Source organism: Providencia sp. PROV202 (assembly GCF_028479565.1).
Classification (GTDB): Bacteria; Pseudomonadota; Gammaproteobacteria; order Enterobacterales; family Enterobacteriaceae; genus Providencia; species Providencia zhijiangensis.
The window spans coordinates 173,015-229,614 of record NZ_JAMPNV010000011.1; the positions used below are offsets into that span (position 1 = coordinate 173,015).

64 protein-coding genes and 1 pseudogene (2 of these 65 running past the window's edge) are annotated in these 56,600 nt (G+C 41.7%); 20 read left to right on the forward strand and 45 right to left on the reverse strand.

Annotation, left to right across the window (positions count from 1 at the left end; all coding sequences use genetic code 11):
- From PR799_RS08140 to trhP, 5 genes are all read left to right on the forward strand, one after another.
- On the forward strand, window positions 1–663 hold the end of the coding sequence (locus tag PR799_RS08140) for an MdtB/MuxB family multidrug efflux RND transporter permease subunit (RefSeq protein WP_154627100.1). Its footprint begins 2,454 nt before the window's first position; 663 of the gene's 3,117 nt are visible here — the last part of the coding sequence; its start codon lies beyond the left edge, outside the window; its stop codon occupies window positions 661–663.
- Window positions 663–3,752, forward strand: a complete 3,090-nt coding sequence (mdtC, locus tag PR799_RS08145) for a multidrug efflux RND transporter permease subunit MdtC (RefSeq protein ID WP_154627101.1) — start codon at window positions 663–665, stop codon at window positions 3,750–3,752. Before PR799_RS08140 ends, mdtC begins: the two co-directional genes overlap by 1 nt.
- Complete coding sequence (gene baeS / locus PR799_RS08150) at window positions 3,742–5,136, forward strand: two-component system sensor histidine kinase BaeS (protein ID WP_272521669.1); 1,395 nt, start codon at window positions 3,742–3,744, stop codon at window positions 5,134–5,136. The genes mdtC and baeS overlap by 11 nt, the downstream gene beginning before the upstream one ends.
- On the forward strand, window positions 5,136–5,849 hold the full coding sequence (gene baeR / locus PR799_RS08155) for a two-component system response regulator BaeR (protein ID WP_272521670.1): 714 nt from the start codon (window positions 5,136–5,138) through the stop codon (window positions 5,847–5,849). The genes baeS and baeR overlap by 1 nt, the downstream gene beginning before the upstream one ends.
- 152 nt (window positions 5,850–6,001) lie before the next feature.
- Window positions 6,002–7,378 (forward strand): prephenate-dependent tRNA uridine(34) hydroxylase TrhP, encoded by a 1,377-nt coding sequence (gene trhP / locus PR799_RS08160; protein ID WP_154603630.1) that lies wholly within the window; start codon window positions 6,002–6,004, stop codon window positions 7,376–7,378.
- Window positions 7,379–7,732: 354 nt separating this feature from the next.
- On the opposite strand, the gene thiD is transcribed toward trhP, so the two are convergent.
- On the reverse strand, window positions 7,733–8,530 hold the full coding sequence (gene thiD, locus PR799_RS08165) for a bifunctional hydroxymethylpyrimidine kinase/phosphomethylpyrimidine kinase (protein WP_272521671.1): 798 nt from the start codon (window positions 8,528–8,530) through the stop codon (window positions 7,733–7,735).
- 328 nt (window positions 8,531–8,858) lie between these two features.
- Here thiD and pagP point away from each other — a divergent pair, with 328 nt between their 5' ends.
- Window positions 8,859–9,434: a lipid IV(A) palmitoyltransferase PagP gene (gene pagP, locus PR799_RS08170; protein WP_272521672.1), complete on the forward strand. Its 576-nt coding sequence runs from the start codon at window positions 8,859–8,861 to the stop codon at window positions 9,432–9,434.
- Between the two features lie 117 nt (window positions 9,435–9,551).
- On the opposite strand, the gene PR799_RS08175 is transcribed toward pagP, so the two are convergent.
- Both PR799_RS08175 and mgrB read right to left on the reverse strand, forming a co-directional pair.
- A complete protein-coding gene (locus PR799_RS08175; protein ID WP_154627106.1) occupies window positions 9,552–10,916 on the reverse strand; it encodes an amino acid permease in 1,365 nt (454 codons plus the stop codon).
- A gap of 186 nt (window positions 10,917–11,102) precedes the next feature.
- The gene (gene mgrB / locus PR799_RS08180; protein WP_071992159.1) at window positions 11,103–11,243 is read right to left on the reverse strand and encodes a PhoP/PhoQ regulator MgrB; all 141 of its coding nucleotides are present in this window, start codon (window positions 11,241–11,243) and stop codon (window positions 11,103–11,105) included.
- A 248-nt stretch (window positions 11,244–11,491) separates the two neighbouring features.
- Here mgrB and PR799_RS08185 point away from each other — a divergent pair, with 248 nt between their 5' ends.
- The 3 genes from PR799_RS08185 (at window position 11,492) to brnQ (ending at window position 14,401) form a co-directional block, all read left to right on the forward strand.
- Window positions 11,492–11,875, forward strand: a complete 384-nt coding sequence (locus PR799_RS08185) for a helix-turn-helix domain-containing protein (protein WP_154627107.1) — start codon at window positions 11,492–11,494, stop codon at window positions 11,873–11,875.
- 165 nt (window positions 11,876–12,040) lie between these two features.
- Window positions 12,041–12,850, forward strand: coding sequence for a sugar-phosphatase (gene yidA, locus PR799_RS08190; RefSeq protein WP_272521673.1), 810 nt, complete (start codon window positions 12,041–12,043; stop codon window positions 12,848–12,850).
- A 219-nt stretch (window positions 12,851–13,069) separates the two neighbouring features.
- A complete protein-coding gene (gene brnQ / locus PR799_RS08195; protein WP_272521674.1) occupies window positions 13,070–14,401 on the forward strand; it encodes a branched-chain amino acid transport system II carrier protein in 1,332 nt (443 codons plus the stop codon).
- A 77-nt stretch (window positions 14,402–14,478) separates the two neighbouring features.
- On the opposite strand, the gene PR799_RS08200 is transcribed toward brnQ, so the two are convergent.
- Window positions 14,479–15,405, reverse strand: coding sequence for a LysR family transcriptional regulator (locus PR799_RS08200; protein ID WP_272521675.1), 927 nt, complete (start codon window positions 15,403–15,405; stop codon window positions 14,479–14,481).
- 101 nt (window positions 15,406–15,506) lie between these two features.
- Between PR799_RS08200 and PR799_RS08205 the strand changes: the two genes are divergently transcribed.
- Window positions 15,507–15,959 (forward strand): DMT family transporter, encoded by a 453-nt coding sequence (locus tag PR799_RS08205; RefSeq protein WP_272521676.1) that lies wholly within the window; start codon window positions 15,507–15,509, stop codon window positions 15,957–15,959.
- Between the two features lie 3 nt (window positions 15,960–15,962).
- The gene (locus PR799_RS08210) at window positions 15,963–16,427 is read left to right on the forward strand and encodes a DMT family transporter (RefSeq protein WP_272521677.1); all 465 of its coding nucleotides are present in this window, start codon (window positions 15,963–15,965) and stop codon (window positions 16,425–16,427) included.
- Here the strand turns inward: PR799_RS08210 and yddG are convergent.
- Window positions 16,395–17,279 carry an aromatic amino acid DMT transporter YddG gene (yddG, locus tag PR799_RS08215; RefSeq protein WP_154603624.1) on the reverse strand — a complete coding sequence of 295 codons (885 nt, stop codon included), beginning with the start codon at window positions 17,277–17,279 and terminating at the stop codon, window positions 16,395–16,397. The two genes, PR799_RS08210 and yddG, sit on opposite strands and share 33 nt — an antisense overlap.
- A gap of 207 nt (window positions 17,280–17,486) precedes the next feature.
- A complete protein-coding gene (locus PR799_RS08220; RefSeq protein WP_154627114.1) occupies window positions 17,487–18,944 on the reverse strand; it encodes an alanine/glycine:cation symporter family protein in 1,458 nt (485 codons plus the stop codon).
- A 662-nt stretch (window positions 18,945–19,606) separates the two neighbouring features.
- Between PR799_RS08220 and PR799_RS08225 the strand changes: the two genes are divergently transcribed.
- Window positions 19,607–19,855 carry a DinI-like family protein gene (locus tag PR799_RS08225; protein WP_036953155.1) on the forward strand — a complete coding sequence of 83 codons (249 nt, stop codon included), beginning with the start codon at window positions 19,607–19,609 and terminating at the stop codon, window positions 19,853–19,855.
- Between the two features lie 298 nt (window positions 19,856–20,153).
- Here PR799_RS08225 and PR799_RS08230 read toward each other — a convergent pair whose 3' ends face one another.
- The gene (locus PR799_RS08230) at window positions 20,154–20,525 is read right to left on the reverse strand and encodes a hypothetical protein (protein ID WP_272521678.1); all 372 of its coding nucleotides are present in this window, start codon (window positions 20,523–20,525) and stop codon (window positions 20,154–20,156) included.
- Between the two features lie 338 nt (window positions 20,526–20,863).
- On the opposite strand from PR799_RS08230, the gene PR799_RS08235 reads away from it, so the two are divergent.
- Window positions 20,864–21,211, forward strand: a complete 348-nt coding sequence (locus tag PR799_RS08235) for a hypothetical protein (protein ID WP_154637744.1) — start codon at window positions 20,864–20,866, stop codon at window positions 21,209–21,211.
- A gap of 68 nt (window positions 21,212–21,279) precedes the next feature.
- Here PR799_RS08235 and PR799_RS08240 read toward each other — a convergent pair whose 3' ends face one another.
- Entirely contained in the window at window positions 21,280–21,789 is a 510-nt protein-coding gene (locus PR799_RS08240) for a DUF1543 domain-containing protein (RefSeq protein WP_154627117.1), read from the reverse strand.
- A gap of 277 nt (window positions 21,790–22,066) precedes the next feature.
- Here PR799_RS08240 and PR799_RS08245 point away from each other — a divergent pair, with 277 nt between their 5' ends.
- Window positions 22,067–23,218: a pyridoxal phosphate-dependent aminotransferase gene (locus PR799_RS08245; RefSeq protein WP_272521679.1), complete on the forward strand. Its 1,152-nt coding sequence runs from the start codon at window positions 22,067–22,069 to the stop codon at window positions 23,216–23,218.
- Between the two features lie 69 nt (window positions 23,219–23,287).
- Here the strand turns inward: PR799_RS08245 and PR799_RS08250 are convergent, their stop codons facing one another.
- The gene (locus PR799_RS08250; RefSeq protein ID WP_154627119.1) at window positions 23,288–23,632 is read right to left on the reverse strand and encodes a DMT family protein; all 345 of its coding nucleotides are present in this window, start codon (window positions 23,630–23,632) and stop codon (window positions 23,288–23,290) included.
- A 227-nt stretch (window positions 23,633–23,859) separates the two neighbouring features.
- Here PR799_RS08250 and PR799_RS08255 point away from each other — a divergent pair, with 227 nt between their 5' ends.
- Window positions 23,860–24,639 (forward strand): class I SAM-dependent methyltransferase, encoded by a 780-nt coding sequence (locus tag PR799_RS08255; protein ID WP_154627120.1) that lies wholly within the window; start codon window positions 23,860–23,862, stop codon window positions 24,637–24,639.
- A gap of 62 nt (window positions 24,640–24,701) precedes the next feature.
- On the opposite strand, the gene PR799_RS08260 is transcribed toward PR799_RS08255, so the two are convergent.
- Together PR799_RS08260 and PR799_RS08265 are read right to left on the reverse strand one after the other, a co-directional pair.
- A complete protein-coding gene (locus PR799_RS08260) occupies window positions 24,702–25,097 on the reverse strand; it encodes a hypothetical protein (protein ID WP_272521680.1) in 396 nt (131 codons plus the stop codon).
- A gap of 165 nt (window positions 25,098–25,262) precedes the next feature.
- Window positions 25,263–25,601 carry a GlpM family protein gene (locus tag PR799_RS08265; protein WP_154627122.1) on the reverse strand — a complete coding sequence of 113 codons (339 nt, stop codon included), beginning with the start codon at window positions 25,599–25,601 and terminating at the stop codon, window positions 25,263–25,265.
- Between the two features lie 208 nt (window positions 25,602–25,809).
- Here PR799_RS08265 and PR799_RS08270 point away from each other — a divergent pair, with 208 nt between their 5' ends.
- Window positions 25,810–26,652 carry an MBL fold metallo-hydrolase gene (locus PR799_RS08270; protein ID WP_272521681.1) on the forward strand — a complete coding sequence of 281 codons (843 nt, stop codon included), beginning with the start codon at window positions 25,810–25,812 and terminating at the stop codon, window positions 26,650–26,652.
- Window positions 26,653–26,734: 82 nt separating this feature from the next.
- Here the strand turns inward: PR799_RS08270 and PR799_RS08275 are convergent, their stop codons facing one another.
- Complete coding sequence (locus PR799_RS08275; RefSeq protein WP_154603612.1) at window positions 26,735–27,124, reverse strand: nuclear transport factor 2 family protein; 390 nt, start codon at window positions 27,122–27,124, stop codon at window positions 26,735–26,737.
- A 224-nt stretch (window positions 27,125–27,348) separates the two neighbouring features.
- On the opposite strand from PR799_RS08275, the gene PR799_RS08280 reads away from it, so the two are divergent.
- Together PR799_RS08280 and PR799_RS08285 are read left to right on the forward strand one after the other, a co-directional pair.
- Window positions 27,349–27,918 carry a cytochrome b/b6 domain-containing protein gene (locus tag PR799_RS08280; protein WP_272521682.1) on the forward strand — a complete coding sequence of 190 codons (570 nt, stop codon included), beginning with the start codon at window positions 27,349–27,351 and terminating at the stop codon, window positions 27,916–27,918.
- Window positions 27,919–28,313: 395 nt separating this feature from the next.
- Complete coding sequence (locus PR799_RS08285; protein ID WP_154627124.1) at window positions 28,314–28,694, forward strand: DUF805 domain-containing protein; 381 nt, start codon at window positions 28,314–28,316, stop codon at window positions 28,692–28,694.
- 81 nt (window positions 28,695–28,775) lie between these two features.
- Here the strand turns inward: PR799_RS08285 and PR799_RS08290 are convergent, their stop codons facing one another.
- Both PR799_RS08290 and PR799_RS08295 read right to left on the reverse strand, forming a co-directional pair.
- Window positions 28,776–29,534 (reverse strand): YnfC family lipoprotein, encoded by a 759-nt coding sequence (locus PR799_RS08290; RefSeq protein ID WP_154627125.1) that lies wholly within the window; start codon window positions 29,532–29,534, stop codon window positions 28,776–28,778.
- Window positions 29,535–29,912: 378 nt separating this feature from the next.
- Window positions 29,913–30,077 (reverse strand): annotated as a pseudogene (locus tag PR799_RS08295) (NADP-dependent isocitrate dehydrogenase); the annotation flags it as partial.
- A gap of 260 nt (window positions 30,078–30,337) precedes the next feature.
- Here PR799_RS08295 and PR799_RS08300 point away from each other — a divergent pair.
- Window positions 30,338–30,730, forward strand: a complete 393-nt coding sequence (locus PR799_RS08300) for a hypothetical protein (protein WP_272521683.1) — start codon at window positions 30,338–30,340, stop codon at window positions 30,728–30,730.
- A 68-nt stretch (window positions 30,731–30,798) separates the two neighbouring features.
- Here PR799_RS08300 and PR799_RS08305 read toward each other — a convergent pair whose 3' ends face one another.
- From PR799_RS08305 to PR799_RS08440, 28 genes are all read right to left on the reverse strand, one after another.
- Window positions 30,799–32,088: a phage baseplate protein gene (locus PR799_RS08305; RefSeq protein ID WP_272521684.1), complete on the reverse strand. Its 1,290-nt coding sequence runs from the start codon at window positions 32,086–32,088 to the stop codon at window positions 30,799–30,801.
- Between the two features lie 5 nt (window positions 32,089–32,093).
- Complete coding sequence (locus tag PR799_RS08310) at window positions 32,094–32,753, reverse strand: DUF2612 domain-containing protein (protein WP_272521685.1); 660 nt, start codon at window positions 32,751–32,753, stop codon at window positions 32,094–32,096.
- The gene (locus PR799_RS08315) at window positions 32,750–33,937 is read right to left on the reverse strand and encodes a baseplate J/gp47 family protein (protein ID WP_272521686.1); all 1,188 of its coding nucleotides are present in this window, start codon (window positions 33,935–33,937) and stop codon (window positions 32,750–32,752) included. Before PR799_RS08315 ends, PR799_RS08310 begins: the two co-directional genes overlap by 4 nt.
- On the reverse strand, window positions 33,930–34,274 hold the full coding sequence (locus tag PR799_RS08320) for a hypothetical protein (protein ID WP_272521687.1): 345 nt from the start codon (window positions 34,272–34,274) through the stop codon (window positions 33,930–33,932). The genes PR799_RS08315 and PR799_RS08320 overlap by 8 nt, the downstream gene beginning before the upstream one ends.
- Entirely contained in the window at window positions 34,271–34,963 is a 693-nt protein-coding gene (locus tag PR799_RS08325) for a Gp138 family membrane-puncturing spike protein (protein WP_272521688.1), read from the reverse strand. The genes PR799_RS08320 and PR799_RS08325 overlap by 4 nt, the downstream gene beginning before the upstream one ends.
- Window positions 34,964–34,966: 3 nt before the next feature.
- Window positions 34,967–35,782, reverse strand: coding sequence for a baseplate hub protein (locus PR799_RS08330; RefSeq protein ID WP_272521778.1), 816 nt, complete (start codon window positions 35,780–35,782; stop codon window positions 34,967–34,969).
- Window positions 35,775–36,074 carry a phage baseplate plug family protein gene (locus PR799_RS08335; protein WP_442959913.1) on the reverse strand — a complete coding sequence of 100 codons (300 nt, stop codon included), beginning with the start codon at window positions 36,072–36,074 and terminating at the stop codon, window positions 35,775–35,777. The genes PR799_RS08330 and PR799_RS08335 overlap by 8 nt, the downstream gene beginning before the upstream one ends.
- The gene (locus PR799_RS08340; RefSeq protein WP_272521689.1) at window positions 36,068–36,598 is read right to left on the reverse strand and encodes a phage baseplate protein; all 531 of its coding nucleotides are present in this window, start codon (window positions 36,596–36,598) and stop codon (window positions 36,068–36,070) included. The genes PR799_RS08335 and PR799_RS08340 overlap by 7 nt, the downstream gene beginning before the upstream one ends.
- Window positions 36,595–38,727: a hypothetical protein gene (locus PR799_RS08345; RefSeq protein ID WP_272521690.1), complete on the reverse strand. Its 2,133-nt coding sequence runs from the start codon at window positions 38,725–38,727 to the stop codon at window positions 36,595–36,597. The genes PR799_RS08340 and PR799_RS08345 overlap by 4 nt, the downstream gene beginning before the upstream one ends.
- A 63-nt stretch (window positions 38,728–38,790) precedes the next feature.
- A complete protein-coding gene (locus tag PR799_RS08350) occupies window positions 38,791–39,477 on the reverse strand; it encodes a DUF7424 family protein (protein ID WP_272521691.1) in 687 nt (228 codons plus the stop codon).
- Between the two features lie 148 nt (window positions 39,478–39,625).
- Entirely contained in the window at window positions 39,626–40,084 is a 459-nt protein-coding gene (locus tag PR799_RS08355; protein WP_108478003.1) for a hypothetical protein, read from the reverse strand.
- A 50-nt stretch (window positions 40,085–40,134) separates the two neighbouring features.
- Window positions 40,135–40,587 carry a phage tail fiber protein gene (locus PR799_RS08360; RefSeq protein WP_006814742.1) on the reverse strand — a complete coding sequence of 151 codons (453 nt, stop codon included), beginning with the start codon at window positions 40,585–40,587 and terminating at the stop codon, window positions 40,135–40,137.
- A gap of 10 nt (window positions 40,588–40,597) precedes the next feature.
- Window positions 40,598–42,085: a DUF3383 domain-containing protein gene (locus tag PR799_RS08365; protein WP_272521692.1), complete on the reverse strand. Its 1,488-nt coding sequence runs from the start codon at window positions 42,083–42,085 to the stop codon at window positions 40,598–40,600.
- Between the two features lie 9 nt (window positions 42,086–42,094).
- Window positions 42,095–42,610 (reverse strand): phage gateway protein, encoded by a 516-nt coding sequence (locus tag PR799_RS08370; protein WP_272521693.1) that lies wholly within the window; start codon window positions 42,608–42,610, stop codon window positions 42,095–42,097.
- Window positions 42,600–42,968: a phage collar protein gene (locus PR799_RS08375; protein ID WP_272521694.1), complete on the reverse strand. Its 369-nt coding sequence runs from the start codon at window positions 42,966–42,968 to the stop codon at window positions 42,600–42,602. The genes PR799_RS08370 and PR799_RS08375 overlap by 11 nt, the downstream gene beginning before the upstream one ends.
- Window positions 42,968–43,426 carry a hypothetical protein gene (locus PR799_RS08380; RefSeq protein ID WP_272521695.1) on the reverse strand — a complete coding sequence of 153 codons (459 nt, stop codon included), beginning with the start codon at window positions 43,424–43,426 and terminating at the stop codon, window positions 42,968–42,970. Before PR799_RS08380 ends, PR799_RS08375 begins: the two co-directional genes overlap by 1 nt.
- Window positions 43,426–43,857 carry a DUF4054 domain-containing protein gene (locus PR799_RS08385; RefSeq protein WP_272521781.1) on the reverse strand — a complete coding sequence of 144 codons (432 nt, stop codon included), beginning with the start codon at window positions 43,855–43,857 and terminating at the stop codon, window positions 43,426–43,428. Before PR799_RS08385 ends, PR799_RS08380 begins: the two co-directional genes overlap by 1 nt.
- Window positions 43,858–43,859: 2 nt before the next feature.
- Entirely contained in the window at window positions 43,860–44,201 is a 342-nt protein-coding gene (locus tag PR799_RS08390; protein ID WP_154634582.1) for a hypothetical protein, read from the reverse strand.
- A 56-nt stretch (window positions 44,202–44,257) separates the two neighbouring features.
- On the reverse strand, window positions 44,258–45,325 hold the full coding sequence (locus PR799_RS08395) for a major capsid family protein (protein WP_272521696.1): 1,068 nt from the start codon (window positions 45,323–45,325) through the stop codon (window positions 44,258–44,260).
- Window positions 45,325–45,822, reverse strand: a complete 498-nt coding sequence (locus PR799_RS08400) for a structural cement protein Gp24 (protein WP_272521697.1) — start codon at window positions 45,820–45,822, stop codon at window positions 45,325–45,327. Before PR799_RS08400 ends, PR799_RS08395 begins: the two co-directional genes overlap by 1 nt.
- On the reverse strand, window positions 45,822–47,078 hold the full coding sequence (locus PR799_RS08405; RefSeq protein WP_272521698.1) for a DUF2213 domain-containing protein: 1,257 nt from the start codon (window positions 47,076–47,078) through the stop codon (window positions 45,822–45,824). The genes PR799_RS08400 and PR799_RS08405 overlap by 1 nt, the downstream gene beginning before the upstream one ends.
- On the reverse strand, window positions 47,075–47,788 hold the full coding sequence (locus PR799_RS08410; RefSeq protein WP_336298633.1) for a phage head morphogenesis protein: 714 nt from the start codon (window positions 47,786–47,788) through the stop codon (window positions 47,075–47,077). Before PR799_RS08410 ends, PR799_RS08405 begins: the two co-directional genes overlap by 4 nt.
- 37 nt (window positions 47,789–47,825) lie before the next feature.
- Window positions 47,826–49,328, reverse strand: coding sequence for a phage portal protein (locus tag PR799_RS08415; protein WP_272521700.1), 1,503 nt, complete (start codon window positions 49,326–49,328; stop codon window positions 47,826–47,828).
- A gap of 4 nt (window positions 49,329–49,332) precedes the next feature.
- A complete protein-coding gene (gene terL, locus PR799_RS08420) occupies window positions 49,333–50,730 on the reverse strand; it encodes a phage terminase large subunit (RefSeq protein WP_272521701.1) in 1,398 nt (465 codons plus the stop codon).
- Between the two features lie 466 nt (window positions 50,731–51,196).
- Window positions 51,197–53,125 (reverse strand): NACHT domain-containing protein, encoded by a 1,929-nt coding sequence (locus PR799_RS08425; protein ID WP_272521702.1) that lies wholly within the window; start codon window positions 53,123–53,125, stop codon window positions 51,197–51,199.
- Between the two features lie 107 nt (window positions 53,126–53,232).
- Window positions 53,233–54,231 carry a terminase small subunit gene (locus PR799_RS08430; protein WP_272521703.1) on the reverse strand — a complete coding sequence of 333 codons (999 nt, stop codon included), beginning with the start codon at window positions 54,229–54,231 and terminating at the stop codon, window positions 53,233–53,235.
- A gap of 81 nt (window positions 54,232–54,312) precedes the next feature.
- Window positions 54,313–54,585, reverse strand: coding sequence for a hypothetical protein (locus PR799_RS08435; protein WP_123381746.1), 273 nt, complete (start codon window positions 54,583–54,585; stop codon window positions 54,313–54,315).
- Between the two features lie 366 nt (window positions 54,586–54,951).
- Window positions 54,952–55,134, reverse strand: a complete 183-nt coding sequence (locus PR799_RS08440) for a hypothetical protein (RefSeq protein ID WP_272521704.1) — start codon at window positions 55,132–55,134, stop codon at window positions 54,952–54,954.
- A 180-nt stretch (window positions 55,135–55,314) separates the two neighbouring features.
- On the opposite strand from PR799_RS08440, the gene PR799_RS08445 reads away from it, so the two are divergent.
- Complete coding sequence (locus PR799_RS08445; RefSeq protein ID WP_272521705.1) at window positions 55,315–55,500, forward strand: hypothetical protein; 186 nt, start codon at window positions 55,315–55,317, stop codon at window positions 55,498–55,500.
- Window positions 55,501–55,554: 54 nt separating this feature from the next.
- Here the strand turns inward: PR799_RS08445 and PR799_RS08450 are convergent, their stop codons facing one another.
- The 3 genes in view from PR799_RS08450 to PR799_RS08460 are tightly spaced (at most 1 nt apart) and all read right to left on the reverse strand, a layout consistent with a single transcriptional unit that may run on beyond the window.
- Window positions 55,555–56,097 carry a hypothetical protein gene (locus PR799_RS08450; RefSeq protein WP_272521706.1) on the reverse strand — a complete coding sequence of 181 codons (543 nt, stop codon included), beginning with the start codon at window positions 56,095–56,097 and terminating at the stop codon, window positions 55,555–55,557.
- A 1-nt stretch (window position 56,098) separates the two neighbouring features.
- The gene (locus PR799_RS08455; RefSeq protein WP_272521707.1) at window positions 56,099–56,431 is read right to left on the reverse strand and encodes a M15 family metallopeptidase; all 333 of its coding nucleotides are present in this window, start codon (window positions 56,429–56,431) and stop codon (window positions 56,099–56,101) included.
- A protein-coding gene (locus PR799_RS08460) for a hypothetical protein (protein ID WP_272521708.1) crosses the window boundary here: on the reverse strand, window positions 56,428–56,600 show its 3' end. It continues 196 nt past the right edge of the window; the window shows 173 of its 369 coding nt (coding positions 197–369); its start codon lies beyond the right edge, outside the window; its stop codon occupies window positions 56,428–56,430. Before PR799_RS08460 ends, PR799_RS08455 begins: the two co-directional genes overlap by 4 nt.

Consider the following 56,600-nt stretch of genomic DNA (forward strand, 5'->3'; position numbering starts at 1 on the left):
TTCGATGTGGCGGGAGATTCTTCATTAGAAGAAGCAGTCAATGCGGTGAAGCTGGCTGAAAAACAGATTTCGATGCCAAAATCGATAACGACACAATTCCAAGGGGCAACCCTCGCCTTTGAAGCGGCGCTGAGTAGCACCGTTTGGCTAATTTTTGCCGCGATTATCGCCATGTATATCGTGCTCGGTATTCTGTACGAAAGCTTTATTCATCCAATCACCATTTTATCCACTTTGCCGACCGCTGGCGTGGGGGCTTTGCTCGCGCTAATGATGGCCGGCAATGAGCTCGATGTTATCGCTATTATCGGGATTATCTTGCTGATCGGGATTGTGAAAAAGAACGCCATAATGATGATTGACTTTGCCCTCGCCGCAGAGCGTGAACAAGGTTTATCTCCATATGATGCGATTTATCAGGCCTGTTTACTGCGTTTTCGCCCAATCCTGATGACCACCATGGCCGCATTGCTCGGTGCGCTGCCGCTGATGCTCAGTACCGGTGTCGGCGCAGAACTGCGCCAGCCTCTGGGGGTCTGTATGGTGGGTGGGTTGATCATGAGCCAGATTTTAACGCTGTTCACCACGCCAGTGATCTACCTGATGTTTGACCGTCTAGCTCATCGCTTCAATCGCCGTGGGCACAAGGCACAGGAGTCTTAATGAAACGCTTCTTTGCTTTGTTTATTAGCCGTCCGGTGGCGACCACATTAATCAGTGTCGCCATTACCCTGTGCGGTGCATTGAGCTTTCTGTTTTTACCTGTGGCGCCATTGCCGCAGGTAGACTACCCCGTGATAAGAGTGACAGCGTCACTTCCTGGTGCTTCCCCTGAAACGATGGCTTCCTCCATCGCGACACCGCTTGAGCGCTCATTAGGCAGTATTGCTGGATTAAATGAGATGACCTCGAGCAGTTCGTTAGGGCGAACTTCCATTACCTTAGAGTTTGATTTAAACAAAGATATCAATAATGCCGCGCGAGAAGTACAAGCGGCGTTGAATGCCGCACAGAATTTATTACCTAGTGGTATGCCAAGCCGACCGCGTTACTATAAATCAAACCCGTCTGACGCGCCGATCATGATTTTAACTCTCACATCAAAAACCCTCAGTACCGGGGAAATGTATGATGTGGCGTCCACACGCTTAGCTCAGCGTATCGCGCAAATCGATGGGGTCAGTGAAGTTGCCGTAGGAGGTGGTTCTCTTCCTGCTGTGCGTGTGGAACTCAACCCTACCGCCCTATTTAATCAAGGGGTTTCCCTTGATGCTGTGCGCTCTGCCATCAGTAGTGCTAACGTGCGCCAGCCTCAAGGTTATATTAATAATGACGATAATCGCTACCAAGTTCAAACTAACGACGAATTGAAAAAAGCCGCCGATTACCGTCCGATTATTGTCCATTACAGTAATGGCAATGCCGTCAAACTCAGTGATGTGGCCGTCGTAAAAGACTCTGTCCAAGATGTGCGCGCCGCAGGGATGTCCAGTGGTGAACCCGCAATTTTGATCATCATTCGCCGCGAAGCGGGTGCCAATATCATTGAAACGGTCAAACGCATTCGCGAGGAACTCCCAGAATTTAAGGATATGATCCCCGCCGCCATTGATTTACAGGTTGCCCAAGATAGAACACCGACCATCAAAGCATCGTTGGCAGAAGTCGAGCGAGCATTAATGATTGCCATTGCGCTTGTGATCCTCGTTGTATTGCTGTTTCTACGCTCAGGGCGTGCCACTTTAATTCCCGCCATTGCTGTGCCTGTCTCGTTAATTGGTACCTTTACCGCCATGTATTTATGCGGGTTTAGCCTCAATAACTTGTCATTAATGGCCTTAACCGTCGCCACCGGATTTGTGGTGGATGATGCCATCGTGGTATTGGAGAACATTTCTCGGCACATTGAAAATGGTCGAAAACCGTTTATCGCGGCAGTTAAAGGGGTTTCTGAGGTTGGCTTTACCGTCGTTTCGATGAGTATTTCTTTAGTGGCGGTGTTTATCCCACTGTTACTGATGGATGGATTAGTTGGGCGATTATTCCGCGAATTTGCCATTACGCTCTCGACTGCTATCGGGATTTCACTGATTATCTCGCTGACGTTAACTCCGATGATGTGCGCTCATTTACTGAAAAAACGCGGCACAGCCAATACCAAGCAACGAGGATTTGGACGCGTTCTTATTCGGTTACAAGAAAGTTACGGCGTCACGTTAAATTGGGTACTATCTCATCGTCGCAGTGTGCTGGCAGTGCTAATTGCAGCAATTGGCTTGAATGTTTATCTGTATATTTCTATCCCTAAAGCCTTTTTCCCAGAGCAAGATACAGGACGATTGCTGGGATTCGTTCGAGCAGACCAAAGCATCTCATTCCAGTCAATGAAGCAAAAAATGACGAGCTTTATGCTGCAAGTAAAAGCGGATCCTGCCGTGGATAGCGTCACTGGATTTACGGGCGGCAGCCGCGTCAACAGTGGCTCTATGTTTATCTCCTTAAAGCCACTGGATGAGCGCAAAGAGAGTGCTAACAGCGTGATTAACCGCTTGCGCATGAAACTGGCGAACGAGCCCGGAGCCAACTTATTTATGATGCCCGTGCAAGATATTCGCGTGGGAGGGCGTCAATCCGAAGCTAGCTATCAATTTACCCTATTAGCCGATGAGCTGGATGCATTACGTTCATGGGAGCCCGCTATTCGCCGAGCGCTGGGGGATTTACCTCAGTTAACCGATGTGAACTCCGATAAAGAAGATAAAGGCGCAGAGATGGCGTTAACCTATGACCGCGATTTGATGGCGCAACTGGGGATCGATGTGCGTGATGCGAACAATCTGCTCAACAACGCCTTTGGTCAACGTCAAATTTCTACCATTTATGAAGCTATGAACCAATATAAAGTGGTGATGGAAGTCGCGCCGGAATATACCCAAGACGTCAGTTCGCTGGATAAAATGTTTGTGGTGAATAAGCAAGGAGAAGCGATCCCCCTCTCCTATTTTGCCCGCTGGCAGCCTGCCAATGCACCGTTAAGTGTTAACCACCAAGGGTTATCAGCCGCGTCCACCATTTCCTTTAACGTGGCAGACGGTTATACCTTAAATGATGCCATTGTGGCGGTGGAGAAAACCATGACGGCTTTAGGCGTTCCATCGACGGTACGTGGCACTTTCGCCGGAACCGCCCAAGTTTTCCAAGATACCTTAAAATCTCAGTTGTTTTTAATTTTAGCGGCGATTGTCACGGTCTATTTGGTACTGGGTATTTTGTATGAAAGTTATATTCACCCACTTACCATTCTGTCGACACTGCCATCCGCAGGTGTCGGTGCGTTATTAGCCTTGGAATTATTTGATACGCCATTTAGCCTCATTGCCTTGATCGGCATTATGTTGCTTATTGGTATTGTGATGAAAAACGCCATTATCATGGTGGATTTTGCCCTTCAAGCCCAACGTAATGGGAACTTATCGGCAAAAGAGGCTATTTTACGCGCAAGCCTGCTGCGTTTTAGACCGATTTTAATGACTACCCTTGCTGCCATTTTTGGGGCGCTCCCTTTGATGCTCGGTACGGGTGATGGCGCAGAATTACGCCAACCGCTGGGGATCGCGATTGTCGGTGGATTAGTCATGAGTCAGTTGCTGACGTTATTTACCACACCAGTGGTGTATCTCAGTTTTGATAGCCTGAGACAGCGTTTTTCACGCAAAGCGCCTTCAATGCAGGAGAAATCCCATGAAGCTTAAACTCACAAGCCTCAGCACTCGGTTATTTATCGCTATCTTTGCCACCTGTTTGCTGCTGGTTGCTATCATGCACCAAGGCGTCAGAATGGGCTTCCAGCATGGTTTTATTGACTATATTAAAGAGAATGACCAACAACGTGCAGAGCTACTCGCTTTGGCGCTTGCCGAGCAATACGAGGAAGAAGGAAGTTGGCGTTTCTTGGCGGTGGATGAGCGGATGTTTTTCCGTATTCTACGTAATGTAGATAATCAGCATCAAGGACAAGGTCATGGCGGTGGTCATAAGCGAATGCGCGGTATGTTTTGGGTGTATGATGCCAAAGAAAACCTGATTTGGGGGCGAGACCTTCCCCCTCCTGACCAAGTGATCCGCGTGCCCGTCAAAACGAGCCGAGGCGCAACCGTCGGCTGGCTAGTTGCCAGTTATGAAAGTGGGATCAGTAACCAATTAGACCAACGTTTCGATACCCAGCAGATGCACATTAGCTGGGTAATTGCAGGGTTATCGCTATTCGTGGCGCTGCTAGTGACCCTATTTTTAGCTCGCGGCTTTTTAAAGCCCATCACCCGATTGCTGGAAGGCACTCAACAACTCGCTAAAGGTAATTTCAGTGCGCGGGTGTCTGAAGTGGGTCAAGATGAGTTGGGGCAGCTGGCGAAAGACTTTAACCATCTCGCCTCGACCTTGGAAAAAAATGAGCAAATGCGCCGCGATTATATGGCGGATATTTCCCATGAATTACGCACCCCACTCTCCGTTTTACGCGGCGAACTTGAAGCCGTACAAGACGGTGTGCGCCAAGCAACGCCTGAAACCATCAATTCCCTACTCAATGAAACTCAAACACTGATAAAACTGGTCAATGACCTGCATCAGCTTTCGTTATCCGATAGAGGCTCCTTGGTTTATCGTATGGAATCTATCGATATTATCCCGATTATTGAGATGAATTTAGGGCAAGCCAAATGGCGATTGGAGGATAGGCAGCTGGCGTTAGAAACTCAGTTTTCAGCCCATTCCCATCTATTCGCTGATCCTGATCGTATCAACCAGCTGTTTTATAATTTGATGGAAAACAGCCTGCGTTATACCGATCCTCACGGTAAAATTGCCGTCAACGTGAGCCAACATGAGCAAAAATTAGTGATCACGTGGGAAGATAGCGCGCCGGGATTAAGTGTTGAACAATGCCAGCGTCTGTTTGAACGATTTTACCGTGTGGAAGTTTCTCGTAACCGTGCGAGTGGTGGCTCAGGTTTGGGGCTGGCGATTTGCTATAATATTGTCGAGGCCCATAACGGGACTATTTCTGCGGCACCATCCCCACTCGGTGGCGTGAAGATAACCATTCAACTTCCCATTGCGACGCAGGAGGAGCAATAGTGTCTTTGCCTGAATCCCCTTTATTGGGAGCCAATAGCGCCCATGTTCTGATTGTTGAAGATGAACCCAAACTTGGGCAGCTACTGTTTGATTATTTGCAAGCTGCTGGCTATGTTCCCGCCTTGCTGATGCGCGGCGATGAAGTCATCCCTTATGTGCAAAAGCACTTTCCTGACCTGATTTTATTAGATTTGATGTTACCGGGACTCGATGGTATTTCGGTCTGTCGTGAACTGCGTAAATTCAGCGATGTTCCAGTGATTATGGTGACAGCCAAAACGGAAGAAATTGACCGTTTATTAGGGTTAGAAATTGGTGCCGATGACTATGTTTGTAAGCCCTTTAGCCCGCGAGAAGTGGTTGCCCGCGTAAAAACGATTTTGCGTCGTTGCCAAAGAGTCCCTTCTTCTATGGGAAGCCAAGAGACTCAGCTGGTTATCGATGAAAATGCCTTCCAAGTTCGTTATGGGGATAAATTACTGGAATTGACCCCCGCAGAATTTCGTCTGCTAAAGTTTTTGTCAGATAACGCAGGTACGGTGTTTTCTCGGGATCAATTACTGGACATTTTGTATGACGACCATCGCGTGGTCACCGACAGAACCATTGATAGCCACGTTAAAAATTTACGCCGTAAGCTCGAATCTCTGGATGACGAAAAAACCTTTATCCGCTCCATCTATGGCTTGGGCTATCGCTGGGACGACATCTAATCGCCGCTGGTATTTCTGTAACAAAATTATAACCCTGTTTTTTGCATGGGAAATTTGGCATTCCCCTCATTTAGCGTTAAAATCCCCACCCTCGAATTTTTACACCAAGCCATCCGGCTTGGTGCTGACCTGACATCAGACTGAGAACTAACATGTTTACACCAGAATTATTATCCCCAGCAGGTTCCTTGAAGAACATGCGCTATGCCTTTGCTTACGGTGCCGATGCGGTTTACGCTGGTCAACCACGCTATAGCTTACGTGTACGCAATAACGAATTTAACCATGAGAATCTCGCGAAAGGGATCAATGAAGCCCATGAGTTGGGTAAAAAATTCTATGTGGTCGTCAATATCGCACCACATAACGCCAAGTTGAAAACCTTTATTCGTGACCTGACTCCCGTGATTGAAATGGGTCCCGATGCACTGATTATGTCCGACCCTGGTCTGATTATGATGGTGCGTGAAGCCTTCCCTGAGATGGATATTCACTTATCGGTTCAGGCTAACGCCGTCAACTGGGCTTCCGTGAAATTCTGGAAACAAATGGGCTTAACTCGCGTGATTTTATCCCGCGAATTATCGCTGGAAGAGATTGCTGAAATCCGCCAGCAAGTACCTGAAATTGAGCTGGAAGTTTTTGTACACGGCGCGTTGTGTATGGCGTATTCCGGTCGCTGCTTGCTATCTGGTTATATTAATAAGCGTGACCCGAACCAAGGTACCTGTACTAACGCGTGTCGCTGGGAATATAAAGTTCAGGAAGGCAAAGAGGACGATGTGGGTAACATCGTGCATGTCCATGAGCCAATCCCAGTTAAAAACGTAGCACCAACACTCGGTGAAGGTGCTCCAACCGATAAAGTTTACATGATTGAAGAAGCGATGCGTCCGGGCGAATACATGACAGCCTTTGAAGACGAACACGGCACTTATATCATGAACTCAAAAGATTTACGCGCCATCGAGCACGTTGAAACGCTGACAAAAATGGGCGTTCATTCTCTGAAAATCGAAGGTCGTACCAAGTCATTCTATTATTGTGCTCGTACTGCCCAAGTGTATCGCCGCGCCATTGATGATGCTGTAGCGGGTAAACCATTTGACCCAACCTTGCTTTCTACCCTTGAAGGCTTAGCGCACCGCGGTTATACCGAAGGTTTCTTACGTCGTCATACCCATGATGCTTATCAAACCTATGAATATGGCTATTCCGTTTCAGATACTCAGCAATTTGTCGGCGAGTTTACAGGCAACCGAGTGAATGGCTTAGCGGAAGTCGATGTGAAAAACAAATTTAGCGTCGGTGATAGCCTAGAATTAATGACACCATCAGGCAATATCGTCTTTACTCTGGATGCATTAACTAACCGCAAAGGCGAATCTGTTGATGTGGCACCGGGGAATGGACATGTGGTTTATCTGCCGATCCCCGAAGATGTGGATGTAAATTTTGGCTTGTTGATCCGCAATCTTGCTGGAACGACTACTCGAGACCCGCATCAAGCCCAAGAAGAAAAAGCATAAAAGCTGAAAAAGCGTAAACTGGCTAAGTATTCCATCCCTTATTGCTAAATACGTTTTACTAAATAGAAGCCCATGGTCAATGACTATGGGTTTTTTCTTAGGTATTCGTGTAAAAAACGGTCATTTTATGCTTTATTTTAGTTGAGAATCATTCTCGTTATTGACAGTTTCGTTAAAAAGTGCACTCAATATCCAAATTTATGCAACAGATCACATCAATTGGTTATTCTATATCGTATAGTCACTGTCGAAAACGAAGAACTAGAAAGTCATAAATTAAGACTAGGAACCACCTCCTTGGCTGGCTCAATCTCCCTTGAGCTAGCCATTTCTTTTTTCTAGCCCCCCAAATTCTTACCACCAGCGATGAAAATGGTGTACAGGTCCAAAGCCACTGCCGACTTCTAAACTATCCGCTTGCTCCAGCGCCCCTTGCAAATAGGCTTTTGCTTCTACAACCGTTTGTTGCCAATTCGCAAAACGCGGTCTCAGTGCGGCTAACGCTGCTGATAATGTACATCCTGTACCATGAGTATTTTTGGTATCGATACGTACCGACGTAAAACGCCACTCGCCTTCTGGGGTGATCAACCAATCAGGGCTTTGAGAATCGATCAAGTGTCCACCTTTCATCAAGACACTTTGGCAACCCAATTGCAGTAAACGTTGTCCTTGCTCACGCATTTGTTCTTCAGTTTGTGCCATTTGCTCATCAAGTAATACGGCTGCTTCGGGTAAATTTGGCGTGATCAACGAAACCATGGGTAAAAGCTCGCGCCTTAGGGTCTCTACGGCGTCTGGTAATAATAGCGGGTCTCCACTTTTGGCCACCATCACCGTATCGAGTACCACATAAGGTACGGGTGTTTTTTTCAACGCACTGGCGACCACTTGGACATTATCGCGATTAGATAACATACCGATTTTCGCGGCATCAATACGGACATCACTTAAAACAGAGTTCAATTGAGCCGCAACAAAGTCTGAAGGGATATTATGGATGGCTTGAACACCTTGCGTATTTTGTGCCACCAGCGCAGTCATCACACTGGTTCCATACGCACCGAGTGCGGAAAATGTTTTCAAGTCTGCTTGAATACCGGCTCCACCTGATGGATCCGTTCCCGCAATCGTTAATGCATTCACTCTCATTAATACTTTCTCCTTTGTCTTCAGAAAAATAATTGACCTTGAAAAAGCCCACTCCAATTATTGCATTTTTAAGTTAATAAAAATCATTAAGTTACATAGTTTTCGTTTTATTTAATATTCAATGATTATACTAATAATGAAATAATTCCTTACAACAGATTACGATCCCAATAAGTCATTATCCTAATTTGACCATTTATTGCTGTCCTATTTAGCTTATCTTTATTAAAATAATTCACACTAAAATTATTACAATTACGATAATGATGTCATCATTGTCAATGTCTATCATGACTCATCTATCAGATAAAACTAGATTGGATCCACAATGAGAGTTAATAAAAACATACAGTTGGTTGTAGGCGCATCGGCAATTCTGAGCGCTTCAATCTGCATGTCATCACCTGCGTTGGCTGAAGAGCAGTCAGTCGGTTTATGGGATAAATTCACCAATAATATCAGTACCACCTGGGATTCTGACAAATATGAGCTGTATATCCCGTTCTTCACTTGGCATAACCGTCTTATGTACGATAAAGAAAAAACAGATACCTATAATGAAGAGCCATGGGGCTTTGGTATCGGTAAATATCGTTATGATGAAGATAATGACTGGCATGCACTCTATGCGATGGCATTTATGGATTCCCATAATAAAGTCGAGCCAATCGTGGGTTATGGTTTCCAAAAAATGTGGATCCCAGGGGATATTGATGGCTTCCGTATGGGGGCGGGTTTCACGTTAGGTATCACCGCACGTGAAGAATATAGCTATATTCCACTCCCTGCGCCGCTGCCTTTAGTTTCTATTGAATATGATAAGCTTTCTGTTCAAGCGACCTATATTCCAGGAACATACAATAACGGTAACGTCCTGTTTGCTTGGTTACGTTGGCAGTGGTAAGCGCTTGAGCTTGTGCTCATCTCGCTAGAAACTGATTTAACAGAAAATAAGCATAAAAAAACCGGTAGATTAAACATCTTACCGGTTTTTTGTTTTTTATTTATCAAGACTTTTTACTTATGCCGCCTTGCTCTCTACACCTTGTTTTTTGGCACCTGAGAATTGATAACCAACCCACAGAACCGCGACCCAGAGAGGCATAATCAGCACAGAAACGCGTAACCCATCCATTGTCAGAATAATAATCAAGATCAGCGATAAGAACGCTAAACACAGATAGTTACCAAACGGATACCAAATACTCTTAAACTTCGTTTCAATACCCTGTTTATTCATTGCGGCTCTAAACTTCAAGTTAGAAACACAGATCATAATCCAGTTTAAAACTAGCGTAGTGACCACTAAGGACATCAGTAATTCAAATGCCTTACCTTCCATCACAAAGTTAATCAAGATCCCGCCAGAAGTCGCGATACCCGAAACAATCAGCGCCATTACAGGCACGCCGCCTTTATTCACTTTTGCCATAAAGCGCGGTGCGTTGCCTTGTTGTGCTAAGCCATACAGCATGCGGCTAGTACAGTAAGCACCACTGTTATAAACCGACAGCGCAGCAATCAAAATCACCACGTTCAATGCGTTGGCAACAAGCAAGTCACCCAGCTCATGGAAAATCAGTACGAATGGGCTAGTTTTACCATCCAGTTGTACCCATGGATACAGCGCCAGTAATACCGCCAGTGAGCCGATATAGAATATTAAGATACGGTAAACTACTTGGTTGATGGCTTTTGGAATGCTTTTATCTGGATCTTCCGCTTCTGCCGCAGTAATCCCTACCAACTCCAATCCACCAAATGAGAACATAATAATCGCCAGCGCAACCAATAGCCCGTTATAACCTTTGGCAAAGAAGCCGCCGTATTCCCACAAGTTACTCACTTTGGCTTGAGGGCCGCCATGGCCACTAAACAGCAAGTAACAGCCGAATAAAATCATCGCGATAACTGCAACAACTTTAATCAGCGCAAACCAAAACTCTGTTTCCCCGTAGGAGCGAACGTTAATCAGGTTGATCGCATTAACTGCAATAAAAAACACCAGCGCCGAAACCCAAATAGGTAACTCTGGCCACCAATGCTGCATATATTTACCCGCCGCAGTCAGTTCTGTCATCCCCACGAGGATAAACATTACCCAGTAGTTCCAACCCGAGAGGAATCCGGCAAAACCGCCCCAATATTTGAATGCGAAATGGCTAAATGACCCTGCAACAGGCTCTTGAACAATCATTTCACCTAACTGACGCATGATCAGAAAAGCGATAAATCCACACAATGCATACCCGAGTAATACCGACGGACCTGCCATTTGGATAGTGGTTGCTATCCCTAAAAATAGCCCTGTGCCGACAGCGCCCCCCAAGGCAATTAACTGAATATGCCTGTTTTTCAATCCGCGCTTTAACGTCTGTTGCGCCATATCTTTACCCTTCGTCCTCTAGCTTTTTGTTATCGTCCACAGTTGTGATAATCACGCAAGTTTATTTGAATTTTTGCATGAACTCCACTCGCAATTACACCACTGTAAAGCTGGCTTTCTGCCTGTCTTCTAATGTTTCCAAATAATGACAAACTAATATCCAGTAAGACGTTGCAAAATGCAAACTCAAAATGGTAACAAACCCGTCACGCGGCAAACGCCGAGTTGAAAGTCATCCCCACCCTGATCGCAGAGATTATTCATCGCCAAGAGGTATAAAAAAGCACAAATAATTACAATGCTGATGATTAATAGCATATTTCGCATAGATAATGGGGTTCTTAATAGTCACATCATCTGGCAATATTAATCGATATTATCGTCTTTAGTTGCGTAAAATGGGCTATTCATCGTTTTCAAGAAAATAATTGTTTATTTTTGCAGCTCTTGATAAATAACTGGCTATTGTTGTGTGATTTTTATACATAAATCAGTAATACCGCACAACCAACCTTTGTCATGGTGAAATGAAGTTGTGTATACTTCAGTTACCGTAAAATAAGAATGAATTTGAGATGGCACAAGATAACCACGTAGCACTTGTTAATGCTCTAAGTAAATGGATTGAAGAGCATTTAGGTCGAGTCATCCACTTGGAAGAACTCGCTGCCTATTCTGGGTATTCCCTTTGGCATATGCAAAAAATCTTTAAGGAAGTCACAGGGATCTCCTTAGGAAAATATATCCGTCAACGTCGACTGGCTGGCGCCGTAAATTTATTAAGAAATAGCAGCCAAAGCATTTTTGATATTGCGTTAGATTTCGGCTTCGGTTCGCAATCTCACTTTACCTATATGTTCCGCAAAGAATATGGCATTACACCGTTTGATTTCCGTCAAAATGACCAAATTCATTTGGATGTCAAAGAGCCATTACACCTAACCTCGGATGATGAGTGAATTTGTTTTACACGCATTAACCTGCATTTTTTCAGATTTAATGCGATAAAACATGGGCATTCTCATCCTTTTTACTGAGCAACTTATTCGTTGCCCTCTTAGATAATTTACATTCTCGATAATCAGAGTAAGGTACGTGTAAAAGTTCTATTTTAGGAGGCATTGATGTCAATCAAACTGGTCGCCATTGATTTAGATGGCACGTTACTCAATTCGCAGCACCAAATTTCTCCCGCAGTGAAAGAAGCCATTACCCGCGCGCACAAACAAGGTGTGCGAATTGTCCTTGCCTCAGGTCGCCCCTATTCTGGCATTTTACCTTACCTTCAAGAGCTTGGATTAGATACTGCCAGCAACTACTGCATCAGTAACAATGGCAGCGTGATCCATCAAGCCAATGATGGCAGCCACCTGTATGAAAATCTGTTAGATTTTGAAGATTATCAATATTTTGCTGATCTGGCTAACAACGTGGGGGTCCATATGCACGCCCTTGCAGATAACACCATGTTCACCGCTAATCGCCATATTAGCCGCTATACCATTCATGATGCCTATTTCACCAATACACCTCTGGTCTATTGCCCCGTTAACGAAATGGATAGCTCGCTCAGTTTTACCAAAATCATGATTATTGACCATCCTGAGAAACTGGATGTGGGTATTAGCTATATTCCTGAAAATACCTTTGAAAACTATTCGCTAATCAAAACCAGCCCTTATTTCCTCGAAGTTTCGAATAAGGATGCAAGCAAAGGCTCTGCGCTGAAAGTGCTATGTGAAAAATTATCCCTCACGCCAGACAAAGTCATGAGCATCGGTGACCAAAATAATGATGTTGCCATGCTACGGTATTCGAGCGTTTCGGTTGCAATGGGAAATGCTGCACCACATATTCGTGAAATAGTGAAATTTGTCACCGATACCAACGATTGTGATGGCGTTGCTGTCGCAATAAACAAATTTATTATCTAGTGGTCGGCTAATTTAAAGCTCAAATCTCTAGACCAAAATACAATTTAACGGGATATGCCTAGACATCCCCATTCAGGCATATCCATCTCCTGCACTCCTTTTAGAACTATTTTATCCTTCACCTTACTTACCCTTCCAAATTTGATACTATCTGCCTCTTTCAAAAATTGTCATTCAACTATAAGTACAATAAAACCCACATCACTAACAGGTAGTAAAATGTTTTCGACTAAAGATATGTTAATTCTGGGGATGATGGTATTCGCCTTATTTCTAGGCGCGGGAAATATCATCTTTCCACCGATGGCTGGCTATCAATCAGGGACAGACTGGTTTGATACCTCAGTAGGCTTTCTGATCACGGGGGTTCTGTTACCTTTCCTAACCTTGGTAACTGTTGCAGTAAAAGGGCGTGGTGAAAAGCTGTCTGTTGATTTACCCAAATGGGTTGCCGTCATTTTTTGGGTTGCACTCTACTTAATCGTCGGCTCCACATTTGCGATGCCAAGGGTAACGAATACCGCGTTTGAAATGGGCTTCTTACCATTAGGCTTTGTTGAAAAAAGTACATTCTCGCATCTCACTTTCGCACTCATTTTTAACTTTACCTCGATGTTCTTCATGTTGAAGCAAGGCACTATGATCAGTGCAATTGGTAAGTTTATGACTCCAGCGTTACTTATTTTGTTAGTGGTTGTGGGAATTGCCGTAGTCATTAACCCGCTTTCTGACATGAATCCGCCTGTTAAACAGTATGCTGAGTTTGCCTTCTTTGGCGGCGTGATTGATGGCTATCAAACTATGGATGTACTGTCTGCGATGGCGTTTGGTGGGATTGTGGCGCGCGCATTAGCATCGAAACAGATCACTGAACCACGCCAAGTCGCGACTATCACCATTAAAGCGGGTTTAATTTCAGTAAGCTTACTCGCGGCGTTGTATATCTGCCTGTTCTATTTAGGCGCGACCAGTGAACAAGTGGCGAATACCGCAACCAACGGCGGGCAAATTTTTTCTCGTTACGTCGATGTCCTATTTGGTGCGGTAGGTACATGGATCATGTGCGGAATTGTATTACTGGCAAGCATGACCACGTTAGTGGGTGTGACCAGCGCCTGTGCGGATTACTTTGCGACTTTCCATCACCGTTTAGGTTATCGCTTCTGGGTGGTTTTCTTCACAATGCTAACCACCGTCGTGTCCACGTTTGGTCTCGACACTTTATTACGTGTCACCATTCCGGCGCTGCTGATGATTTACCCTTCATCAGTCACTATCGTATTCCTGCAATTTGCACGCAAATTTATGGCTGCTCCTCGGGTCACTTATGGGATCACCATTGGCGTAGTTGTGCTGATGAGCTTGTTCGATACGCTGAATAATATGGAACTCTTAAACGTCACGGTGAAAGCAAACCTGATCACCTACTTACCGCTGTTTGAGCAAGGTATGGGTTGGTTAATCCCTGGAATTATCGCGTTTATTATCTCGATGTTTATCGGCAAATTGACCGCGAAAAGCGAGCCTGTCGCAGAGCAAAACTTAGCTTAATCTTGATATTAAAAAGCCGAATGTTAGCATCTCACTGACATTCGGCTTTTTTATTTAGCGATCTTACTCCAGAAAACTCACAATAATTTCAACTCATAATTTTTCTGATAATCCCCTGAACTTCCGAGCTTTTCTTGTAAGAAATCGAGAAAAGTCGCCACCTTTTTAGGTAAAAATTCCCGGTTTGGATAGACCGCATAAATATGATGCAGCGGCAAGTGATACTCCTGTAGCACAGTGACCAATCGCCCAGCGAGAATATCCTGCGCCACAATAAATTGAGGTAACTGGCAAATACCAAGCCCCTGTAAAGCGGCTTGGTGCAATGCGAGGCTGCTATTCGCCCGAAAACTTCCCGTCGGGGTAAATCGAACTTTCTTTCCCTGATAGGTAAACGACCATGTTTGTCCTGCTTGAAAATAACTGTACAAAAGGCAGTTATGCTCTGCTAGTTCATCAAGATTATTCGGGTTTCCATATTCCTCAAGCCATTTCGGAGAAGCACATAAAACACTATGACAAGGTGATAACGTTCGAGAAATTAACGAAGAATCCTGTAATTCGCCTATCCGCACCGCCATATCAAAGCCATCGCCCACTAAATCCACCAGCTTATCGTCAAACACGATCTCAGCATGCAATTGTGGCCAGCGTTTCAAAAACTCGGGAAGCAGTGCGGTTAAATGCAAATGACCAAATACCATTGGGGCGCTGATTTTTAATGTTCCATCGACCGAACCACTGTAACGAGAGAGCGTTTCATTACCCTCGTTAATCGCTTGATGGGCTTTTTTCAGGTAGAAATAGTAAAGCTCACCCGCTTCTGTCAGTTGCAGGTGGCGAGTTGAGCGCGCAATTAAACGGATCCCCGTTTGCGCTTCTAACGCTATCAGCTTTTTGCTCACCGCCGATTTTGTCATATGCAGTGATTCTGCTGCTTTTGTTAGGCTGCCCTGCTCGACGATCGCGATAAAAACAGGGAGTAGCGCGTAATCAACATTCATTATTGTCAACTTAATAGAAATACAGTTTTTCTTTTATAGCGGTTTTTCTCATCGTCGACAATCCCTATACTTCGCAAATCATTCATACCGAATTAATCAAGATGAAAAAAGATATTTTGCTTTCGCTGATCGCCGTGTTTTCCGGTGTTTTACTCACATTGATGATCATGAGTAATAGCTATTTATCTACCTTTACCTCTGCGCTTCAGGCTTCGTGGTTGACTCACGGAATAGGTAGCATGGTTGCTTTGCTGATCTGGTTGACGGTCAAAAACCGATTGGGAAAAACACAAAAAATTCACAAAATTCCCCGCTGGAGCTATCTCGGCGGGATCCCTGGTGCCTTTACGGTGTTACTCGCTGCGATCACCGTCAACAGCCCACTTTCACTTTCAGGTTCCATTGTATTGATGTTAACAGGGCAAATCGTGACTGGGCTACTCATTGACCATATGGGATTTTTAGGGTTAGCCAAACGAAAAGTAACGCTGAAGGATGGGATCACTGTGTTGCTACTACTGATTGGCTCAACATTAATCATTCTGGGAAAATAATCTATGCTACTGTTTTTTATTATGATCGCACTGTCTAATGGGATTTGTATTATTCTGAGCCGAAGCATTAATGGGAAGCTATCTCAAGTCACCAATGCTTTTAATGCCTCTCTAATTAATCATGTTGTGGGATTTTTATTCTTAAGCGTGATTATTGGGTTCGCCCAAGACTCATTTAACATTACCTTTGAAAATATTCCTCTCATTGCGTTTGTAGGAGGCATCATTGGTGCTTGTTTTGTCATCATAAACAGCTATGTTTTACCCTTACTTGGCGCCACACTCACCACTATTTTCGCTATCAGTGGCCAAGTACTTTCCAGCGTCATTATTGATGCTGTTCAACATGGCTTACCAGAACATTGGGTATTGCAGCTACTCGGTGTGATTTTCATTATTGGCGCTATTGCTGTGCGCTATCCCCCCAAATATAACTCAGCGCCTTGTGGCAATAAAACAAGTGATTGACCCTATGGTTACCATCAAGACTCCTTGCCAGAAGCCCAAAGTTAATGCTGTGCTCAATAACATTGAAGAGAATGCCGTAGAGATCACTGGAGTGAAATAGGACAATGTCCCAAGAAAAGCCACATTGCCTTTGATGATTGCCACCGTCCAAAGCGCATTTGCCCCACCGGTTGCAATGGCAGTGACAAATAACAAACTGACACTATTCACATTGATATTAAATGGCGCTGGCGTCGAGAAGATAAATAAGATCCACAATCCGACCGATGTCATGATAAAAAACAGCACCATACCATTGCAGCCATTCGACATTCGTTTCGTAATATTGCTATAAAAAGCCCACAGCAGTGCACCAACAAAGGCTAAAGCGTAGCTAAGCGGGTTGCTTTGAATATTTGAAAGAATCGCATTCAGGGACAAAGGTTGATCCCCAGAGATAACCCACAATAAACCTGCAAACGCTAAAATAAGCCCAATAATCAGTAATAGGCTAAAACGCTGCCGATTAAATAAAACCGCTAGCGCAATTGTGAAGCTAGGCCACAAGTAATTTACCATGCCAAGCTCAATGGCCTGCTGGCGGTTATTGGCAAGCCCTAAGGCTAAAATAAAGCAGATTTCATAGCTAACAAATAAAAATGCCCCCCAAAACAAATAGCGTCTAGGGAAAAGATGAATTTTCGGTAATCCCATTACAACAACCAAAACCAGGCTGCCTATCGAATAGATCAGTGCCGCACCACCAATAGGACCAAAGTTTTCGCTCGTACTGCGAACAAGGCCTACCATCGTGCTCCACAATAAAATGGATACGACCCCGTAAAATGTTGCTGCATATCGTCCGAGTTTCATCTTCCTGATCAACACCTTATTTCATATTTATCTTGGTTATTATTTTCCTCCAAAACCTTACGCTCTAAAGGCAATAAAGCAAGTTTTTTATATTTATTGACCAGAGAATGAAGAATAAAAAAGGCGCTTAAAAATAAATCCAAGCGCCTTCCATCTACATTTCTATTAACTTTCAACTGAGGTTAATTGCGGCCAGCTATCGTAAAATTAATGGGCTTCGTTCTTAACCCACTGCTCAACTGACTCTTTTTCCCAAATTCCTTCATTGAGCTGTTTTTTCAGCTCTGGATGTTCATTAATATCAAATGTTGGAATTTTTCCAGCACCTAACTGCTGGTTGTAATCTTTCGCGAGTTTGAATGCCACGCCGGACAACAAGAGGATGGCAATCAAGTTTGTAATTGCCATTAAGCCCATCGAAACATCAGCAAGCTTCCAAATCAGTGGCATTTCACCGAGTGCCCCGAACATCACCATCCCCAATGTTGCTAAGCGGAAAATAAACAGCCCGGCTGTATGGTTATTTTCCAAGAAAATCATATTGCTTTCTGCATAAGCATAGTTGGCAATGATTGATGTAAAGGCAAAGAAGAAAATCGCAATCGCAACGAAGATACTCCCCCAACTGCCCACCGCAGAAGATAAAGCTAGCTGAGTCAGCTCAATACCATTGATTTTACCCACTGGACCATCTAACACACCAGAAGCCAAAATAATAATGGCTGTAGCGCTACAGATCACAATGGTGTCCATGAATACACCCAACATTTGCACGTAGCCTTGGGAAGCAGGATGCGGTGGATAAGGTGACGCAGACGCCGCGGCATTTGGTGCAGAACCCATTCCGGCTTCATTCGAGAATAATCCGCGCTGAATACCTTGCGTCATCGCTTGAGCGATACCATAACCAATGGCGCCGCCTGCGGCTTCCTGTAAACCAAAGGCGCTACGGAAAATCAGCATAAAGACATCAGGTAAACGCTCAATATTTTGACCAACTACCCAGAAAGCCAGCACTAAATAAGCGACAGCCATAATTGGCACAACAAATTCGGCAACTTTAGCAATTGATCTTAATCCACCAAAAATAATGGTGCCACTGAGGATCACTAAGGCGATTCCAACATAGAGTGGGTTAAAATCAAATGCCACAGCAGTTGCTTGTGCAATGGAGTTCGCTTGAACTGCATTAAAAACCAAACCAAATGCAATGATTAAAAAGATAGAGAACAGTACACCCATCCAGCGTTGTTTTAAGCCTTTCTCCATATAATAAGAAGGCCCGCCGCGATAGTTACCTTGGTCATCTTTGGTTTTATAAAGCTGCGCTAATGTGCATTCAACAAATGACGTTGCCATTCCTAGTAATGCAACAACCCACATCCAGAATATAGCGCCAGGGCCGCCTGCCGTAATCGCGATAGCAACACCCGTTAGATTTCCAGTACCGACTCGAGCCGCTAGGCTGGTACATAATGCTTGGAATGAAGAAATACCTGAACTGTCCGATTGAGTGCTATTTTTCAGTACTCCGAACATGTGACCAAAATGTCTGAACTGAATAAATTTAGATCGTATTGTAAAATATAAACCGGCTCCCAGTAATAAATAAATTAATAACGAGCCCCAAATAAGATTGCTGATTGAGTTTATAAATTCTATCAAATTATGCTCCTTTTATTATATCCACTAATAGAGGTATTAGTTGGTGAGTTATTTAGCTCCATATTATTTAAGTAATTAAACACATAAAAATATAAACCATGATGGTTCATCATGAATAATCAATGTTATTAAACAAGACCCATGAATTATATTTTTTTTACTTTCTCTGTAAATTTTTTTCTGGCTATTAGCCTATTTAATACTTAAGACAGCGAAAAATCATGCAAGCCAGAATAAAAAAATGAAATTAAATAATAGTTAAAACAAAATGATACGGCTTTACTGGCTACTTTAAGAACAATCTCAATCAATTGATTAAAAACAAGACAATTTTTAACCAGAATTTACAGTTATAAGTAAAAAAACATTAAATTTAATTAACTGAAAGCGTATTTAATTAAAATAACCTTTCCGTGTTTTTTAAATTGAATAACTAATTGATGATTTTTAATCATTACTCTTTTGAATAATCATTGAAGATAAATATTAAATATAGTTTGATACGTCTTTATTGAATTATATTTACTTATTTTAAATCTACCGCTCAAACCTATTTCAGATTAAAATAATCGTTTTGCAATCATCATAATAAGATTATTGCTAATGTTTTATGATACCAATACACTTATCGCTAATTTGCTTTCTACATCAAAGGGTAATATATGGAAATCCACATCAAAGTTTCTGACGATTTAGTCTCAACGCTCTCTGAAAAATCCTACGACGCGTTCACTGCTGAATTGCACGCCAGAGTTTTAGAAGTATACCCAGGTAGTAACCTTTTCATTACACATGACAGTGGTGCAACCACCTTCAATACCAAAGGCTTCCATGATGATAAAGAAGCGCATATCGTTCTCCATGAACTGGTTGAAGATGTTTTCCATCATGGTCACTGGTTAAAAGCATAATACTCTAGCCCTATTTTCCAGCCTCTCGCGATAACCGCTAGGCTGGAACTCATCGCTCTCGCCCTTCTCCCTATTTCAAACCCTGATCAAGATCATAGTTAATGATGATGTTAGTCAACTTTGTATAAAAGTCCTTTTCTTTTAAGCGTTATATGATAATGTATATAACGAATTTTCATTTACATTGCTTTTGCTAATTTATAGCAGCCAGTATCTATTACTGGCTTTTTTTATGGGAAAAATTTAGGGGAACGCCTGAATTGAGAACTCTGATATGCCATCAATCTCGTAGAGAAAACTACTGCGATTTTTCACACAATGACACAATGGCAGTGCGTAGTTCCGGTGTATCACTGGTGATCAATTGATGATGCTCAGAGAATTTTCCACCTTGTACACTGACGCTAGCAACAAACGGTAATTTCTCACTTTGCTCACTGGTTTGATAAAAACCACAGACTCGGTAACTTTCACCCTCTTTGAATTCGCTTTTCAGAACAATTTTGACATCATCAAAAGTCAAAGGACTTCCTGAACTAAACTTGTTCTCGATAAGCTTTTCAGCTTGCTTGGTGACATCGCTATCACTGATTGTTGTATAAAACTGATAAGCAAATACGCCTAAGGCCAATAGAATTACTATCAGTAGCTTGCTTTTTATACGTTTCAATCTCAAATCCTTCTCATACTAAACTTATGGGCTTATCGATTATGTTAACACCTTTACCCTGTCAATAATAAGTATCTCGATATTCATGCCGCACAAAAAGCTCCATCTAATTGACAAAATAAAAATGAATTTATTTTACATTTAAAAATTTATGATTTATATAATATTGACTCCCAGCCTTTACAATACGATCAAAACTTATTTAACAAATATTTATCAGTGTGAAGAAATAATGAATAACTGTGTTTGAAATATGAAATTCCTCTATATTTAAGTAAATCAGATTGAAATAAAAAACCACAATGACAAACTGATAATAAATAAAGAGGAGAATCAAAATGAAAAATTTAAAATCACTTATTTTAGTCGGTAGTTTATTAGCGGTGAGTTTCTCTACATTTGCTTATCATGGTAATGGTTATCACCGAAATGGCAATGGAAGTTGGTGTAACGGATCTAACCAAGCTCAGTATGATAGACCATGCGATGGTAACTACCGTGGGCAATACATGGGGCGCCATCAAGGCATGATGCAATACTCCACAGCTGTACAAACCACTCAACCGGAAGAGGCGTTAAAGAAAATTACAGCGGAAGTGCCAAAAGGTGAGAATAACAAAAAATACATGGTGAAAGTGGCGGTGGTTGAAATCTCACCAAGCTTAGCCACACAGGAAGTCCAATAAATTTTACTCTGTATAATAATAGCCAGTAATATCTTTAATAATACTGGCTATTACGTATTAACTAAAAATTAGCTATTTATACCTATTGGTAAATATCCTTGCCATAATGCTTGATATTTACTTCCATTCTTATTTTTATTTAGGTGAATATAATATTCACCAATTTTTTGTAGCAATAAACAATCATCGACATCTTTTAAATTATCTTTATGCTGTTGCTGGCTATTAACTAAAAGTTGGCTAATTGCTTTTTGTTTAGCTTCTTGGGCATTTTTTGCTACAAACAGATCAAACTCATGCAGCTCCGCAAGTGTAGATGAAATATATCCGCCTACATTGATAAAATAGAGTTTGTATTCACTGTCTGATTGTTCTTTGCTCAAACTGATGTCGAATCCATCTGCCCAATTGATATCTGCATACCCATCCACATGGATTTTATCTTTATCCCCAAACCAAGCATCTCGCAATAATGGCCAAGCTTCTTCTGGTGTGTTGACCGCGACAAACTGCACATCATGTACTTCAATATTGGATTTTCCGGCATTACCACCAACATAAAACATAAATAGCTTCATTATTATCTCTCTGTGATTAGTTATCGCTGTATATTTTAATATACAACCATATCAATTCAACATGCAATAATTAACATTATTGCAAAAAATAACCATTAAAATAAATTACCATTTAAAATCAAATTATTAGATCAATTAGAAAATTAACCCTACCTAAAACCACCCCTTGCAAACATAACAAAATGAATAAAAAATCACTTTAACTATATATTTATTTACAATTGAATTATTTCTAGTAATCTAATCACACAAAGTAAATATATTTCAGGGACTCATTATGGATCGTCGTTCATTTCTAAAATCAAGCTCACTTGTTGCTGGTGGCTTAGCACTAAATTCACTTTTAAATCAAGCAAGTGCAAATACTAACGCCCTCATCAAACCGAATGCTCAACATCCGTTATTACTCAATTTCAATGAGAACTCATTAGGAATGTCACCTAATGCACAAAAAGCGGTCATCGAAGCCTTACCAGGTTCATTCCGTTATCCTGATGATGCACGCTCCGAGCTCATCGGAAATATTGGCACACTGCATAACCTAGACAGCAAGAATGTGACCCTCGGAAATGGTTCATCAGAAACCATTCAGGCGGCTGTCAGCATGCTCGCAAATAAGGCAAGAAAAGAAGGCATAAAAATTCAACTTGTCACTCCAGATCCTACATTTAACTATGCTGAACTCTATGCACTCCCACTCGGTGTAGAAATTACTAAAGTGCCACTAAAATCAGATTTGAGTTTTGACCTGAAAAAAATGGAGCAAATCGCGAATGATTTCGATGGTTTGTCCATTATCTATATCTGTAATCCAAATAACCCAACGGCAATGATAACGCCACAGACTCCGCTCGATAGCTGGATGAAAAAAATTTCAGACAAACAGTTTTTTATTGTTGATGAAGCCTACGCTGAGTTTGTTGACGATCCACAATTTGTGAGCGCAATCGAATTAGTCAAAGCAGGACAAAAAAATCTGATCGTGACACGGACTTTCTCGAAGATTTACGCATTAGCAGGCTTGCGCGTGGGATACGGTATTGCTACCCCAGAAATCATTGAAGCAGTCGATGAGTTTATCTCGATTGATAACACCAATACTGCGGGAGCAGTCGCTGCCATTGCTTCATTAAAAGATAAAAAATTCTTAGAATATAGCCTTAGATCTAATAATCTTTCGCGTAAAATCGTTGAAACTGCGCTCAATGAATTAGGCTTAGAATATGCGCCATCACAAGCTAACTTTATTTTCCACAAAGTAAAAGGCGATGTGAAAACCTATAAACAGCGCATGAAAGAGGCCAATATTATGGTTGGCAGAGAGTTTCCACCTGTTATGGGCTGGAACCGTTTAACCTTAGGTACCCCACAAGAAATGGAACAGTTCGTTGCGGTACTTAAAGAATTTCGTCAAAAAGGTTGGGTGTAAGTAAAAACGCCCTTCATTACCAAGCATCTTCTACCCTACCATTCTCTATAAAGTAGAAGATGCTGATAACTAAAAAGGGCCTTTAAAAATAAAAAATGCGCCTGCAAAAATAAGAATAAAGCCAATAATATGGTTTATTGTAAAGCTCTCACCTAGATAAAGCACAGAGAACCCAACAAACACACATAACGTAATCACTTCCTGCATCGTTTTCAATTCAGCAGCGCTGTAATATTGATGCCCTAAGCGATTTGCAGGTACCGCGAAGCAATATTCTACAAATGCAATTAACCAACTAAAGAATATGACAATATATAATGGCTTATTCGTAAATTTTAGATGCCCATACCAAGCGAACATCATAAATACATTGGAAATAACCAATAAGATGACAGGATAAATTTTTGCTAGCATGATAAGCCAATGGCAAGTTCAAATATGCATATATTATGCGAATAACTCCCATTAATTTCAATCATCTCCCCATATATGTTCACTATTACACTCACTGATAGCCAGCCAAATAGCCTGCATTTTTTCTCAAAATAAAAATAAACTGTACTTATTGGTACACTTTATTATTTACTTTAATTTCACGTCGATTACAATAACCTCAACTAATGTATTTAGAGGTACACTTTATGACGAATTTTATTACTGCAAATCAAAAAGCATGGGATAAACAAGCGGCATCTCAACAGCCTTGGTCTACTCCGGTTGACAGCCAAACAATTGAAGAAGCAAAAAAAGGAAATTGGGAAATTCATCTAACGCCAACACCATTAAATAAAGCTTGGCTTGGGGATGTAAAAGGGAAAAAAATTCTCTGTTTAGCTTCTGCCGGTGGACAGCAAGCGCCTGTTCTGGCCGCTGCGGGTGCCATCGTGACAGTATTTGATTTGTCAGAAAAACAGTTAGAGCAAGACAGTATGGTGGCTAAGCGAGATAATTTAACATTGACAACAATTCAAGGAGATATGCGTTATCTCCCTATGTTTGAAGACAATACATTTGATATTATTTTTCACCCAATTTCAAACTTATATATTCCTGATGTTAATCCTGTATGGCAAGAATGCTTTCGGGTACTTAAACCACAAGGTCGATTACTCTCAAGCTTTTTTAACCCTGTCGTATTTATTGATGATAGAGAAAAAAGTTCTGCTGAAAATACCATTATTCGACCTCGATATACCATGCCATTTTCAGAATTAGATCATTTATCTCCAGAACAAATGGCATTAAAACAAGCGAAGCAAGAAGCGTTTGTCTTTGGTCATTCACTGACTGACTTAATTGGTGGGCAAATACAGGCGGGCTTTAACATTGCAGGTTTTCAAGAAGATTGGCAGCCGAATCCTCGTTTTGTTATCGATAATTTCTTGCCGACATTCCTAGCGACACTGGCAATAAAACCATAAGATCATAAGGCAGAGCTGATAATACAAAGACTAATCTGCCTTTTAATTATTATGATTTATGACTATCGATTGCAATAACGTTCCCAGATCGGATCAAATTGTTCAACGGGGACAATGTCATCAACTTTTTCAACCAGTGGAATAGATACCACTGTTTTACCATCTTTGTTTTTATGTAAACGAACAATAAATCGTTTATATCCATGAGGTAAACCATCTTCAAACCCAAAAACTTCACCACAATAGTAGCCAGTCTCATCGCCCTCTTCATTCTGATTTAGGATATGATATTTCACATTTTTGTATGTTGCGGCTGATGGATATACCAGAAAATCTTCAACGGCGCTTTTGACTTTACTCTCTGCATCCATCTCAGTATCTGAAGAAACTTCCGTCATCACACCTGCTATGTAGGAACAGCCAGCAACTAATAATAATACAAGGACTCTTAGTAACATTTTTCTCTATAGAATGGCGAATTAGAACACACTAAGTATTATTATAAATCGTCTAAAAAATAATTCGAGTACAAATCTAACACAGAAATGTTGTATATAAATTTAAATGCTAAAAATCGCATTTTTTATTTGGTTTACGCCACGAAGGCGTTAAATTGATAAATTTCACTGGGTAAGCTGCCAGAAATACACTAAAACAGCTGCAGTGACTATCCAAATCAACGTCGCTAAACTTAAACAAATCCATGGTGTTAACTTGGTTGCAAAGACATAAACAGTGATTAAATACATTGCATAAGGGATTAATGACCATAAACCAAATAATGCTGTTTTTCTTAATGCCTCCGTACCTTGCTCCTGAACGACAATCACATGAGCAATTAATGCAAAAGTGGGAAACAAAGGAACTAACCCCGCAATATAATAAACTTTACTACGAGATAGCATTGCAATCGCTAAAACAGCAAGCGCCCCAAATAGACATTTTATCAGCAAAGAAAACATAGCAATCTCAACAAGATTAAGAGTATTTATACTGATTATCACTCTAAATCACTCTCATTGACTAGTGAGCTTTCATAAACAATCCTTTCTTGATCACATATTTAAGACTGCAATTTTTTACACCCTATATGTTTATTAATGGTTGAATATTTCATGCCATTATTCTGATATAACTTCTTTGTATAATGAAACAACCAAAGAGATAAAAATGACAATAAAAATTTCTGTACTCGTTGATAACAACACCCTGATTGACAGCTATTTCTGTGGTGAACCCGCCGTTTGCTACCACATTGAAGCTGACGGTAAAAAAATCCTATTTGATACTGGCTATTCCGACGTTTTCATTAACAATGCCAATATCCTCAATATCGACCTTGCTCAAATTACTGACCTCGTTTTATCCCATGGTCATAATGATCACACATGGGGAATTAATCACCTGATTCAATATTTAGACCGCCGAAACGTTGAATCCCAGCAATCCAAAAAATTGATTTATCACCCAGACGCCTTGCAACCTAAAAGTTATCACTCAAAAGTTATTGGCTCGAATACCCCCAAAAATGTTTTAACAGCCTACTTTGATACTGTTGAAACCAAAGGTGCTTACTCTGTTTCTGAGAATGTGATTTTCTTAGGTGAGATCCCAAGAAATAATACATTTGAAGGGAAAGAGCCGGTAGGTAAAACTATCGATGAACATAACAACAGCGTTGATGATTATGTTCTTGATGATAGCGCCCTCGCGATTAAAACCTCCGAAGGGCTGATTGTTATTACGGGATGCTCACACTCGGGGATCTGTAATATTGTCGAGCATGCTAAACGAGTCACCAAAATAGACAAAATTGTGACTGTCATTGGCGGATTTCATTTACAACAAGCTTCCGATGAGCTGTTAAACCAAACCAGTGACTATTTTAAAAAACAGAATTTATTGCAGATCCACCCATGCCATTGCACTGACTTGGCTGCCAAAATTCATTTAGCGAAACATGCCCCTGTTCAAGAGGTCGGAACCGGCATGCAACTCATCTACCCTGCATAAAATAACACTTAATCATGTAGCTAATTGAAATAGCACTTATATTAGCTACATGGCTTCATACTGATTGCCTTTACAAATATATTTATGTTCTTGAGCCCAGATCATTATCGTGTTTTGAGCCTGATAACATTCTCGTCAGCTCTTCACATCGAATAATTTTTCCATTCATCAAATGGAAACAAGCAAATACTTCAAATTCACTCACTGTGCCCTCTTTCTTTATTGCTCTCGCAATATGTTGTGTATGAACACAGTTTTCACCTTCTGCAATCGACTTAATGTCTATCGTGATGCTCTCGGTGGCTTCTTTTAACACTTGCATATGCGTGCAGAACTCAGTGAAATCAATCAATTTCCCATCAACTACTTGTACATAATCCGATGAAAAAAATTGTTTAATTACTACCAAATCACCAATTTGTTTACCAAGAACGGCTTTCAATGCCTGTTCCACAAATACCATCTTATTCATGCCTATTCCTCTATATAATATTATTTTTTAATTTCTTAATATTATATTTGGCAAACTCACATGACTTTCAATCACACTGCCTTTTATTAGAATAAAAATAATTATTATTTACATTAAGCAAATCTATTCATCTAATTCTTATCATCAAAACAAACTTATTGAATTTCATAAGTAGAAAGACTACAACGTAGAGTAATCGAGAAAGATTTCTTTTAAGGAATAATATGAAGCTGTTTAAATCTATTTGGCAGTTTTTTGGTATTTATCTAACACCCGCCGTTCGCTTAACTCATTGCATGATATTTTTATTGGTCATTGGCCAAATTATCATCAGCAATTGGATGTCTGTCAGTAAAAGTGGCGTGATCCCAGCAAGTGGGCTTGCGTATTATTTTACTTGGCTACACATTATCATTGGGTTTTGTTTATTATTTTTGGCGGCTATTCTCATTTTTATCTGCCTTTCAAATCGAGGATTTAAATACTTCTATCCTTATTTATGGGGAGATCTCACTCAGATAAAAAATGATGTCAAAAGCTTATTTAATTTAAAGCTTCCCGACAGCTCACCAAAAGGGTTAGCAACAAGTGTTCAAGGGCTTGGATTGGGTGCATTGACGCTAGTTGTCCTTTCTGGTGTGACTTGGTTTATTTTATGGTGGCAAAACTCACCATTAGCCCCTGAAGTGAGAAATATTCATAAAACACTCACGGGGTTAATCGAAGCTTATATTGTGGGGCATGGTCTCATGGGATTATTGCATTTTATCTTATGGAGAAAAGCCCCCCATTAATCTACGACTAATAAAATAAAGCATCCGTCGTACCGTGTTTCTTCAATGTAATTTGCTTTCCATCCGAAATAAGTGTCAAAACAAATTGGCACTTAGATGTCACCTCCTCTTCGTTTAGCGACTTCATTCCCCGGATATTTTGGCAATGCATTATATAACTCAAAGTTTTATGAATTCATAAAAATCAGCAGAATCTTTTAGCAAAGTGAAATAAGCTGCTAGAATTAATGTAAAGTTTCGCAAGTATGCCTATATTTAACAGATTATCTCATTATGAATGGATTATTTTATTGAGAGTTATCTTACTGTTACATTGAAATATACAGATAATGCTGATTTACACAAATTTAAGCTCTTCTTATACTCACCACTCAATTTTTCGTTAAGGAATAAACATGAATTGGTATTTAGAAGTCATCAAAAATAACTATGCTAATTTCGAAGGTCGTGCTAGACGTAAAGAGTATTGGATGTTTACTCTTATTAACATGATCATCATTATGGTTCTATATGCATTGATCATTTCATCTGTTGATTACACAACAGGCGGAATGGGTATGTTAGGTGTTATTGCAGGAATTTTATTGGGGATCTATGCGTTAGCCACTATCGTCCCTTCTATTGCTGTATCTGTACGTCGCTTACATGATACTGAAAAGTCAGGCTGGTGGTATTTAATCTCATTTATCCCATTTGGTGCGATCGTATTGCTCGTCTTCATGTGCTTAGAAGGTACTAAAGGCGAAAACCGTTTTGGTGCGGATCCAAAAGCATAAAAATAGTGCCCCTTATTCAGTAAGGGGCTTATTTAACTACCTTCTTTAACTCTTTCAAAACAGCTTTAATCTATCTACCCGCTAGTAAAATACGGTTTCCGTAATACTTCTTTTCGGTAACTTTATTGTTTTTCCATTTGATACGATTGTGAGTATAAAATTGCATTTGTGTGCAATATTTTGCTTGTCATAATCACATTTAGAATCGACAAATAGAATAGGCAGACCTAGCGCTTTAATTTCCATTTGGAGATCAAATGGCTTTGTTACATCTTTGCCGTAACTAATAATACTCTCAGAGAACACAATATTATCTTTATAATATTTTATCGTCTCAGGAAGATTATTCTCGTTATACGTGTTTTCGCTGTATTGGACTTTAGGTTCAGCATTCATTGAGCCAATAATTATTCCATCATTATTGTACTGATATATTAACTTTCCGTTACTATCAGTTCTTGAAATAATCAAGCAATTCCCAGCTACTTCCATTTCAACTGGCCCATTCGCATCTGAACCCACTAATTTATTTTTTTCTCGTTTGATTGAAAGCCAGTTATCAATGCTATTTAAATACTCATCTTTTTTTTGTTTCATTGTAAAACTATCAACACAACCATCACGACCAATCTTTAACACAGATTGGTAATTAATGGTTTCGTCTTCATTATAGACAAAGGTATTCAGTTCTTTAATATTGCCTTTAACTGGATTAAAATCATAGAGTTGAGCAAAATTAAAAATGACTGGGTTATACTCATTTTTTTGAAATGCAGCAGATTGGAAAGAGACGGTAAATAGTGCCAATTGAACAATTGAAGATAAGCATTTGTTATTCATATAATTCCATACCTCAAAATTGCTAATTTGCTGTGTTCTAAATTTTACAACGATTCTTTTCTAATTTTTATTTACATCATTAATTTCACTATAAATAATCCTAGTCATATTAACATTTATCAAACTAACTTCCAGCGCCATTTTTTATAAAAAAACAATAAATACGTATAAACACTTATTTGTTAAATCTCTTCACATTGCATTAAGATAATCTTTAGGTAATAAGATTTACACGTATTTATACCTATTTGATTATTTAAATTTAATAAAATAGCGCTTATTTTGCAGCCGGTTTTGCAGGAGTTTTGCAGAAAAATTTTTTTAGACAAAAAAACGGGAGTTTTTAGGCTCCCGTTCTTAATTACATCACGTAATAAATTACATATGTTTAATGATTGCGTCGCCGAATTCGCTACATTTCAGTAATTTAGCGCCTTCTAACTGACGTTCGAAATCGTAAGTTACAGTCTTAGCCGCGATTGCGCCTTCCATACCTTTAACGATTAAGTCAGCCGCTTCAACCCAACCCATGTGGCGCAGCAGTATATTCCCAATTAACCCCTAAACCATTGATTTTAGATATGTTTATGCTTTGTTTTTTACTATTTTAAGTGCTTCAGTTATATATATAACTCATTGATTTATACTGTAATAATAAATAGTTTTGGGGAATGGTTTTAACTCACTTGGATTTGTAATTTGATAATTATTTATACACCGTCTCCGTATGAATAAAACGTTCAAAAAAGCTGTAATTTAAGATAAGATTGGTTGCATCTCATCTTTTATCTATGAATATTGAAATGAAAAAAATATTTGCCGCTTTAATGAAATTATTAAATTTTTTGAATCCTGCAATAATTGCTTTAGGTGCAGCCACGACTCTTATTTCTGCGCTTTTTTGGTACTTGTCTGCACATTTTTCAACACAAGAAAATATTTCTAGTATTGAGAATGAATGGGCAGCTATTTTTGCCATCATCTCTGCAGTTTGCATTTATGCATCTCTAATGGTAAGTCAATATAGAACCAGCGGAAATAGAAGCTCAGCCGCTATAGAGCACATCCATAATGAGTTAAAACTAGTTAATGACAAATTCAATTATGTTTATAGTTACCTTGAATCAAACCAAAAACTTGACAAGGAAGAATTGCAAAAGCTGAGTAACCTACTAAAAATAAAAGAAAAACAATAATGTAAAGTGATTCGCGATTTGTAATAGCCGCTTTACAGCAGCTATTACTTGAATCTTGAAATTCCAAATCACGCTGTTCTATACCACCCCATCAGCATGATATAAGCATTAGTTACGCTTATTGCTGCCCCACCACCTTTATTTCCTGTGGTTCCCGACACAGTATGAGTATGCGCACCATTATTAGACGTATCACCCGTCCAACCTTTGGACGCCTGAAAGGTCCATAGCCCACCTGCATCATCCCCGCCACCATAACTGGTTCCTGCATTCCAATGCGTTCGAGTTGCAAATGCGCCACTTAAGGTATTATTTTGATTCCCCCCTCGCCTTACCGCAGCAAACTGACCGTTGATCTCCATGGTTCCTCTGTTATGAGTATGCCCTCCTGTGCTATTCGTCGTTGCTGAGAAACTATGGTTGTGAGCTGGCATTTGTGCTTCTGTTAATGTGACCGAATCAGAACCACCAGTAGATAAGACATTGGCTCCACTCGCGGCTGCCAATCGAATGGTTTTATTTTCACCGATATATTGCCACTTAGTACCGGGGAATAACGTATTAGGATTCTTGTTCTGTGCAAACCAAACCACAATACCTATAGGATAAATAGTGTTGAGATTAACCGCGTTTTGCAAAGCAACAGTCACCGCATTTTGGCTCATAACATTGGTTGTTGATGTCCCTGTTCCTTGAGCTACATTGCTTGTATTAAGTTTTGTATTTAATCCGTTGGTTAGTGCCGTATTAGTTGCATAATCTCCTGATGGCTGGTAATTCCCTTTTGGCTGATAGCGCCCATCACCCTCTGCTTTCGTGTAGCTATCACCTTTCATTGCGTAGTTAGCAGCAGGAGCATAATTGCCTTTCGGTTGGTATTTAGTATCAGATTCCGTTTTTGAATAGCTATAACCCGCAACGAGATAATTGCCTAGCGGTTGAAAACGTTGGTCTGATTCTGTCTTGTTATAAACATTGATATCACCAGCAGTTAAATCGGCTTTTAATTCAGCCCACTGAGCACCGGCAACGGGCTCTACTTCGTTATTTTCGACTTTGGACTGCCATACTTTATTTTTATGATAAACAACGGCACGAATGGGATAAGGTTTACCTTCTTCCGTCCATTTGGGAAAGCCGTAATTTTGAACTTCACCAATCGCTTCAGTGATATCGTGAAATATCCCGTTCATTTTTTCACGTTCGATATCTTTAGCTGCGGGGTCTGATACTTGATCACGCTCATAATCATATCCATAGCCTTGCGTGTAAGACACGGCGCCGTCAGCTTGCACTTCATTAGGAATAGAAGTTCGATCCCCTTGTGTTGCAAAGGGGATTTTAAAGATTTTAGTCATTGGTTTTATGCTCCGAAATTACTGCTCAGGAAGTTTTTGCGGAATTTTCCGTGACCGAAGGATTTCTTCGTCACAATGCGATATTTGACGCCAACACCCGACGGGCGAGGCATAAGATCAAAGTTTTCTAAAAGGAGTCGCAGGCGTTCATCAGGGTTGTAGTTGAAGACGTAGTACATGTAAGTCATGTCGAGTGGGTCTAAAACAAAGACTTTGCTGTCTTCTTGCCAGAAAAATCGACGCAAGAACTCATTAATATTGGTCACGGTGGGGCTTTGGGTCAGATTGAAGTAGCGCATGCGGATAATCAGCCGCTTTTGTTCTACCGTCAGTGATAGTGTGTAATCTGAGTTTCGCCGAAAGTTAGCTTTAAAATTGGCTTTCTTTTTACCAAAACCAAGCCCCACTTTCGTTTTATCGCTGGGAGGAACGTCAATCCCTAACGGTACATCGAGGATACGTGACCAGATATTGAGCCCAAATTCATTTACCGTGTCGATATTAAAAACATCGCGGTACCAGTTACGCCAAAATTCTATGGTGGAACGCTCAAAGTAATCTGACTTGTATTTTGCTAGTGCCTTGAGGTTTTCAGCCTCTTCATATTGCCAAAGAATGGCTTTTAATAAATCCGAATGAAAATCAAATGATTGTACTGATTTCATACGATCACCACTTGTACAGCACTGCCTTTTATACGAGCCACTTCATTCAGCTTTATCGTGAAGTTATTAGAAGACCACGCTTTACCATCTGTTGAAAGCTCTACACGCGTAATAAACAGTCTTGGCTCTACGGTGTTAATACCGGCTGAAATTTCGAAAGGTGAAACATCACGCCCAACCACTAAACCGCCGTCGCCTTCCACATCACCATTCGCCCAAGACTCGACCGCTTTTGGAATAATAGTTTGTGCATCTACCGTGGCTTTTTTTACGGTCACACGACAAAACAACACGATTTCTTTTGCTCTATCAAATTTCACGGGATACGTTTGACCGCTGATTTTCTCCAGCACCTCAACTTCTTCACTGCCGTTAAAGGCTGCGCCGAGTGTTTTAGTTCTCAGTAAAGATTGAGCAATTTGATTCTTATCACCGCCCTCAACACAAACGTAAACGCTATGAGGCACTAAGGTAATCCCGTCGATAATGACTGGCGTATCGCCATAGTTCTCTCTAAATGCCAAAGAACGCACACCTTCCAACTCATAGAGTGCTGATGTAATCGCCTCGCCGACACTTACCGTATTTCTGGCCAGTGTTTGCTTGCGTCTGCGCCTTGCATGTAAATCGGACTCTTCAATTCGCCCTAATGTTGCCGATGTTGGATTACTGACAGTTTCCCAGCCAAGCACTGAACTGGCCACTTTATCAAGCTGACCAACGCCACACTCGATAGCACCCGTCTCAATGGAACGCATATCGCCTGTGGTAGTGCCGTCTTTACCTAAAATTAAGGTTTTGGTTGTTTCAAAAAGATCGCCACCCCGTGTTGTCGCCTGTGAACCTTTAGGGATAATGGTACCAGCGACACCACTAAACTTAACCTGAGTCAGAAATGAGTGTGTCGCATTAAAGCGTTGACCTCCCATCAGCGCCCAGATTGCATCAAGGAAAATTCCACCGGCTAAATCAGGGTTGATTTGATTGGCTAGCTCAGCATTATTGCGTGCAACTGCGTCCCGGCTCTCTACTTCCATGGTGATCAGGGCACCTTGCGGGATTTCAGGGTTAACATCTAAATCCTGACCAAACACGCTTCTATATTCGTTCTCGACCTCATCACGTAATGTGCTGGTATCAGGAACGACAACCCCTTGCGATGTAATAAATTGATAATCAGCCATTAAGTGTTATCTCCCCATGAATCGTTTGGATCACTGCAGTATATTTCAGCGTGTTATCTGCGATTAATGCCGAAAATGACACGACCGATATCACATCGTCCAACTCTCGCATGCGGTCACGGAACGCAGATTCAAACAAGGGGATATCCGCTTGACGTCCGAACGTAGTTTGCCAATACGGTATACCCAAATCCAACTTGTGCAGCATCTCGCCGCGTAACGCTTTGGCATAGTGTTCGCAGCGTTTTTCTGATGCCCGTTCACCACTCACAATCGACAAGTTTCCGTCATTACCGAGATGGATATCGTTATTACTGTTGACGTTAAATGTCCTCATATGGGCTCTCCTGAATTGCTATCACCACGCTGAATACCGCTGTGTTTGTGCGTGAAACCAATATCTTTACCGTTGTGTTTCATTGTTCCACCGTTTGAGTCACTGTTACCGTTAACCGCATGGTTGCCGTTGATGGTCACATTGCCGTTAAACGTGGTTTCAGGCACATTAGCTTCGAGAATGGGCGAATCCAGCACAGCTTTACCCTCGTGCAACGATAGGCACACAGAACCATCCATGGATTGAATCACCAGCGCATCCGCATTCTTCCCATCAATCAGCCAGCCTTTCAGCGTATCGGGATAAAACATGGCATCACTGAAAGTATGCAAACGCGCTGTATTGGGTTCATCTTCTAAGCCGCCTCGCTGAAAAATCAAACTAACATCTCGGTCATTGGCTTTGAGCCAACCAAAATCACCCGGCTTAATCGGCATGCGGATAAAAAAGCCGCCACCACCAAAACGAAAAACAGGGATATTCGGCACCGCTGCTCGCCCCATTTTTTGCCCTTCCGTGGACACCATCATCACTAACGGTTTGATAACCGCGCGGTTGGTTTGGTCGTCATAACTCACCACCGTCGCGGGCAACATGTCATCAATGTTCATCAAGAAATTACGAAATGCAGCCGAGAGTTGTCCTGCCAAGCTGCCTTCGCTAGCAATATCACTGTTGGGTTGATTCATGGTTTATACTCGTTTGCAGGTCGCTTGATAGAAGAATGGATCGTCGTGGGAAGCAATATCAAACTTGAGTTGTTCGATAATGTAATCGCCGTTGAGTGCAGGATTAAACTTACTTTCAAGGCGAAGCATACCGCCGAGCGACGACTCCGCATCAATGAGATAAGTGACATCAACGCCTTTTTCAGTGGCTTTTGGGATGCCTACCATGCCGGATTTTTGGTTTAAAATACGCAGGCGACCACTTAGGGCCTTATCCTGGTCTTTGACATACAACACATCATCATCAATAAACGCTTTGACTTTGCCTGCTTCTTGCAGCTTTTCGACCTGTTTAAGTGCAGAGCCGCAAAAATACCAGTTGGCAATATTCTTATCAGTGGCTTGAAAGTCGAGCTTAACATGGCAGTCTTGGGCGATATTTTTTGCGATATCACTCAGCTTGTTTATTTCCTCCCCAGACGTTGATACCATTTCTCGTGCGGTGGCATTGTTGGTTTTGGCTTTCAATGTCAGCGTGACATCCGGTGGTGAAGCTACTTCAGCACTGACAATATCGCCGACATAAATCCGAAATACTCCCGTACTGGCGCGACCAGCTTCAACGATTAACCGGTGCGGCGTTTTACTTTTTGCATACGGACTGGTTTCCGTTAATAGCATATTGCGCGTATCCGCATTTAAACCGTCAATGTTAACTGTACATTCATTCTGTAATGGGTTGGCATACTTGGTGCCATTGGCTTTGATTCGCAAGCCTTCATACCACTGAAGGCGACCATTCACCTCGATGCCGACTCTAATGCGACGTAAATCAATCATCATCACCCCACCAAACAAGATATTGGGCCTTTCCGAAATTCTCCCACCACGGCAACTCGTCGTTGTCTGTGATAAATGCAAAATTGCCGGTACCAGATAAATAGCGATATGGGATCAGAGGTTGATTGGGCATGACGCGGATACCTTGGATTAGGGTTACGTCATTACGTTTAATGTCGCAGCACATGACATTACGAGCCACTTTTATCGTGAGTTCCCACTCATCATCGGCAAGGCTTACCCGCAATCGTTGGTTGGGGACTGCATTTAATGGAATCTCTTGCATTACCATTCCCCTAGTGTAAATTCGCCATCAGCAACCTTAGCGGCTGCCGATTTTTTCTTCTTCTCTGGTACCGTCGAAGTTTGAACTTTACCGCGATTCACAGTGCTTGATTGCTCTTTTTTGACAACCTTGCGTGGCGGTAAGTCACCGTATTCCGGCTCGACCGTTCGCCACTCAGTGAAACGTAATGACAACTTAATCGCGTCTGACATTTCAGGAATTTCATCATGATAGAAATTCACTAACAACATAGGTTGATAGGTTTTAACGCGCGTTTGAATGCCGACTAATTGATGTTTGTCATACGCTTGCTGCATAAGCTCAAACGCATTTTTCATCTCGCCAGAGAGAATTAAGTCCATACCAATTTCAACCGGTTGAACAACGACATGATCGCTACGCGTCTCGCCTGATTCAACAGCAAACTGCGTCGCTTTATGCTCGTCACGGACATTGATTTGAATCGGGCTTGCGGTTTCAAATAACGTCGTAAAATTATCCACATTGAATATTTTAACTTCGGTGATCATTTGCTTACCCCCGAGCTAGTTTGGTGCCCTAAATCTTGCAACTGTGATTGAAGTGCATCTTTTGTACCGTTAGCCATGCCCTGCGCATCCGTCGCTTGTGTTTCAACCTTTATTTCACCAATTGAAAGATTGGTTTCGTTAGTCGTGCTGGACTGATTACTGATTGCTTGGCTAGTGACAGGATTCATCGGGTTAGTCGACATGCCCGTTATTTGTTGGTTAAGCCCTTTCACAAGCAAGGCGGTATCATCTTCAGATAACTTTGGTGTTTCAGGGATCGAGTGTTCGATTGTTCCATCTGCAGAGACTTTACGCTCAACCGTCTGAGTCACTTCCGCATCTTCAAAGCCAAACAAGCCTTTAACCGTACTCCAGCTGTTTTTAATCGCGTCCAGTCCATCATTGATCCAGCCGAGATATTGCTGTATTTGCGCCCACAGCCATTTAAAAATGCCGACGACAGCATCCGATACGGTGTTAAAGACACCCTTGAAATCATTCCCCCAACTGACAATTGCGTTGATACTTACCACTAACCAGTCAATAAACTGATTTAACGCATTGTTCATTGAGTTATAGGCGTCGACGACAATATCGGCGACAAACTTCACCGCAACCATCAGATAATCAAACAGAATTTTAAACGTTTGCCAGAGTCGTAGGATGACTTCTTTTAACTCAGGGTATTCGTCAAGAATACGACCAATCATCGAATCGTTGCCGTCGATGAAATTCATAATGTCGTCATAGACAAACGCAAATGCGGCAGCAAGTAAGGCAATAACAGCAACAATTGCCAATATGGGCCACGTTGCCGCAAGCGTAGCAGTTGCCGCTGCTATCATTGAAGGGACATAGAAAATCGCGACTGCAGAGCCTATCGCAATGAAGAAACCAACCATTAATTGTTTGTTATCTTTGCAGAAACCAACAAACTTATTAATCCATTCCAATCCTTTGGTTAAAACAGGGATCACCATTTCAAGAAAGCTGTTTTTCAGCAAGCCGGAAGACTGCTTAAAACCCTGCATGGCGTTATTGAACTTGATAGATTGCTCAATACTTTCTTTATTGATGCCCGAGTATTCTTTTTGAATACCCATCATCCGTTCAAGCTCTTTACGCCCCTTCATCATGAGTTCGACCGTTTTATCATCGGTCACACCCAGCGCAGATAACGTCGCCTTGGCTTTATCGAACTTCATGCCCTGCACTTTATCAGCCGTTTTCAGGACTTTTTCCATGGAGTTTTTCGTAAACCCAAACGATTTTGCCATTGCGGATAAATCGGCTTGAGCTGCATCTCGCGTCCCGCCAAGCTCAGCCATTGAGCCTGCAAATGCATCCACATCGGCGGTGGCTACATTGATTTTTTTGCCTAGCTTATCAAGTGATTCAATCTCAGCGGAGCGCGTGACAGACTCGCTAACCATCGCAGTCGCACCCATCAATAAGCCCACTGCACCTAATGCTTTTTTTGCAAAAGAGACGACGGTGTTACCTGTTTTTTGGTATTTAGCGTCGGTGTTGTCTAAGGCTTTTTGAACCTCACTTTGTACTTTGACTTCACTATTTGCCGCCTCAATTCCCTTGGCTCGCATTTCATCAACAATGCGGATCAGCTCTTTGTAATTACCTTGTAAGGCTTGAATTATCGCGTTAGCTAAACGTTTAGTGGCAACACTTTGATTTTCTGTGTTTTCAAGCTCAACCATGCCCGAAGATAGTTGAGCAATATCACCGTGCAGTAATTGATAATGTTCATCCAACGCACCCAATGTCGACTGAGTTTCACTCCAACCAGCATCCGTGACCTCACGCTGCTCATCCAAAGCGATTAAAGCGGTACTCACAGAATCCAATTGTGACTTCACAGCGCCAGTCTGTGCACTTACCTCTTCGGCATTTGTTGAAAAATCAATGGGGTGCTCACCGGATAGCCCTTGGAGCGATTGCCATAGCTCGTTCATCACACTGCCGAACGTGAGTGAGCTCTGCTCTGCCGCTTCTTGAGTTTTCTTCATGCTTTCGATAATGTCATCCGTTGAACGCTGAACTTTGTCGAAGGCTTTATCAGCTTGCCGAGTATCAAATTCAAAGACTTGAACAAACGTGTCTATTAACGACATAAATCACCTTTTTTGGGCATAAAAAAACCGCCCATTAGGCGGCTAAACTGTTATAGATGATAATTACGGTTTCAATTGTGTTAACAGTCCTTCTAAATATTCTGCTTTCACTAAAACTGATGTAATCTTACCATTCTCAATCATTGAGTTAGAAACATCTGATAATCTTAACTTAATTTCTTTACCTTCAATTTTAACTCCACCAAGTGTAATTGGTGAATTTTTAGATTCAATACCAGTCATATATACACCCAGTGCTGCAATATTCGGAATGGGTTGCTTACCTTTTTCTAAAACTAGTGTCATAGCAAGATTTAGTTCACCGGGTGAAGATTTCTTTGCATTTGCTAATTTATTTGCAGTATCGCCCATTAAAACAATACCTGCATAAGTAATTTTATTCGCGAAAACATAAATTTCAGCATCTACTGCTTTTGGATTATCATCAAAATAACCCACACCGACTGGTACTGAAAAACTCGCATACGAATTAAATTTCTGTTTATAACATTCTTTAAATTCAATATTTTTAAAGACGGTAGGCAGTTTTTGTTTTATTTCAATTAAGCTTTTTGATTCTTTTCTTGAATCTTCAAAGTCATTACATGACGGAACCTCAACATTAATACTCCCTTGCACTAATTTGTGCTCAGTGGAAAGAAGATCGTCCGTATTAACTTTTGTCTCTACATCAACTTTACAACCAGAAAGTAATACTATAGCCGCTAAGACCCCAATAGACTTTTTCATATATTCACCAATAAGTTAAATTACCAATCAAGTAAAACACACAATAGTATATTTTAAAATCATACGGTTCATTTCTGTGATGTGGCTAAAGCTTCGTTATAGCGATTAATGATAGCGATTTCCCACAGGTCCATCGCTTCTTCTAAATCTATTGAGGTTTTGAGCTCTGAGAGGGTGGCGAGGTCTTCGCTGAGGATGACTGCAAAGAACCCATCAGCGTTTTTATAATCGACGGGAGTGAACCGCTTACCTTGCTGAGCAGGTAATGGAGGAAGCCTGAGTTCCCGTCGCCCTCGAAAAAACTGGTGTTATATTTCAACATCTCCAGCTCTAAGCGGATCAACGATTCACCGTCCGGGACATGGTTATCAATCAATGTTTGTGTTTTGAGTGGAATTTCATCCCCATCAACGACAACGCAGACATACGCCATCATTTTCAACATAGCTTCTTTACTGACTTCGTAATCACCAATTTTTGGTGCGTTGGACAGTGGGTATTTAGCCAAAATTTCACGCCCGACAGTTGCCGGTAGTCGGCTGATCACAAATAGCTTTTCGTCACCATCAACGTCTTTGATAGCGACTTCTTTGGGTTTAATTAACATGATGTGAACCTATAAAAAAGGCGGGAAGCCCCGCCATAGTTGGAAGTGAATTAACGGACTCGCGTGCTGTCGAAGTCTTGGAAAACAAAGGTGTATTGCTTCGCTTTCAACTTACCTGCAGATGCCGCTGAATTACCGCGACTACCATTAGTCATTTTTCCGTTACGTGCTGTGACTGTAGAACCATCTCCGTACGATGCCACCATCGTGATCATATCACCGGCATGGCGACGCCCTTTTTTTGCTGTGTTAGCTTCGAGCAAAATCGACAGATTTTGGTCTTCTTCACTACCGGCTAAAACGTTAATTGTCACCGTCTGCGGCGTCGGTGTTGACCAGCTCACCAAATTACCGTTAATGTCCATACCGGTTTGTGCAATATCGACAGCCGGTAAATCCAGCGGGTCGGCATCATCGGCAAAGGTGGTAATTAAGATACCGGCTGGAAAAGTTTTAGAGGCTTGAATCGTTAAACTCAAGCCTGTTGCTGAAATGTCGCTCATTATCTGTTCCTTACACTAAATTATGTGAGCCTTCGACCTTACGCACCCAGTCGCCTTTTCCGTAAATTAATACGTACTTCATGACATACTCGGGCAATCCACTCTCGCCAGTGCTTTCAACGATTTGGGCGTTGTACCAATAGCCCTTGTCCTGCACATCATGCCAAGCGAGATCGTCACCGGAAGCATCGGCAATCGCCAGTTTTTGAACTTCAGTAATTGTCTTACCGGCTAAAATTGTGCCGTTGTCCAATGCTTTGGTCACTGCGCCAGCAATCACCATGAGCGCACGGGCTTCCCCGTCTTTATTCGCTGGAACACCACGCGTGGAAAGCAATACACTGAACCACTGTTGTGCGATATAGGCTTTTAACCACTGCTCGTTAGCATGGACGCTCATGTCCAATGGATTCGATGTACCACCACACAAGAACCCGCGCTGATAAAAGCGAATCTGCGAACCGGCAACCGCCGTTTCACCGTAGTAGTTCACACGCGATTTGTCGTAAAGGTTGGCATCCTGGTCAGTAGTAACCTGCGCTGGGAACGTCACGCTAAATTGACGGAACATGTAGTTCGTTGTCGCGTTAGTGCGGTCATAATCGGTTGCCGCCATTATTGCCATTGGCAGCGCTTGGACGTGGTAACCATTTTCAGTTTTAAGATTAAGCCCCACAGAGGCGGTACTGATTAATGCTGCGCTAAAATCTTCAACCTTGCCTTTACTCACGCTTAAATGAAGTTGATACTTCACATTCTCACCGGCGACGTACTGTGCAAGCGGTACCGCCTGCTCTAATGACATTTCATCTAAGAATGTCGCGCTACCAAAGGAATCGGAAACTTGCTCAGCAACGATAAAGGCTTCGAGTGGTGTTTGTGCTGGATTACCTTCGGATGCGGTACCGGATGATAACCCCATCGCATTCGCCAACACGGAGTAAGCCACACTGATAGAGGCGCGTTCTTGAATACCACCACTTAATTCAAAGGCACTATTCAATGAGTTAAACGTCAAATAGCTGCTTGAGAATTGAGGCTCAGGCTCGGCATTCAGTTTCGCTTGGATCAGCGAGGCAATATCGGCATACGATTTCACCTCGGATAAATCCAAGTCTTTGTAATCTTTGGTGATAGCACCGATAGTGACCGACAAGGTGCCATCCGTAATCATTTTTAAATCTGCTAACGACGCTGCCTTGGTGCCGAACAACGTAGGCGCTCGTCCTACTGGCTCATAAGATGCGATTTGCAGCGCTTTAGGCTTGCTAACCGGTGCTGGACTGACATAGCTGAAATACTGACGCGCAAAATGCGCTTCGGGTGAATCCGCGCCTAGCAGTTCATCAACTTGACCACTGGCGAACTCTAAAACTTTACCAGCGGGAATTTTGGGGTTGGTTGAAAATAAGCGGCCGATTAGTTTACGCATCGGAACTGCAGACGCGCCAATAACCGCCGATGCGATATCAACGTATCGAGTTTGTTTAATTGGCATAGTAAAACCTTATATGCGGTGAATGTCAGGATAGAGCGCACTAACAGCCGCTGTATCGGGAAGTAATGTCCGGGTGAATGAAACTGTCAGGTCGAACGAGGGGTTTTGTTCGTAGTTGCCATGATCATTAAGAAAATAAGGTCTACGAATTGTACTTGCGCGTTGAATACCAATACCTTGCTTTCTTAATGCTTCAACAAACGGCAAAGAGTTGGTAATCATTCTGACAATAGCGGTAATGTCTCCCGCTGTATAATGCTCAGAATCAGTGATTAGGGCTTGAAACTGGTATGTTTTCTCAGATAACTGGCTTTCTTGGTGATTCGCCTTTTCACCTTGAACGTTGTATTTTCGCCCCTGCCATCCGTGACCATGCTCATCAATAGGGAAAAACATCAACATGTTTTCTTCACGACCTTGCTTCGTCGATTGAAAACCTGCTTTCACTGGGATATCAATTCCTGCCTCTTTAAGTTGAAAAATAAGCTGCTTACGAAGAGCAATATCAACATTGTTATCCGTCATAAGCGCCTACCTCAATACAGATCACTGATTTCCAGCCGTCCTGCTCATACCAATCCGCATCGCCCATCACATCGTATTTCTTGCCATTGAAAACAAGATAATCCGGTGAGGTACCACGTTGAATGCCCTTGATATCGTGAGAGGTATAGAAGCGCCGATAAACCGTGTTTGAATCAAATCCCATGCTTTGAGCATCTTGGGTATCTACCGCTTGCCAACTCCCGCGGATCTCAACCGGTTCATGATACTGATTTTGGTCGTGCCCTAAATCATCGGGCTCACGGCTTTTGAAGCGAAACCACAAGGCTTTTTGCTGTGGGATATAACGAGAAGCTATACGATGCAAATTACCAAACATTATTTGTCCTCCACAGCAAAAGTGACCGCATTTAACATCTGACCTGTATCGACCAATGGCTTATTCGTCGATTTGCCTTTGCTATGTCGCCGAGCTCGAGCCTTTACTGTTGCATCATCTAACGCAGGCGTTGTTACTGCTTTGATGGCTAACTTCACATCACTAGCCGCTTTTGCACCCACTTGAGTTAGCCCATCAGTGACGGTGATATTTCCCTTTGCAGCTGCTTTAGCGGCACGAAAGATTAACGAACCATACTCTGATTTTTTATCACTCATGGTGGGGCGAAAAAACGAGCGAGGAGGAATACCGCCTTCGGGATAACCTAATTCCTGAATAACAGCAACATACGCAATGGGCGTACCATCAGGGTATTTGGAATGGTCAAAGAAGCCGACTTTAAGCTGTTTCTTGGCTAACTCATCGTAAACCGCTTTTAACTGGGCTAATTTCGTCATTAACGCAACCGACCTCCTCGCGTGAATCGACCACCAACGCCACGAAATGCCGAGCGCTCACCTGCACCACCAAAGTATTGAGGTACGCTACAGCGTTTAATTAGCGCTAAGAACTGCTGCCCGTAGGTCGTCATTTTGAACCAGTGCGACCAATCAGAACCGGCAGGCGGTGCCGTGAATGACACACTGACTTTATCGATGGTCACACTAGTCACAACCCCCGTTGGGGATTCATCATCAGCAATCATCTTTCTAAGCGATAGCATGTGTGCAACAACTAGCATCCACAGTTCGTTAGTACAAACCCCACGACAAGGAGAAAAATAGTTCAACGCAGATTGAGCAATAATAAAAATTTCATCATTTTCAATGCCGCTAAACTGTGGATAGAGCACACGAAATGACTCAATCGGAAATGTGCTCGTATCCATCATTATTTACCCTTTTTATTGGTTTTCGGGACTTCCTGCTTAGCCGCTTCCAGTGATTCTGGTGTTTCAGGCGCTGAGTTGTCACTGGCTTCCATATTTGTCGCCACCTTGTCTGGATCTTCTTTGCGATTTTCCACACTGATAAACCCGTTTTCTTTATGCAACTGAAATACATGGTTATCTTTAAGTTGGGCGTATTGTTCATCACTAATTTCCGTGACACGCCCACGCGGGGTATACATGTGCTTAGTCATGATGTTGGCTTGGCCCGCAATAAACACTTTACCGTCTTTAACGGAGTAATTTTGGTCGTTTGATAGCGTGCAATAAACATAGAGAGACATAGCTTTCTCCAATAAAAAAGCCCTCAAATGAGGGCGTAAAAAAGGAAGTGGTTAGGTTAGATGCCCGTTAAACGAGTGATCGCCCAAGGACGCGTGACAAAGACACCGGCTGTTGCGTTAGTCGCATCCTCTAAATACCCTTTAATTTGAGCTTGTGAGCCCAGCAATTGGTACTTAACCGGTACGACTTGCAAGATAGTCGCGCTGGTTGTGGTTGAACCATCATCCACGGTATCAGCAAACATATACGCCACATCAGCCCCACCATTCGCGCCGACAAATTCAGGCGAGAATACAAAGCGCATGTTTGGATAGTTCTCTTTCACCCACTGATACACGGTCTCACCACGCGCTACAGGGTTAGCGACATTTAGTGCTGAACGGTAGCCCAACGGTAGCGTTAACGTGATATTGATGTCATCTTTGATAATACCGCCAGAGTTGATCTCAATGCGTGAGAACATGTCAGTGATATCTTTGGTGATATCCGCAAACGTACCGCCTTTCCACTTTTTCGATGCAGTTTCATAAGCCGGCAAATTAGGCTCATTTAACAGACCGAAAACACGGGTTTCAGGGGCGTTAAAACCGTAGTAACCAATACGTTCACGACCTTGCTCTAAGGACTCAGCCGCCGCATTACGTTTCTCTGCCGCTGATTCAAACCCTGCTGCAGATTGACGCGCTTCTTCGAGCTTACCGACTTGGAAGCCTTGTTCGAAACGCACGATACCTCGGCGTTCTTGATCTTGAATGTAAGACGCTAATGGCACATTGGTATGATCACCATAAAGCTCAGCTTTACCGGTTGGTGTTGCCACGTTTAAGATGATTTCTTCATCGTGCCACTCACCCGCATTCAATACACCGGTGATTTCATCCAGTACGCTAACACGAGTTGCAGTACGAATAAGACCAGGGAGAACGTGCTGTAACATCTCGCGCTGAATTAGCCCGCCTTGCACTGCTGCGCCGCTAATTGCGGAGTCCATTGCAGCCAGTCCACCAAAGCCGATTTTGTCTAACTCTTCGTATGTCCACTTCTGAGCGGGATTGATATTAAGCTGCCCTTTTTCTTTAACTTTACGACCGGACATATAAAACTTTTGCTTGCTAACTGGCATTATTCACCTTCCTTTACTGCCATTGGGTATGGGATTTCTGTTAAGCGAATAACACTCAAATGGGCTGATTCGCTGGATTCAACGTGACGACTAACAAAACCAATCACGCGGTCGCCAGCTGCAGGTACGGCTTTAGAAGAAAGAGAGCCATCCGTTTCATCAAAGACAACCGGTGCATTGATCTTACCTACCCCCTCTTCGAGTTCGACGTACACCTCACCCATTGCCAAAAACTCACCTTGCGTACCGTTACGTGCATAACCTACTTCAACACGATACGCTTTCGGGTTAATCATGATCCCAGCAAATGCGCCATCACCGCCAACTTGAACAGACTCAACGGAATCATCTTTGTAGGTGAAAGCGCGACCGAAAATGTTTTCTTTCTCATCTTTTGAACTGAGAATTGCCGCTACTGCGCGAATCGGGCCTGCATGGCTGATTTCACCCACGACACCAGACGTTAAGCCATCCGCCACTGATTTAGGAATTGCCATTATTTCGCTCCCCATTTATCCATAATTGATTGATTGCTAACCGCAGAGTCCATCGTTGCCGTAGCTTTCTGAGAATCCGGTACACGCCCTTGCATCCACGCATCAAGCGCAATGGCTTCATTCCCCTTACCGCATTGGATGCCGAGCTTATCAACACCATACTCCGCCACTTGTTGCTTGGTCATAGCTGCATGGTCAAATACGCCAAGGAACGGAGTCAGCTTATGAGCTAACGAATCACGCTCGCCGATTTGCTTTAGCAGTGCGCCTGTGTCCATGGTGGGCTTTGATGCTTCCAAACGCTTAATCTTGCGTTTTAAGGATGCAATCTCATCCATTGTGCCGATGCCGTTTTTTAAGCGTTTGAGTCGGCGATTTAAGCTATCCGTAGTCGCTTGGTCGAGATGCTCTTTGGCTTCTTCGATAGCTTCAACGGCGGTTTCAATCGCAACTTCGGCAGCTTCTACGGCTTCAGGTGTACCGGTTGTGGCTTCCTCTGCTGCAACTTCAGCGGTTGCCACGGCTTCTTCCGCTTTCTGTTCTTCTTCGGGATCAGCGTCAGTAGATTTCTTTTCTTCTTCCAGATTTTCATCGGTTGAAGGCTTAGTTTGTGCAATCACCTCTGCAATAATGCTTTTCAGCGCAGTGACTTGCCCCTCTGTAAACGCACCTTCATCAGTGGTTTGCTTCTCTTTGTTTTCTTCTTCGTTCATGCGAATAAATTCCTTTGTGTCGATAGTGATAACGAGGTGATCTTGCACAGCGACGTCAGGGCCGGTTCGCCCTTCATCCACTAATGCGAGGTGATTTCCACGTAAGTGACGCTGAATGACGTCATAGTGTTGGCCTTCATAAATGCCAGAGGTGAATTCATATTTACTGCGATAACCCGGTGAAAGGTCGATTTTGCCGCTGTCTATATTGCTAAGTGCAACATCAGAAAAGATTTTGATATTGGCTCTAAGATACGGTGGGTCAAAATACACGTTCTCGCCAATAACACCCTGAATGCCTTTCTTCTCCGCTGGGGTGGCATATTTACCCAGCATTTCATGTTCAATAATGAACGGGGTTAACTTGAAAGAGTTGATGGTCTCTTCGCTGGCTAATTCTTCCGGTGGGCGTAATACGCGATAGATTTTGTCGGGTATCGGCGCCCCGATTTCAGCCCCCAAATAATCAAAAACCCCAACTTTAGAGATGGGGTTATCTTTTACTTCGAGCCAGCCGTTGTTGTCATAGGTTCGTTTTGTCATGTCTCCTCACCAAAATCGATAACTGGCGTCATAAAACATTTACATTCGCGCAATTGCCCGGGCAATCCTCGCTCACCGGTTTTTTCATCAATCACCGGTGGGTTATCTAGATCGAACTCTTCTCCATTTAGATGCAGATGTAACGCTCTTGGCTCTGAGCTTCCTCCCGAGTGGTTCCAGATGGCTTTACGAATACCAACCGATTTCATGCGCTCACAGTTTGCCGTAGTCGTGATTTTTCGCGTTTGGTCAACAGCGATAATCTTCGCTCGTCTTTCCGTGACATTGCCAGTGTGCCTGATTACATCCAATAAGGTTTTCGCACCCTCACCGCCTTGTGAGATAGAGCGCAACGCCGCACTTTCGATACGCTGATGAAATTGAGTAGGAATGGATTTAATCAGAGAGACATTTTCAGCTGTTGCAGCAATTATTTTGTCTTTTAACGCTTCTGGCATCGCAGGTGTTTTAATTGTGATGCCGCCTGAAAGCTGCTTGAGGGAGTCGTCTAAATTACGTTGAGCACCGATGTCCACTTGAGAAACAAACTTATCAGCCATGGTGCTCGATTGCGTAGTAAAGATTTTATCCCACTTGCGTTTTAACCGGTTGAGCCAAATACGCGTTTGACTCGCGATACTGGCGTCCATCGTGGCGCCGTCAAAATCATCACTCAGATCACTAAATACTTTTTCATAGTCTTTAATCATTGAACTAATTAAACGTGACATGTCACGTTGATAACGGCTAGATGGCGCTGCTGAGTACTGTAGGGGCTTGCCCTTCAATACCGCTTGGCGAGAGGTTGCCCACCTCGCCTTTTTCGTTCGGACTCGTATTCTCCTCGACATAATCGTCCTCGTTCACATCAATGCCGTAATAGCTCGACTCTTTATCGGCTGCGAGTTTTTTACGAATATCCAACCCATCAATGGCGCCCGTAGCCGCTAGAGCCGCATCCGTCTGAGCTGATTTCAACTCAATATCGGCACTCTCTGCTGCCGTTGGGCTATCGAGTGGCGCCCACGTGACCAATATTTCAGTCAGCGGTAGATCTTCGCTGCGCATCAACATGTCATAATGGCGCTGTAAAAGTTCGTCTAAGTCGTTTGATTGGACGCTTTCTAGCTCCTCACGGTAGTTCGACTCTTCATACTCACCCGTGGCATTAAAGCCCTTTGGTGTGGTACCCAGCAACTTAGTAGCAGGTACGTTTGCCGCAGCTGCAACTAACTGGTACTGCGTCATAATGGTGGCATCTAAATCCGCTAACGAAGTATCGAACTGCTGTGCAACGTCCTCTTTTCCCATCACCTGCACGCCATAGTTATCGCGCATCTCCATAAAATAAAGCATGTTTTCCTGAATGGTGTTCTTATCTGCACCTTCAGGATCAGCCATACCAATCGTCAATAACCGCTTAGTCATTGCTAGTTGGGGCGCTTCATTTGCCGTTCGTTCCGATGCATAGACTCGCTCATAGATGCGCTCTGGTACCGAAACACCAAAGTAGTTATAAAGCGGCTTAAGTACATTAGGCACAGGGAACGGAACAAATTTAATAAAGTGCGACTTATGGTATTTGCGACCACCAATCACATAATAAGTGGGGTCATAAAAATCCATACTAGCAGGGTCTTGGATATTTGAATCCGTTAAATCAGGCGTTACCCATTGCGGGTCTATTTGCTTGATCCCCTTGTACATCCCTTTAGTCACACCATCGATATTAAAGGGATTTTCGTACCACTCTTTTGGGTTTGAGGTTTCCACCACAAACAGCGCTAATCGACCGCCATACACACGCCCAAAGTGAATAAGCTCTTTCAAATGATGCTGTATGCGGTACTTTTTATCGCGCTTGCGTAGCTTCTTGCTGATAGCGCTGTCATCGTCATTATCGCAATCAATATCATACCCTTGGCGAATGGCATCACGGGCAGGCATATTACAGGCCTTATCCACCAGCCAATGTTTCGCAATGATGGCGCACATATTGTTGCCAATAAACATTTGCGAGGCATACCAAGCCGCTTGCGATTCAGGCACACCATAAACTTGCTCGCCTTTAAATGAGGGAACGGAAGTATCAATACTGTCCATCCCCACACCGTTAATCATTGGCTGTGGTAAAACTAACCCGTTAAATCCATTCTCTTTTGCTAATGCAGGGTACAAATCTGTGGTAAACGCTGACCGCTTCGGCGGTGCAATCTGCTCTGTAATTTTTCGCCTTTTAAACGGCCACATAGAATTACCTCTTGGTTGTAAAGAAACCGCCTTTTTTCTTCTGATATAAATCACGCAACGCTTGTGTCATCGCATCCACCGTGTCGTCATGGCCAGCGAATGGGAACGTGGTAATTTCCTCCACGGTTTCCACTATCCACGGCGCAATGTCTTTGTGTGGTAGCCACACGTTACCCGCCTCCCACTCGGCGGTACATGCGTGAGCGCGCGCGATTTTGCTGCCGTCTGGCTCAACAGGAATTAAGCCTGACACGGTAGATTCCAACGAATCAATTACCGCTGGGCCATTGGCTTTGTCTTCCACCAGCTTACGGCGCCCTTCAGGGAATTTTTCCGCGAGCAGCTTCACGGCATCCTTAGTTTGGGTGAAGCTCATGCGTTTTCGGATTTGATAGAGCAAATAGGCATTGGCATCTTTCTTGCCCCAAACCTGCCCCACTACATAGTCGGTACCGTCGCTGTCTTTAAAGGTCATATCCCAACTATGAATAACCTTGTCGAATTTATCAGGTAGGTCTTTAGGTAAGTAATAGCGTACAAACTCTTCGTGGAAGATTTGACCGTCGCCCGGCTTTGGCGACTGTTGATACATGGCAGACCAGAAGTAATCACCCAGTATTGCCTTGGTTTCCAACAGCTTATCGATAGGGTGAAGTTCCGGTACCAGCGCTTCCCCTTGCTCATTAATGGCAGGGAATGCAAGTACCTTGGTTTCAGGAGCTTTTTCTTTTAATTGGCCAGATAAATCGTCGGTCGCCCACCGCGTGGCCATGATGATTTCACCGCTGTTTTTTGATAAGCGGGTCTTAAAAGTCGAAACGTACCAGTTCCAAATCGATTTTTTAACCGTCGGGCTAAGCGCTTCTTTCGAGTTTTTTATCGGGTCATCGATAATACCGAGGTCAACTTTTTTACCTGTTAATGGCCCACCCACACCAGCACACACATAGCTACCTTTGTGATTGGCAATGCCGAACTCGTCAGAGTTACGTTTAACAGCGATGCCATTCTCAGGCTTATTACCTAACCAGCTCTTAGGAAATAACGCACGATATTCCGCCGACATCATAATTCGCTGAACATCGGTGTTCATATCACCGGCTAAATCAGACGAATATGATAACGCCCCTACACGCATGTTCGGGTATTTACCAAAGAAGTAGGCAGGAAGATAACGTGAAACAATATCGGACTTACCGTGCTGTGGAGGTGCGCCCAATATTAGCTTAGGGCGCTTGCCATCCATCATGTCTAACAAAAACTGATCTAGCGCATCGCACACCGTTTGAGAGAAATGGCTCGTGATGTATTCCGGGTTTATATACTGAATGAACTCATGCAAACTGCGGCGCGCTATCTCCCTTTCGATCTCTTCATCAAACAAACTGAAATCGATATTCATAGCCACACCTAAAATATAATAAATAGCCCGTTCACCTCAAAATGACAGTGAAATGGAATGTGAGTTTTTGATAACAAATTAGCAACAAATAAAAAGCCCTAATTTAAAGAGAAGATTTAGGCTTTTATCTGTTTAGAGTGACATTTTAATTGATTTGAAAAGTCGTAGGGTATGTAAGCGTGTTTATATTAAGTTCGGATAAATATTATTAATTTTACTTAAGTATTGAATACTGCCATTTATCAACCACAGACAAGTACGGTAATGACATGGTTAGCAAATGGTCGTTTGTCACCGGCATAGTAATACTATGCCTTAATTACATAAACGAAGTGGCTAACCACGAATAGTTGCAGCCACTGCTTGTTAATACGACAAAACTGATTACATTATATTAAACTTTGCTGAAACTATTTTTTTAGCTTAATTTTCTATAATCACATAATAGTTGATAACAGCTTTATGATTATAAATCAAAATCATGGTCATTAGATGTCATTAGTGATAATTTACCATATAAACCATTATACGTTTTAGTTAACTTTTCTACTGTTTCATCTAAACCATGAAGAACTTGAGTCATTAAATTAAACTCATTGATTAGATCGATAGTTTTATGTGAGTTATCATCATTTAGGTCTATATCAAGAGCCTCAAGATCAATATTTACTCTATCACCTTCAATGTAGTCAACATTTGCCGCCCCTCTAATGAACTTATTGGCTAGCCTATCATTCAATAAAATATTTTGTACATTTTCTGATATGGAGTCTATCTTCTGGCTTTTATCTCTTATAAAAATATTTATCGAATTCGATATTTCATTTTCATCCTGAGATTTTGTTACAAAAACTCCGGCATCCTCACCAAATGATCTTTTCTTTTTAATTAATTTTCTATGAAAAACAGATGCAACTCTAGCATCCTTCATTACTATTCTCAGTAAGTTTTTCTTTATTTCTTCTTTATGAATACTTCCCCTCCCAAACCCCAAAAATTCAAACAAAGGAATTCCAATGTTTTTTATCGTTGATTCTTCATCTTTATCAAACAAAAATTCAGTTATAGCAATGTATCGATTATCTAAATTAATTAATTTATCCAGTATTTTATTCTGGTAAGCTATTTTTTTCGAGTCCGACTCTAAAATATATTTAGCTGCATGATATTCAAGAATACTCCGATGAATATATGTGAAATTATCATACCCATCATTTTTAATAAGACCCGTGACTCTTATCAAATCATCCAAGTAATTGGACTGGTCTAACTCATCATTTTCAATGCCTTGTTTTTCAAGTGATTTATTAATTTTATCTTTCGCAAATGACTTATCAAATGATAACTTTGAATTTATGAAGCATAGAAAACTAAATGCTGTAAATACATTCAAGGCACTATCGGTAGATAGTTTTAATTTTTTCTCTCTATCATAATAAAGCTTTCTCTTATCATGACCATCATAAAGAATATTAAATATACGGTCATAATAGTCACTTGCCGTTAGAGGTATATAGTCTGACTCTGGATAACATGCACAAAATAAAGAAACTAGTATTGGTGTTATTAGTGAATTTAATAAGGCATGATTATTTTCAAGTATCCCCCTGGCTTTCTCATAGTTTTCATCATCCATCCTCTTCTTTATTATTGCAAGTGCTTTTTCACCAGTTAAGTCTTTTAAAGATAAATTCTTTACCATTGAAGTATTGCATATTGCAGTGTCAGGTCTTGATGTAATTATCATTGGAGTTCTTATATTTAATTTTAAGAATTCAATCTCTTCATAAACTTTTTTTTCAAAAATTGAACTAACTTCATCAAACCCATCAAGAAGTAATAAAAACCTTCCGCTAGATAATACCGATTCAACAACATCTTTATTTGGACTCAAGCCTGAAAAATTAAATATTTTTATAATTTCATCAATAATACTATTACCAGCGTTTATTTTTCTAAGCTCAATAAACAGTGGTATTTTGAATTTTAAAACTATCGATTCATAAAGAATCTTTCTCAATAGCGTACTTTTCCCATGACCAGCAATACCATCTATACATAATACATTGTTTTTACTTAACTCAAGGATATCTAATATTGTTTTTTTTTCTTTCTTGCTATCTATTAGTTCTGATTCAATGAATATTTCATCAATAAATATATTTTCATGCTTCCCGTCTATTGTTTTGAAAAATAAAGTTTCATATATATGAGAGTTCATGAATTTATTAAATTTATCATTATCATTGATCAGTTCCTCTACTAATTTTTTACCTTTCTTTGAAGTATTATTCCATTTATCCCTAACCAAATCTTGTATAAATAGAAGCGTCTTTTCATTAAAAAGAACTTTATCAATAAACAATTTAGCACTATCTTCAATTATACTCATCATTTTAATTTCCATTTGTCGTTAGTTTTCTATTCTAGGATATTTTTTCATCTATTAATTTACTATAAGATGTTCCTATAAGCGCATTATGTTAAATAATGGGTAGCTTTTCAACTTTTTCTTAACTGTATGAGCTGCTCAAAACTTAAGTGGCTTAGATCGATTCCTGTTGATTGAATAGGCCCACCATCTGCACCAGTTACTTCAGTTTTGTTTTTCAGCATACCTAAATGCTGTGCAACCATTTTAAGCGCATCGTCTTGATTACGAGTGATAACCTCGACACCAAACTTACCCTCTTTCACGCCAGCAAATAAACGACGAGCCGCGCCAGTTAAGTCACGGGTATCATGAAAATGCGTACGACCAATACCAGCGCCATTACATCTAGGGCAATCAGAGTTAGGGTCTAACGTGTCATCGTAACCGTAGCCACCAACATCTTTTGGAAGTGGTTTATTTGCCGCCGTGGCTTTTTTCACCGCATCGTCATATTCGACCGCATCACGCCACTGATAATTAAAACCAAAGCCCCAACAATGGCGGCAGCACAATCGACGGTATTCAGTTAGCTCGTTAACGTCTGCAGTCGCAATATCCCACCACATTTTTAATACGGCATCTTGGGTTATTTCGGTTCTGCGTTCACGTTCTGCTAGCGCGTCTCTGATTGCTCGATTGACCTCGACATTTCTATACATCCGACTTGCGCTAGTGTAGGCGTTATGTCCTTCACATTTTCCTCCTGCTCGCTTATATGCAGCAGTCCGGTTTAAGTCGATAAGATACTCATTAACGAATTTAGCCTGTAGGTCACTAAGCTTGTAGTTGCGCAGGTTTAAGACGTTTTCATCATCGTGCGCATTATCTTGTTCACTACTCTGCGCAGTTGGTATTACGCTATTATATATAGGCTCTTTTGCGCATTCTTTTTCGTGCGCAGTGCGCAATTTTTTTTGCGCAGATTGCGCAGCTGGCTTTTTAATATATCGCCTTGCTGTTACGTAATTAAGTCCCTGGTCTTCACACCACTCTTTAGGGGATATTCCTGATTTAGCATAGTCAGACAGGAACTGTTTTTGTAGCTCGCTCCAATCCGGCTTAGCCATAATGTTTCCCTCATAACAAATTAAAAAACTCACCGTAGTGAGCTTTGTGATTTGCAATAAAACCCCGTACTAAGCGAGGTGTTATCTAAACAAAAAATATAGGACCGGTATCAATAGTACAACAGAGCATACCCTGTACCAGATTATCTTTGTTGCTATTTCTTTCTTTAGTTTCTTTGCTTGAACTTCATTATTTGAATTTTCTAGTTCATTACAGTGAGCTTCTAATACTTCCCCTTTTACTTGCTCACTTTTTTCTAGCATCTTATGACTTCCTATTGCCATCTTTATAACTACAAACAATATAATTATTGGTATCGCAAGAAGAGCCATAACATCGAACCATGAAATCATTAGTTATCCCCTTTTTGAGAGATACTAACACTAGCTAAATATAATGAATAACGCATATTTGACTTATGTATAAGAAAGGAGATATTCATCAAAGCTCTAATCTGACCATCTGCTTGAGATTACTACCTTTTTCAGATTGTGGTCATTCACGATTAACGTATAGTGACGTCACATTCATAAACTATTATTCTCTACTTCGCCCCGATATCTGGGGCATTTTTATTTTTCCCTCACAAAATAACGTTATGTGTGGAACTGTTACTGTAGCGTCCCCCAATCCGGTTTAGCCATCGTGTTTATCTCCTGTGTAAATCTCTATCAACGCCACTCTATGAATGGCGTTTGTAGAAAGTTATTCACTGAATACTAATACGTAAGTTCAGACTCAACTGAAATCATATCTGTTGCATACTTTAACGCTAACTCACGAGCCTCTTTTGCAGTCTTATCATTTAATGGCTTACCTAACAGCTCATGGTTAACTCGCTCAATGATTACCTTGATATCTTGGTCAGTGGGTGTACAAAAAAATAGTTTAATATGTGGCATTCTCTTTCCTTAATAACAAATTAAAAATCACCATTTGTTCACGTTTCCCTTGAAAAGCATCATTGTCGCCCTAAGTAATATAAGTACCGTATGTCAATTTTTTCGCGCCTACGGTCGACATAATGTCATCCCTGTTTAGCAGGAGCTGATGCTATTTATTTAAATTTATAGGAATCAAAAATGAACCAAGATATGCCCCCTCTAGAGAAGCGTAAAATGCTGTTTGAATTAACTATAACTCTGCTAGCAGCTGAGATATATGACAAAGACTATACCGCTGAAGGAAGACTAAAAAAGGACTTCGATTCTGTATATAAATTATTGAATGAAAAATGGGAAAGCCCGCTGGTTAAAAACACCAAATAACCACAATGACCTGACCTTTGATCAAAATGGACGCTCGGTTATGCGCGCCCATTTTTATTTAATCACCTGTCGTTGCTGTTCAATATCCCTAATGGCTTTAAATCGTGCATTACCACCATCAATGGTTGATATTAATGGGTCTATCCAGTAAACAGCTTGGCAATACGTTATCTTGCTGGAGGTAATGGAACTATCATAGGCTCGGTTAACGACTCCGGTATCGGGGTGCATTGCGCTGGAACGTAAACCTTTTGTGTAGTTGTACAGCCTGTTACCAATATCATCAGGAATGTACAAATCACAGGTAGGCTCTTTTTGAAGTATTTTTCTATACTCAATAACTCTATTTTCTGAGTTAGCATCAGTGGAAATCCCATAACGATAAGCGGTGGTAGCTATTTGGTTAAAACGATTAAACTCAAATGACTGGGTGGCAATAACTTTAGATTGCTGTTTGTTATCACCTTCTAACTGGGTATTATCTTTTTTCAGCGAAGTGTAATCATCCTTTAGATTGCCATAATCACGCATCACCCAGCCAATCCAGACAACAAGAATCACGCATACGCCAGCTAATACCCTAGTCAGCGTATTCATATCACTTCACACCATTGTGCTCTAACGAGTAATGGTTGCCATCATTGAATCGACCGCCCCATGTACCGCCAATTGATTCCCAATATTCACCAAGCTCTTGATGGTCTGTTGTTTTGCTTAAATACACGCCGTCTTTAAATAAATTCAAATCAATAGCCAGACGCATAGTGTGTAAGCTGTTTTTAATTCCAGTACCTTTTTTCGCATTTAATGCAGCACATTCTGGAGTTCGCTCAGCCTCACCCAACGAGACAGCATATCCCTTGTCATACGCAAAGATAATTAAATCCGCAAGCATGCGAGTAAACTTGCGTTGCTTTTCACCTAATGTCATTTTTTCACCTTGAAAGTAAACGGTCGCATCATCAGCAACCCGATTGATTTAACTTTTGCTATAAGTTTGCTGATAACGACAATGGACATAATGTTGCCACCAGCAGAGAAAATAATGAGGAAGATAACGCCATCAAAAAGCACATCGGATGGAGCAGAGGTACGTTCAC

Bases quoted from the DNA above. Each gene is read 5' to 3' on its own strand.
- PR799_RS08200 (WP_272521675.1), bottom strand. From the start codon at position 15,405: ATGAATGTTGATTACGCGCTACTCCCTGTTTTTATCGCGATCGTCGAG.
- PR799_RS08360 (WP_006814742.1), bottom strand. From the start codon at position 40,587: ATGAGCGACATTTCAGCAACAGGCTTGAGTTTAACGATTCAAGCCTCT.
- PR799_RS08235 (WP_154637744.1), top strand. From the start codon at position 20,864: ATGAAAAATTTAAAATCACTTATTTTAGTCGGTAGTTTATTAGCGGTG.
- thiD (WP_272521671.1), bottom strand. From the start codon at position 8,530: ATGAGAGTGAATGCATTAACGATTGCGGGAACGGATCCATCAGGTGGA.
- PR799_RS08435 (WP_123381746.1), bottom strand. From the start codon at position 54,585: ATGATTTCATGGTTCGATGTTATGGCTCTTCTTGCGATACCAATAATT.
- PR799_RS08395 (WP_272521696.1), bottom strand. From the start codon at position 45,325: ATGCCAGTTAGCAAGCAAAAGTTTTATATGTCCGGTCGTAAAGTTAAA.
- PR799_RS08345 (WP_272521690.1), bottom strand. From the start codon at position 38,727: ATGTCGTTAATAGACACGTTTGTTCAAGTCTTTGAATTTGATACTCGG.
- PR799_RS08430 (WP_272521703.1), bottom strand. From the start codon at position 54,231: ATGGCTAAGCCGGATTGGAGCGAGCTACAAAAACAGTTCCTGTCTGAC.
- PR799_RS08450 (WP_272521706.1), bottom strand. From the start codon at position 56,097: ATGAATACGCTGACTAGGGTATTAGCTGGCGTATGCGTGATTCTTGTT.
- PR799_RS08410 (WP_336298633.1), bottom strand. From the start codon at position 47,788: ATGATTAAAGACTATGAAAAAGTATTTAGTGATCTGAGTGATGATTTT.
- PR799_RS08335 (WP_442959913.1), bottom strand. From the start codon at position 36,074: ATGGTAATGCAAGAGATTCCATTAAATGCAGTCCCCAACCAACGATTG.
- PR799_RS08310 (WP_272521685.1), bottom strand. From the start codon at position 32,753: ATGAAATCAGTACAATCATTTGATTTTCATTCGGATTTATTAAAAGCC.
- PR799_RS08250 (WP_154627119.1), bottom strand. From the start codon at position 23,632: ATGCTAGCAAAAATTTATCCTGTCATCTTATTGGTTATTTCCAATGTA.
- PR799_RS08365 (WP_272521692.1), bottom strand. From the start codon at position 42,085: ATGCCAATTAAACAAACTCGATACGTTGATATCGCATCGGCGGTTATT.
- PR799_RS08455 (WP_272521707.1), bottom strand. From the start codon at position 56,431: ATGACATTAGGTGAAAAGCAACGCAAGTTTACTCGCATGCTTGCGGAT.
- brnQ (WP_272521674.1), top strand. From the start codon at position 13,070: ATGTTTTCGACTAAAGATATGTTAATTCTGGGGATGATGGTATTCGCC.
- PR799_RS08380 (WP_272521695.1), bottom strand. From the start codon at position 43,426: ATGACGAAATTAGCCCAGTTAAAAGCGGTTTACGATGAGTTAGCCAAG.
- trhP (WP_154603630.1), top strand. From the start codon at position 6,002: ATGTTTACACCAGAATTATTATCCCCAGCAGGTTCCTTGAAGAACATG.
- PR799_RS08425 (WP_272521702.1), bottom strand. From the start codon at position 53,125: ATGATGAGTATAATTGAAGATAGTGCTAAATTGTTTATTGATAAAGTT.
- PR799_RS08290 (WP_154627125.1), bottom strand. From the start codon at position 29,534: ATGAATAACAAATGCTTATCTTCAATTGTTCAATTGGCACTATTTACC.
- PR799_RS08330 (WP_272521778.1), bottom strand. From the start codon at position 35,782: ATGATTGATTTACGTCGCATTAGAGTCGGCATCGAGGTGAATGGTCGC.
- PR799_RS08245 (WP_272521679.1), top strand. From the start codon at position 22,067: ATGGATCGTCGTTCATTTCTAAAATCAAGCTCACTTGTTGCTGGTGGC.
- PR799_RS08315 (WP_272521686.1), bottom strand. From the start codon at position 33,937: ATGGCTGATTATCAATTTATTACATCGCAAGGGGTTGTCGTTCCTGAT.
- PR799_RS08260 (WP_272521680.1), bottom strand. From the start codon at position 25,097: ATGTTACTAAGAGTCCTTGTATTATTATTAGTTGCTGGCTGTTCCTAC.
- PR799_RS08210 (WP_272521677.1), top strand. From the start codon at position 15,963: ATGCTACTGTTTTTTATTATGATCGCACTGTCTAATGGGATTTGTATT.
- PR799_RS08375 (WP_272521694.1), bottom strand. From the start codon at position 42,968: ATGTTTGGTAATTTGCATCGTATAGCTTCTCGTTATATCCCACAGCAA.
- PR799_RS08320 (WP_272521687.1), bottom strand. From the start codon at position 34,274: ATGAGGACATTTAACGTCAACAGTAATAACGATATCCATCTCGGTAAT.
- PR799_RS08265 (WP_154627122.1), bottom strand. From the start codon at position 25,601: ATGTTTTCTTTGCTGATAAAATGTCTATTTGGGGCGCTTGCTGTTTTA.
- PR799_RS08405 (WP_272521698.1), bottom strand. From the start codon at position 47,078: ATGACAAAACGAACCTATGACAACAACGGCTGGCTCGAAGTAAAAGAT.
- PR799_RS08205 (WP_272521676.1), top strand. From the start codon at position 15,507: ATGAAAAAAGATATTTTGCTTTCGCTGATCGCCGTGTTTTCCGGTGTT.
- PR799_RS08355 (WP_108478003.1), bottom strand. From the start codon at position 40,084: ATGTTAATTAAACCCAAAGAAGTCGCTATCAAAGACGTTGATGGTGAC.
- PR799_RS08185 (WP_154627107.1), top strand. From the start codon at position 11,492: ATGGCACAAGATAACCACGTAGCACTTGTTAATGCTCTAAGTAAATGG.
- yddG (WP_154603624.1), bottom strand. From the start codon at position 17,279: ATGAAACTCGGACGATATGCAGCAACATTTTACGGGGTCGTATCCATT.
- PR799_RS08400 (WP_272521697.1), bottom strand. From the start codon at position 45,822: ATGGCAATTCCTAAATCAGTGGCGGATGGCTTAACGTCTGGTGTCGTG.
- PR799_RS08255 (WP_154627120.1), top strand. From the start codon at position 23,860: ATGACGAATTTTATTACTGCAAATCAAAAAGCATGGGATAAACAAGCG.
- terL (WP_272521701.1), bottom strand. From the start codon at position 50,730: ATGAATATCGATTTCAGTTTGTTTGATGAAGAGATCGAAAGGGAGATA.
- PR799_RS08240 (WP_154627117.1), bottom strand. From the start codon at position 21,789: ATGAAGCTATTTATGTTTTATGTTGGTGGTAATGCCGGAAAATCCAAT.
- PR799_RS08415 (WP_272521700.1), bottom strand. From the start codon at position 49,328: ATGTGGCCGTTTAAAAGGCGAAAAATTACAGAGCAGATTGCACCGCCG.
- PR799_RS08225 (WP_036953155.1), top strand. From the start codon at position 19,607: ATGGAAATCCACATCAAAGTTTCTGACGATTTAGTCTCAACGCTCTCT.
- PR799_RS08390 (WP_154634582.1), bottom strand. From the start codon at position 44,201: ATGTCTCTCTATGTTTATTGCACGCTATCAAACGACCAAAATTACTCC.
- PR799_RS08445 (WP_272521705.1), top strand. From the start codon at position 55,315: ATGAACCAAGATATGCCCCCTCTAGAGAAGCGTAAAATGCTGTTTGAA.
- pagP (WP_272521672.1), top strand. From the start codon at position 8,859: ATGAGAGTTAATAAAAACATACAGTTGGTTGTAGGCGCATCGGCAATT.
- PR799_RS08370 (WP_272521693.1), bottom strand. From the start codon at position 42,610: ATGACGGATAACAATGTTGATATTGCTCTTCGTAAGCAGCTTATTTTT.
- mgrB (WP_071992159.1), bottom strand. From the start codon at position 11,243: ATGCGAAATATGCTATTAATCATCAGCATTGTAATTATTTGTGCTTTT.
- PR799_RS08175 (WP_154627106.1), bottom strand. From the start codon at position 10,916: ATGGCGCAACAGACGTTAAAGCGCGGATTGAAAAACAGGCATATTCAG.
- PR799_RS08305 (WP_272521684.1), bottom strand. From the start codon at position 32,088: ATGACTAAAATCTTTAAAATCCCCTTTGCAACACAAGGGGATCGAACT.
- mdtC (WP_154627101.1), top strand. From the start codon at position 663: ATGAAACGCTTCTTTGCTTTGTTTATTAGCCGTCCGGTGGCGACCACA.
- PR799_RS08275 (WP_154603612.1), bottom strand. From the start codon at position 27,124: ATGAATAAGATGGTATTTGTGGAACAGGCATTGAAAGCCGTTCTTGGT.
- PR799_RS08270 (WP_272521681.1), top strand. From the start codon at position 25,810: ATGACAATAAAAATTTCTGTACTCGTTGATAACAACACCCTGATTGAC.
- PR799_RS08385 (WP_272521781.1), bottom strand. From the start codon at position 43,857: ATGGATACGAGCACATTTCCGATTGAGTCATTTCGTGTGCTCTATCCA.
- PR799_RS08300 (WP_272521683.1), top strand. From the start codon at position 30,338: ATGAAAAAAATATTTGCCGCTTTAATGAAATTATTAAATTTTTTGAAT.
- PR799_RS08325 (WP_272521688.1), bottom strand. From the start codon at position 34,963: ATGAATCAACCCAACAGTGATATTGCTAGCGAAGGCAGCTTGGCAGGA.
- PR799_RS08440 (WP_272521704.1), bottom strand. From the start codon at position 55,134: ATGCCACATATTAAACTATTTTTTTGTACACCCACTGACCAAGATATC.
- baeS (WP_272521669.1), top strand. From the start codon at position 3,742: ATGAAGCTTAAACTCACAAGCCTCAGCACTCGGTTATTTATCGCTATC.
- yidA (WP_272521673.1), top strand. From the start codon at position 12,041: ATGTCAATCAAACTGGTCGCCATTGATTTAGATGGCACGTTACTCAAT.
- PR799_RS08350 (WP_272521691.1), bottom strand. From the start codon at position 39,477: ATGAAAAAGTCTATTGGGGTCTTAGCGGCTATAGTATTACTTTCTGGT.
- PR799_RS08280 (WP_272521682.1), top strand. From the start codon at position 27,349: ATGAAGCTGTTTAAATCTATTTGGCAGTTTTTTGGTATTTATCTAACA.
- PR799_RS08340 (WP_272521689.1), bottom strand. From the start codon at position 36,598: ATGATCACCGAAGTTAAAATATTCAATGTGGATAATTTTACGACGTTA.
- PR799_RS08285 (WP_154627124.1), top strand. From the start codon at position 28,314: ATGAATTGGTATTTAGAAGTCATCAAAAATAACTATGCTAATTTCGAA.